42 protein-coding genes are annotated in these 54,017 nt (G+C 68.8%); 13 read left to right on the top strand and 29 right to left on the bottom strand.

Features of this window, described 5'->3' with window-relative positions:
* The 11 genes from VFU06_02005 to murQ form a co-directional block, all read right to left on the bottom strand.
* Positions 1-710, bottom strand: a 710-nt coding sequence (locus VFU06_02005) for a hypothetical protein (GenBank protein ID HEU5208159.1), incomplete at its 3' end; no start/stop codon positions are given.
* A gap of 31 nt (positions 711-741) precedes the next feature.
* Positions 742-1,239: a hypothetical protein gene (locus tag VFU06_02000; protein HEU5208158.1), complete on the bottom strand. Its 498-nt coding sequence runs from the start codon at positions 1,237-1,239 to the stop codon at positions 742-744.
* 377 nt (positions 1,240-1,616) lie between these two features.
* Positions 1,617-4,178: a vitamin B12-dependent ribonucleotide reductase gene (locus tag VFU06_01995; protein ID HEU5208157.1), complete on the bottom strand. Its 2,562-nt coding sequence runs from the start codon at positions 4,176-4,178 to the stop codon at positions 1,617-1,619.
* A 334-nt stretch (positions 4,179-4,512) separates the two neighbouring features.
* Positions 4,513-4,752 carry a hypothetical protein gene (locus tag VFU06_01990; protein HEU5208156.1) on the bottom strand — a complete coding sequence of 80 codons (240 nt, stop codon included), beginning with the start codon at positions 4,750-4,752 and terminating at the stop codon, positions 4,513-4,515.
* A gap of 74 nt (positions 4,753-4,826) precedes the next feature.
* Complete coding sequence (locus tag VFU06_01985) at positions 4,827-7,865, bottom strand: hypothetical protein (protein ID HEU5208155.1); 3,039 nt, start codon at positions 7,863-7,865, stop codon at positions 4,827-4,829.
* A 10-nt stretch (positions 7,866-7,875) separates the two neighbouring features.
* Positions 7,876-9,939, bottom strand: coding sequence for an N-acetylmuramoyl-L-alanine amidase (locus VFU06_01980; protein HEU5208154.1), 2,064 nt, complete (start codon positions 9,937-9,939; stop codon positions 7,876-7,878).
* Positions 9,940-10,155: 216 nt separating this feature from the next.
* Positions 10,156-11,958 carry a sodium:solute symporter family protein gene (locus VFU06_01975; protein ID HEU5208153.1) on the bottom strand — a complete coding sequence of 601 codons (1,803 nt, stop codon included), beginning with the start codon at positions 11,956-11,958 and terminating at the stop codon, positions 10,156-10,158.
* Between the two features lie 138 nt (positions 11,959-12,096).
* On the bottom strand, positions 12,097-13,020 hold the full coding sequence (locus tag VFU06_01970; protein ID HEU5208152.1) for an aldo/keto reductase: 924 nt from the start codon (positions 13,018-13,020) through the stop codon (positions 12,097-12,099).
* A 7-nt stretch (positions 13,021-13,027) separates the two neighbouring features.
* Positions 13,028-14,746 (bottom strand): hypothetical protein, encoded by a 1,719-nt coding sequence (locus VFU06_01965; protein HEU5208151.1) that lies wholly within the window; start codon positions 14,744-14,746, stop codon positions 13,028-13,030.
* Complete coding sequence (locus VFU06_01960) at positions 14,743-15,897, bottom strand: anhydro-N-acetylmuramic acid kinase (GenBank protein HEU5208150.1); 1,155 nt, start codon at positions 15,895-15,897, stop codon at positions 14,743-14,745. The genes VFU06_01965 and VFU06_01960 overlap by 4 nt, the downstream gene beginning before the upstream one ends.
* Entirely contained in the window at positions 15,890-16,807 is a 918-nt protein-coding gene (gene murQ / locus VFU06_01955; protein ID HEU5208149.1) for an N-acetylmuramic acid 6-phosphate etherase, read from the bottom strand. The genes VFU06_01960 and murQ overlap by 8 nt, the downstream gene beginning before the upstream one ends.
* Before the next feature lie 68 nt (positions 16,808-16,875).
* Here murQ and VFU06_01950 point away from each other — a divergent pair, with 68 nt between their 5' ends.
* Complete coding sequence (locus tag VFU06_01950) at positions 16,876-18,057, top strand: M20 family metallopeptidase (protein HEU5208148.1); 1,182 nt, start codon at positions 16,876-16,878, stop codon at positions 18,055-18,057.
* A 22-nt stretch (positions 18,058-18,079) separates the two neighbouring features.
* Positions 18,080-19,918 carry a gamma-glutamyltransferase gene (gene ggt / locus VFU06_01945; protein ID HEU5208147.1) on the top strand — a complete coding sequence of 613 codons (1,839 nt, stop codon included), beginning with the start codon at positions 18,080-18,082 and terminating at the stop codon, positions 19,916-19,918.
* Between the two features lie 432 nt (positions 19,919-20,350).
* On the opposite strand, the gene VFU06_01940 is transcribed toward ggt, so the two are convergent.
* Positions 20,351-21,199 carry a hypothetical protein gene (locus VFU06_01940; protein HEU5208146.1) on the bottom strand — a complete coding sequence of 283 codons (849 nt, stop codon included), beginning with the start codon at positions 21,197-21,199 and terminating at the stop codon, positions 20,351-20,353.
* 234 nt (positions 21,200-21,433) lie between these two features.
* Here VFU06_01940 and VFU06_01935 point away from each other — a divergent pair, with 234 nt between their 5' ends.
* Together VFU06_01935 and VFU06_01930 are read left to right on the top strand one after the other, a co-directional pair.
* Positions 21,434-23,290, top strand: a complete 1,857-nt coding sequence (locus VFU06_01935) for an ABC transporter ATP-binding protein (GenBank protein ID HEU5208145.1) — start codon at positions 21,434-21,436, stop codon at positions 23,288-23,290.
* Positions 23,291-23,301: 11 nt separating this feature from the next.
* Positions 23,302-23,694, top strand: a complete 393-nt coding sequence (locus VFU06_01930; protein HEU5208144.1) for a response regulator — start codon at positions 23,302-23,304, stop codon at positions 23,692-23,694.
* 64 nt (positions 23,695-23,758) lie between these two features.
* On the opposite strand, the gene VFU06_01925 is transcribed toward VFU06_01930, so the two are convergent.
* Positions 23,759-24,484, bottom strand: a complete 726-nt coding sequence (locus tag VFU06_01925) for a cytochrome c biogenesis protein CcdA (protein HEU5208143.1) — start codon at positions 24,482-24,484, stop codon at positions 23,759-23,761.
* A 16-nt stretch (positions 24,485-24,500) separates the two neighbouring features.
* Here VFU06_01925 and VFU06_01920 point away from each other — a divergent pair, with 16 nt between their 5' ends.
* The 3 genes from VFU06_01920 to VFU06_01910 all read left to right on the top strand — a co-directional run bounded on the left by VFU06_01920 (position 24,501) and on the right by VFU06_01910 (position 29,643).
* On the top strand, positions 24,501-26,267 hold the full coding sequence (locus VFU06_01920) for an alkaline phosphatase family protein (protein HEU5208142.1): 1,767 nt from the start codon (positions 24,501-24,503) through the stop codon (positions 26,265-26,267).
* 74 nt (positions 26,268-26,341) lie between these two features.
* The gene (locus tag VFU06_01915) at positions 26,342-29,128 is read left to right on the top strand and encodes an Ig-like domain-containing protein (GenBank protein ID HEU5208141.1); all 2,787 of its coding nucleotides are present in this window, start codon (positions 26,342-26,344) and stop codon (positions 29,126-29,128) included.
* A complete protein-coding gene (locus tag VFU06_01910) occupies positions 29,125-29,643 on the top strand; it encodes a DUF6438 domain-containing protein (GenBank protein ID HEU5208140.1) in 519 nt (172 codons plus the stop codon). The genes VFU06_01915 and VFU06_01910 overlap by 4 nt, the downstream gene beginning before the upstream one ends.
* Positions 29,644-29,706: 63 nt before the next feature.
* On the opposite strand, the gene VFU06_01905 is transcribed toward VFU06_01910, so the two are convergent.
* A complete protein-coding gene (locus tag VFU06_01905) occupies positions 29,707-32,094 on the bottom strand; it encodes an ABC transporter permease (protein HEU5208139.1) in 2,388 nt (795 codons plus the stop codon).
* A gap of 64 nt (positions 32,095-32,158) precedes the next feature.
* Positions 32,159-33,127 (bottom strand): agmatinase, encoded by a 969-nt coding sequence (gene speB, locus VFU06_01900; GenBank protein ID HEU5208138.1) that lies wholly within the window; start codon positions 33,125-33,127, stop codon positions 32,159-32,161.
* 245 nt (positions 33,128-33,372) lie between these two features.
* Here speB and speA point away from each other — a divergent pair, with 245 nt between their 5' ends.
* The gene (gene speA, locus VFU06_01895; GenBank protein HEU5208137.1) at positions 33,373-35,265 is read left to right on the top strand and encodes a biosynthetic arginine decarboxylase; all 1,893 of its coding nucleotides are present in this window, start codon (positions 33,373-33,375) and stop codon (positions 35,263-35,265) included.
* 347 nt (positions 35,266-35,612) lie between these two features.
* On the opposite strand, the gene VFU06_01890 is transcribed toward speA, so the two are convergent.
* From VFU06_01890 to VFU06_01855, 8 genes are all read right to left on the bottom strand, one after another.
* Positions 35,613-36,092, bottom strand: coding sequence for a Fur family transcriptional regulator (locus VFU06_01890; protein ID HEU5208136.1), 480 nt, complete (start codon positions 36,090-36,092; stop codon positions 35,613-35,615).
* 155 nt (positions 36,093-36,247) lie between these two features.
* Positions 36,248-36,901, bottom strand: coding sequence for a hypothetical protein (locus VFU06_01885; GenBank protein ID HEU5208135.1), 654 nt, complete (start codon positions 36,899-36,901; stop codon positions 36,248-36,250).
* Positions 36,898-38,067 (bottom strand): hypothetical protein, encoded by a 1,170-nt coding sequence (locus tag VFU06_01880; GenBank protein HEU5208134.1) that lies wholly within the window; start codon positions 38,065-38,067, stop codon positions 36,898-36,900. The genes VFU06_01885 and VFU06_01880 overlap by 4 nt, the downstream gene beginning before the upstream one ends.
* A 78-nt stretch (positions 38,068-38,145) precedes the next feature.
* Entirely contained in the window at positions 38,146-39,213 is a 1,068-nt protein-coding gene (locus tag VFU06_01875) for a bifunctional oligoribonuclease/PAP phosphatase NrnA (protein ID HEU5208133.1), read from the bottom strand.
* A complete protein-coding gene (locus tag VFU06_01870; protein ID HEU5208132.1) occupies positions 39,210-39,896 on the bottom strand; it encodes a PHP domain-containing protein in 687 nt (228 codons plus the stop codon). The genes VFU06_01875 and VFU06_01870 overlap by 4 nt, the downstream gene beginning before the upstream one ends.
* Positions 39,857-41,098 carry a dephospho-CoA kinase gene (gene coaE / locus VFU06_01865; GenBank protein ID HEU5208131.1) on the bottom strand — a complete coding sequence of 414 codons (1,242 nt, stop codon included), beginning with the start codon at positions 41,096-41,098 and terminating at the stop codon, positions 39,857-39,859. Before coaE ends, VFU06_01870 begins: the two co-directional genes overlap by 40 nt.
* Complete coding sequence (locus VFU06_01860) at positions 41,099-41,503, bottom strand: hypothetical protein (protein ID HEU5208130.1); 405 nt, start codon at positions 41,501-41,503, stop codon at positions 41,099-41,101.
* Complete coding sequence (locus tag VFU06_01855) at positions 41,500-41,748, bottom strand: hypothetical protein (GenBank protein ID HEU5208129.1); 249 nt, start codon at positions 41,746-41,748, stop codon at positions 41,500-41,502. The genes VFU06_01860 and VFU06_01855 overlap by 4 nt, the downstream gene beginning before the upstream one ends.
* 176 nt (positions 41,749-41,924) lie before the next feature.
* Between VFU06_01855 and VFU06_01850 the strand changes: the two genes are divergently transcribed.
* The 4 genes from VFU06_01850 to VFU06_01835 are packed head-to-tail and all read left to right on the top strand — an operon-like array spanning position 41,925 to position 47,101.
* The gene (locus tag VFU06_01850; GenBank protein ID HEU5208128.1) at positions 41,925-44,054 is read left to right on the top strand and encodes a dehydrogenase E1 component subunit alpha/beta; all 2,130 of its coding nucleotides are present in this window, start codon (positions 41,925-41,927) and stop codon (positions 44,052-44,054) included.
* Positions 44,055-44,112: 58 nt separating this feature from the next.
* Entirely contained in the window at positions 44,113-45,480 is a 1,368-nt protein-coding gene (locus VFU06_01845) for an ATP-binding protein (GenBank protein HEU5208127.1), read from the top strand.
* Position 45,481: 1 nt separating this feature from the next.
* Positions 45,482-46,576, top strand: a complete 1,095-nt coding sequence (locus tag VFU06_01840) for a dienelactone hydrolase family protein (protein ID HEU5208126.1) — start codon at positions 45,482-45,484, stop codon at positions 46,574-46,576.
* 30 nt (positions 46,577-46,606) lie between these two features.
* Positions 46,607-47,101 (top strand): hypothetical protein, encoded by a 495-nt coding sequence (locus VFU06_01835; GenBank protein ID HEU5208125.1) that lies wholly within the window; start codon positions 46,607-46,609, stop codon positions 47,099-47,101.
* Here VFU06_01835 and VFU06_01830 read toward each other — a convergent pair.
* Genes VFU06_01830 through VFU06_01815 form a run of 4 tightly spaced genes read right to left on the bottom strand, consistent with a single transcriptional unit; the run spans position 47,098 to position 50,286 of the window.
* A complete protein-coding gene (locus VFU06_01830; protein ID HEU5208124.1) occupies positions 47,098-48,489 on the bottom strand; it encodes a DHH family phosphoesterase in 1,392 nt (463 codons plus the stop codon). The two genes, VFU06_01835 and VFU06_01830, sit on opposite strands and share 4 nt — an antisense overlap.
* 40 nt (positions 48,490-48,529) lie before the next feature.
* Positions 48,530-49,171, bottom strand: coding sequence for a phosphatase PAP2 family protein (locus tag VFU06_01825; GenBank protein ID HEU5208123.1), 642 nt, complete (start codon positions 49,169-49,171; stop codon positions 48,530-48,532).
* Positions 49,168-49,803 carry an SCO family protein gene (locus VFU06_01820; GenBank protein HEU5208122.1) on the bottom strand — a complete coding sequence of 212 codons (636 nt, stop codon included), beginning with the start codon at positions 49,801-49,803 and terminating at the stop codon, positions 49,168-49,170. The genes VFU06_01825 and VFU06_01820 overlap by 4 nt, the downstream gene beginning before the upstream one ends.
* 3 nt (positions 49,804-49,806) lie before the next feature.
* Positions 49,807-50,286, bottom strand: coding sequence for a TerB family tellurite resistance protein (locus VFU06_01815; protein ID HEU5208121.1), 480 nt, complete (start codon positions 50,284-50,286; stop codon positions 49,807-49,809).
* A gap of 144 nt (positions 50,287-50,430) precedes the next feature.
* Between VFU06_01815 and VFU06_01810 the strand changes: the two genes are divergently transcribed.
* Positions 50,431-50,661, top strand: coding sequence for a DUF2188 domain-containing protein (locus VFU06_01810; GenBank protein ID HEU5208120.1), 231 nt, complete (start codon positions 50,431-50,433; stop codon positions 50,659-50,661).
* Positions 50,662-50,754: 93 nt separating this feature from the next.
* On the opposite strand, the gene VFU06_01805 is transcribed toward VFU06_01810, so the two are convergent.
* Positions 50,755-52,380 carry a sodium:solute symporter gene (locus VFU06_01805; protein HEU5208119.1) on the bottom strand — a complete coding sequence of 542 codons (1,626 nt, stop codon included), beginning with the start codon at positions 52,378-52,380 and terminating at the stop codon, positions 50,755-50,757.
* A 63-nt stretch (positions 52,381-52,443) separates the two neighbouring features.
* Positions 52,444-53,979 (bottom strand): sulfatase, encoded by a 1,536-nt coding sequence (locus VFU06_01800; protein ID HEU5208118.1) that lies wholly within the window; start codon positions 53,977-53,979, stop codon positions 52,444-52,446.
* Between the last annotated feature and the right edge of the window lie 38 nt (positions 53,980-54,017).

Below are 54,017 nucleotides of genomic sequence, written 5' to 3'. Positions count from 1 at the left end.
CCGAGTGCAACGGCCGCGCCGGCCATGGCGGCCGTGGCGGCATCGCGCGGGGCAGGTGCGTAGGTCAGCAGGAACAGGCCGCCGGCGAGCGTCTCGACCCACTCCCCCGTGAACGAAAGCGGATACGTCACGAGGAGTGTGATCGCCAGGGCGAACCATGGGACAGCAGCAATGCGCGGCGACGTGGCGCCGACACGCTCCAGCAGCTCGCGGCCGCGCCGGCTCAGCGACAGGAGCGGAAGCAGGATGCCGAAGCCGGCCAGGGCGAGGACCAGCACCGTCTTCGGCTGTCCGAAGATGTCGGCGAAGTTGTGGAGCGTGAGCTCCTGCTGGTAATTGTGCTCCAGGAACGGAGCAGGCGGTGTGAGTCCCAGCAGGCGCTGCCCCCAGCTGAACTCCTCGCCCGCGACAAAGATGCAGAAGAGACCAACGAGAGCGTCGAAAGTGCGACGGTGACGAACGGCACGGCGCAGCGCGAACACGCCGGCAACGGCGAACAGCGGCACCGTCCACCACTCGATGAACCGGTCCTCCTGAAGCAGCGACTCGTAGCGCTCCGGCGTCTCGATTCCGAGCAGCACCATGCCCACGGCCCACAGGGCCAGAAGCACGTGCGCCGTCACCGGCAAGGGTGACGGCGCCAGCGCCGCTACGTTCGTCGAGGCTTGCGACGCCGCATCATGTTCGAGCGTCGTACCGGAATCGTTCATCGTTCACCGTCAGCTTCGGCTTGCGGTGGCGTCAGTTGACGCGCCCCGACGCACGGCCCGCGCCGTTGTTGCGGGGGCGGGAGTCATAGCGTCCATCCCGCCGCATGCGATCCGAGTCGCGACGCATGCGATCGAGATCCCTGTGCAGCTCCTGGTGTCGACGGTCCCACTCGCGCGACCCCTTGTAGCGGTCGTTGCGGCGGTGCCAGTCGTCATGGATCCGGTCGATCTGCCGGTCGCGGTCACGCGTGCGGCCGAGCAGGACATCGCGGGCAGTAGTCGGATATCGATTGCGGGCGCGATCACGATCCCGGTCGCGGTCCCGATCCGGATAACGGTCCCACACGCTGCGGTTGCGGCGCCGATCGCTGTCCGAATCGGAATCCGAATCGCTGTCGCGGCCATCGCGGCTGTCCCGGCGCACATCGCTGCGGGTCCACACGGACGAGGGCACACGCTGGGCTTCGGCAGCCGTCCCGCTGAGGACGAAGAAACCGACCGCGAGGAGAGTGGGGCGAAGCAGAGACATCGTTCGACTCCTGAGCTGCAGACATCGTGTGCGCGTAAGGCGGCATCCGCGCGCGCACATCTGCCGGACAGGAGAAGTCAATCGTCGTACCACGATTGCATTCATCGAAACCCGTTGGCCCGATGCGCTTCGTGGAGTATCGTGGACACAGCGGCGTCCCTCGCAGAGCACACGTCCCTGTGTGCAAATCAGGACACTCGTCCCCGAGAACCCATCGGAGCCGACGTTCGACTATCGGATCCGCCGGAACACCGCCAGCAGCAGGGACAGGTCAATTGAAAACGGAAGCGCCTTCCCCGGCATCGGGCGAAGGCGCTTCCCTGCAGCACTGAAGCGAACGGTACTACATCCGGCCCGTCCTCAGGCCGGCACCGGAATCAGCCGCACTCCGAGTAGCCGCACGCGAGGCACTTGACGCAGCCTTCCATGAACTGCAGCCCGCTCTTGCACTCGGGGCACGTGCCGATGAACGTCTCGCCCGGGTCATAGCCACCCAGGTCGAACGATTCCTGCGGCGCGGCAGAACTACCTGCCGATGGCGCGGCGGGCGCGGGTGAGCTGACCGGCCGCGGCATCGGCAGTTCCTGCTGCACACCTTCCCGCTCCTGCATGTGCTGGGCGATCGCCTGCGCGATCGCGTCCGGCACGGACAGCACCTTGTTCGGCCCGATCCCGACGGCGCGGTCGCACGAGATGCCGCGCAGCTGCATGTGGATGTCGGCGAGCGAGATCCCCGAGCGCAGGCCGAGCGAGATCAGGCGGCCGATCGCCTCGACGTCCGCCATCGCGGCACCGCCGGCCTTGCCCAGCGTCGCGAACACCTCGAACGGCCGGGCATGCTCGTCCTCGTTCACCGTGACATACAGGTCACCGAGCGGCGAGGGCATGCGCCGCGTGGAGCCGCGGAGCACCGCCGGGCGCGTGCGCTTGATGCGACGCTTCTGGTTGCGCGCTTCCTCTTCCGCCAGCTCGTGGCGCAGCCCCTCGATGTTGTGCTGCAGCCGGTGGATCGTCTCGCGTGCGTCCGCGAGCTGCGCCTCGAGGTCGGAGACGGCCGGCGACGTCGCCGCGGAGGGCGCTGCAGTACCACTCACCTCCTTCGCCGTCTTGCCTGTCGACAGCACCTGCTGCGGACGCGAGGCGTCGCGGTAGACGGTCACGCCCTTGCAGCCCAGCTCGTACGCCATCAGGTAGATCTCGCGCACGTCCTCTTCCGTCGACTCGCGCTTGAAGTTGCACGTCTTGCTGATCGCGCTGTCGACCCACTCCTGGAAGGCCGCCTGCGTGCGGATGTGCCACTCCGGCGTCACGTCGTGCGCGGTCACGAACACGCGCTGCACCTCGGCCGGCACCTCGTCGAAGTGGATGTGCCCCTCCTCGGCGATGCGACGCATCAGGTCCTCGGAGTACCAGCCGCCTTCCTTTGCCGCCGCGACGAAGTCACGGTTCACGTCCGGCATCAGCGCGCCCGCCTGGTTGCGCATGAACGCAACCGCGAACAGCGGCTCGATGCCGCCCGAGCAGTCGGCGAAGATCGAGATCGTGCCCGTCGGTGCGACGGTGGTCACGTTGCAGTTGCGCAGGCGGCGCATCGGCCGGACACGGTTGCCCTGCGCGTCGCGTGCGCACGTCGCGTCGGGGCCCCAGATGCTGCGCTCCCACTCGGGGAACGTGCCGCGGTTCTCCGCCAGCTTCTCCGATGCGCGCTTGGACTCCTCGTCCACGAAGCGCATCAGCTCGTTCGCGACCCGGATGCCCTCCTCGCTGTTGTACTGCACGCCCACGCGCACCAGCAGGTCCGCGTAGCCCATCACACCCAGGCCGATGCGGCGGATGCGCTGCGCCAGGTCCGTGATCTCCGGCAGCGGGTAGTTGTTCGCGTCGATCACGTTGTCGAGGAAGTGCGTCGACATGTGGATCACGTGACGCATCGCGTCCCAGTCGATCCGGTCCGACCACGACGCGTTCGCCGGCGCATCGCTCTTCACGAACGCGCCGACATTCACGCTGCCCAGGTTGCACACGTCGTACGGCAGCAGCGGCTGCTCGCCGCACGGGTTGGTCGCCTCGTAGCTGCCCAGGTGCGGCACCGGGTTGTAGCGGTTCGCCGCATCGATGAAGAACACGCCCGGCTCACCGGTCGCCCACGCACCATGAACGATCAGGTCGAAGATCTCGCGCGCATCCTCCTCGCCCACGACCTCGCCGTTGCGCGGCGAGAGCAGCTCGTACTTCGAGCCCGCCCTGACCGCCTCCATGAACTCGTTCGTCACGGCCACGGAGATGTTGAAGTTCGTCACCTGCGTCACGTCCAGCTTGCAGGTGATGAACTCGCGGATGTCCGGATGGTCCACGCGCAGAATGCCCATGTTCGCGCCACGACGCGTGCCGCCCTGCTTCACGACCTCCGTCGACGCGTCATACAGCTTCATGAACGACACCGGGCCCGACGCGACGCCCATCGTCGACTTCACGACGTCGTTGGACGGACGCAGCCGCGAAAACGCGAAGCCGGTGCCGCCACCCGACTGGTGCACCAGCGCCATGGAGCGCAGCGTGTCGTAGATGCCGTCCTTGCCGTTCGACAGCGCGTCCTCGACAGGCAGCACGAAGCACGCGCTCAGCTGGCCGAGCGGACGGCCCGCGTTCATCAGCGTGGGCGAGTTCGGCTCGAACAGGCGCTGCGTCATCAGCCGGTAGAACTCGCGCGCCAGCGTCTCGACCGCACCCTCGCTCGCGCCATACTTCCGATCCTCCTCCGCGATCACGCGCGCGACACGCCAGAACATCTGCTCCGGCTCCTCCACCGGACGGCCCCGCTCATCCTTCTTCAGGTAGCGGCGCTTCAGCACGATGCGCGCGTTCTCCGAGAGATCGGCCGGCGGGAGATCGTCCGGCAGCACGTCGGCCGCCGCGAGGGGATTCGGGCTCGGGCTCATGAGGCAGTTCTCCAGCAATAAAAAAGAAACGAGGGGCACTGGCGCCCCGGGTCATCAGGATCAGCGCGTCAAGCCGCAGGTCAGCGCCGCGAAAGTCGCGGTCACCACAATATGTCGTGGGGCGTCCACGTTAGCACCCCATACCATGGGGGTCAAGCGGAAACTTTTGCACATTTGTTGATACCCCGGAAGGCACGCCGGGATGCGTGATTTTCGCGTTTTGCACGGGCGTTGTGGACAGGTCTGTGGAGAGGTCGGCGGTCCACCGTGGCGGGGCGGATTCGGGCTGGGCCGCTTTAACCCGCACCCGCCCTGGCGAACGCCGGCTATCGGGTCAGCGCTTCTTCTCCTGCTCGCGCCGCTCCTCGCGGTTGCGCGGCTCGTGCTCCTCGCGATCGGCCGCCTCGCGCTTCTGCGTTTCGCGGTTGAACGCGGCTTCGCGCGGGTTCAGCGGCTCCTCGCTCTGGATGTCCTGCTGTTTGTCGAGTGTCTCGTTGCGACGCAGGGTCTTGTAGTCCGTCGCGCGCCCCTCGCCCGGGGCGATCTGGTGCTGATCGGGTCGCTTGCCGCCCATGATGCTCCTCCTGCTGCAGTTGATACTCCAGCAGCATCCGGTACAGGAAGCGTGCCGCGCACGTTGTCACAGGATCAGAATGCGTGACCGAACCGCAGATAGAACGCGACGCCGTCGCCAGGTCCCTGCACGGGAACCGCCGCACCGAGCCGCGTGCGCAGGGAGCCGTAGCCGAAGAAGCCGAGATCCAGGCTCAGTTCCGCGCCGCCGGACAGCAGTGGTGAGCCGGGACTCGTGCGCATGCAGCGGAGGTACCGTCCGGCGATGTCATCGGAGCACCATGCGTCGCCTGCATCCGCGAAGACGGATCCGCTCACGCGATCGACAAAGACGGGCAGCAACCTGACGCCACGGCCGACGGCGGCAATCGGAAAGCGGTACTCGGCGCTGGCGGTCCAGGCGCTGGTACCGGCGCGCACACCGCGGGCAAACCCGCGCACGGGCAGCAGCAGTGTGCCCGGTCCGACACCCAGGTCGATGGGTGCGGCGAGGAGGATGCCACTGGCGCCGCCGATGGAGGATGGTGTGGCCCCGTTGCCGCTGCGGTGCAGCCCGCTGGCGCGCACCCCGAGCACGTGTCGTGAGAACCCGGGCAGGTCGAGGGACCGGTAGAGCGCGTTGTGCGTGGTGATCTCGGTGTAGCTCGCGTCGCGGACGTCGGGTGAGCGGTCCCAGCGTCGCCGACCGGTGAGCGAGAGGGATACGCCGTCCTCGAGCGAGATGGAGAACGGCTGAGCCCGGGACGTGGCAAGCCCTGCGCTGGCGACGATGCCGGCGAGGTCGTCGGACCGATCGACGAGCGTGGCGCCGAGCCCGTCCTCGATGGTGCGGCTGCGGCGTACGAGCTCGCCACCGATGGTCGCGCTCACCGCGCGCCGCGCGCGCTGTCGCACGAACGAGAGTCGGGCGAGGAGCGCGTCCTCGCGTTCGACCACGGGCCGGATCAGCGACGTGTCCTGCGGCAGGCGCACGAAGCCGATGCGGTCCCAGTCGCGGGTGACGCCTGCTGTCAGCACCGGGTTGCGGAAGCCTGCGTACGACCAGGCCACCTCACCGGCGGTTCGCCCGCTGGACGTTGCAACGGACAGTGCCGCGCTCCATGCGTTCTTTCCGACGACGTCCGTGCCGTAGGAGGAGGCGCCGACGAACGTGCCGACGTCCTCCTGGCTCCAGGCGAGCGGCAGCCAGTAGTAGGGCCGGAGTGTGGGCCACGGGCTGTACGTATCCTCCCCGAGCACGGCCGTATCGGCGGCGACGGCGATCGCATCGAACATCGTCGCCCGCGAGCCGTCCTTGCTGTCGTTCCAGCGCTGTCGCGCATCCTGGGCACTGACGGCAGGCCTGCCTGGCTCGATCGCCGATGCAGGCGCAACGCGCCACGTGTCGGGCTCGAAGGGAATGCGGACGACATGGAAGCCGTCCGCGTGATACTCGCTGTACACGATGGCGCTGCCGTCCGGCGCCACGTCGGGCTCGTACGCGGCACCGAGCACGCTGGTCACCTGAAGGATGGGCGCGTCCGGCCGGTGCAGGTCCGCCGCCAGGAGGTTGGCGATACCGGACCGGTCGGAGCTGAACAGGAGCCATCTGCCGTCGGGCGAGAACGTCGCCCCCATGTCCAGCGCGGCGTCGCCTGTGATCTCGCGCAGCACGTTGCCGTCCGTGTCGAGCAGCACGACCTGGTAGACGCCACCGCTGCTGCGCGACACTGCGATCCTGCTGCCGTCGGGCGAGAAGCGCGGCAGGGCCCACTGCACGTGCGACGCCGGCGGTACGATCGTGCGCCGGGCAAGGATGCGTCCGGCGGCGTAGTCGAGAAGCACGATGCTGGTGCTGCCTCCCTCGTTGGCGACGGCCACGATTCGGCGCCCGTCGCGCGATACGTCGGGGTGCTGCAGCCGTTCACCGCGCGTCAGCCGCTGCTCCCGTCCGCGCTCGTCGATCCGGTACAGATCGGAGTACAGGCGCGCCGCGTCCTGCCATTCGAGCTGTGACGTGATGATGCTGCCGTCCGGCAGCCACGCGAGCGACGCGAGACTGTTGCGGCGAGTTGCAGCGAGCTGGCGACCGGTATGTGCATCGATGATGCGCGTCTGTGCGACGGTGCGGCCGTCCGCGGCTGCGTAGGCAATGCGACGGCCATCGGGCGAGAAGCGCGGATGCGCTGCGCGGTAGCCGTCCGCGGTCAGTACGGCCGCGCGGGTGAGACCGTCGCGCCGGAGGGAGTCCGCGAGGGCGGTGTACTCCGTACGCAGCGAGTCGAGCCAGGCGTCGTAGAGCCTCGTGAACGTCTGCCCGGTAGTCGCACGGGGAATCCGATCGAAGAAGAGGGCCGGTGGCAGCCAGGCGTCCGCAGTCTCGTTCACGAGCATGGACGGCACGGAGTCGCCGTACGTGCGCGTGATCCAGTCGAGGAAGAGCGATCCGTAGATGTAGACACGCTCGTTGCCGGGCCAGATCGGCGTGGAGCCGCTTACGCGGTCGATCGGATCGGGCGCACCGGCCAGCACGGCCGTGCGGACCACGGCGTCGTGCCAGGTGCCATGGATGCGGCCGAACCCGGTCAACGCCGACTCGACCTGCACGGCGAGTCCCTCGATCGACCAGAGCGGCGTCCCCAGCGCCGGGAACACGGGCCAGGTGAACGGCACGCGCCCGAAGACCGTGCGCAGCACACGACCGAGTGGACCGTGCGCGTCCAGGTGGAAGGCGTGGGCAAGCTCGTGCGTGATGACGAGGTCCACCCAGTCGTGATTGAACGCGAGCGATGGCGTTTCGACCGGCGGCCTGGCGTAGATCCAGATGCGGTTCGACGGCAGCGGCGTGGTGATGCCGTTGGAAACGTCGCGGTCGTCGGCAATGACGATGTCGATCGGCAGCCCGGGCGGGCTCGTGAGCGTGCGTGACAGGATCGCAAAGGTGATCTCCGCACGTCCGGCGGCATGCCGCGCCAGTGCTTCGAGGCCGTCCTGGTACGTGACGCGAAAGTGCGACGTCGTGAGCGTGCGGTACGTGGCGCCGGGATCCACCTGCGCCACCGCGGGTGCGCCTCCGGCCAGGGAGAGCGCACAGCAGCTCAGTGCAGCAAGCGCGGCTCGTCGCAACCGCAGCATGGCTCGGCTGCTACTGCGCGACGGCCCGTTCGCGCAGGAACGACTCGAGCGCGCGCAGGTGCGCTTCGGCAATGCGACGATGCACGTCCGGGTTCCGCAATGCAGCCTCCTGTTGCGGGATCATCAGAAACATCGTCTCGCTGAGCACCGCAGGCATCCATGTCGGCCGGACAAGGGCGAGGTCGGCGCGGCCGATCCCGATGTCGCGCAGCCGCAGCTCATCCAGCAATTCGCGCTGCACGTGCTGTGCGAGCTGTGCAGAGCGTGGATGGAAGTAGTAGACGCTGGTGCCGTTGTTCTCGAAGGGGTTGACGCCGTCCGGGAACGCATTGTTGTGAATCGACACGAGCACGTGCGCGTTGGAGTCGGCGGCCATCTGCGGACGGGCGCCCAGAGCCACGGCCGCCGTGTCCGGGCGGATCATGATGACGTGCGCGCCCGCCTGCTCGAGCATCGGCCGCAGTGCCTGCGCGATCCACAGGTTCGCGTCCGCCTCCTTCAGCCGCGTCGGGCCGGTCGCGCCCGCCGGCGGATGACCGGCGTCCACCGCGATGCGCAGGCCGCGCAGCGGCCGGTCCGGATCGATCGGCGGCGGACGTCGCACGCGCACGACCAGGTCGCCATTGGACGCGCGGTACGACTCGTACCCCCACACAGGCTGCGCCAGGTGCAGCGTGATGCGGTAGATGTCGTCGTCCGGCTGGCTCCACTCGGCACGCCGGATCAGCGGATCTAGCTGTCCGTACTGGAAGAAGTTCGACGTGCTGGTCGCGCCGTACACGTCGATCGTGAGCGTGTGGTCGGACTCGTCCACCCGGAACGGCAGGGCCTCCGCCATCGGGACGTGCACGTCGATCGCGTCGTGGCGGTGCACCATCCGCACGCCACCGATCGTCGCGAACGGCGCTGGCGTGCCCGCAGGCAGCAGCCGCACGTCAGCTGCCGGCACCCATGCGGAAAGCGTCTCCGTCAGCCGCGCGCGCAGCATGTCACCGCGCTGCTCGACGATCTGCAGGCGCGTGCCGTGCGGCCAGAACCAGTGGAACGGCCCCGACGTGTGCGGCCGCCCGCGGACCTCCCAGTCCGGGCCCGCCTCGAGCGGGCCGCTCGCCACCGCGACGCGCGGCATCACGGGATCCAGCACTCGCAGGTTCAGCCGAAGCGGTGAGCGCACCGTGTCGGCGCCAACGATCAGCTCGAAGTACGCATCACCTGCGACGTCGTTGGCTGCCGGCGCAGCCGCGACCGCCGGTGCGCCCGCGACGGGCTCGCCGAGCACCGCAGCACGCGCCACGTCCGGCGCCTGCCCGGCATCAGGCTCCACGACACCCTGCCCCGCACGCGCGCCCACGCCGCCGATGAGCGGCTGTGCGATGCTGGTGTCGCCGCTCGCCAGAGGTCGCGGCACGAGCACGCCCTCGTAGCGCGACCACGGCGCGGCCTGCAGCGTGCCCGCGGCAGGATCGGCGACAAAGTTGCGATCGCCGCTGTCGCGCGTTCCGGTCACCTCGTGCAGCGCCACGCGCGCCCCGCCCGGAAGCACCAGCCACGCATGCCCGCCGCGTGTCCCCCGGAACCCGACCTCGATCGCCTGGTCCGGCTGTACTGCCCAGGCGCCGCCCGGATACGTGCTCCCCGCAACGATCGCTGCACCGCCGGTGCGCACGTCCGGCTGCGGCACCTGCACGCTGAGCTGCAGGCTCGCGGTCGCCCCGTCCTTCAGCGCCTCAAGGCGGTAGACCCCCTCGCGCGGGACCGGGAGAAACGCGAGAAAAGCGCCGTTCGGTGCGACATCGACGGCGGTACCGTTGATCGTGAGGCGTGTCCGGCCGCTGCCGGTGCTGCCGAAGACGAAGGTGGAGTCGGTTGCGACAGTCTGGCCTTCGACGGGATAGACGACGTCGAGCGCGAGCGCGCCGTCGACGACAGGGACCGGGGGCAGCGCATTGACGCGTTCGCCCGCGACCGTGTCAGGCGTTCCAGGTAGCTCGCCGGCACCGGGACGCGTGGTTGGGGCTGATGCGCATGCGGCCAGCGCAGCGACCAGCACGCATGCGAGTACAGAATTCACCACAGAGAACACGGAGCGCACAGACATCATTGCCGGAAGGAGGGACGCGCCGGAATCCATCTCGAATCTCATTTGCGAATCGCTCCTCGCGTGTTGGACGCGCGCAGTTCTGTCAGTGCCAACAGCAGCGCGACCGCTGTTGTTCCCCATCTTTCCGGATGTCACGCCACGTCGGTCCGTTCTCAGTGCTCTCGGTGCGCTCCGTGGTAGAAATAACCCTCACGACGGATGCGTCGGCGCCTCGGCGGTCGGCGGCGCGATCTGCGTTGCACCGAGCTTCTTCAGCCAGACCAGCCCCACCACCAGCATGATCGTCATCATGATCGCCGTGCCCCAGCGCAGCAGCAGGACGCCGCCCACGGCGAACATCGCGCCGAAGAGGATCAGCACGCCGGCGAGTACACGCTGGATGTCGGAGGCGAGGTCCTGTGCGGGTGCGATGCCGGTGCGCTCACGCTGACGTGCCCAGCCGGGGCCGCCGGGGCGGACGCGCGTATAGAACGCGTCCAGCTTCTCATCGTTCTCCGGCTTCGTCAGCAGCATGACGGGCACCCAGATCAGCAGGGTGATTCCGGCGGTAACCATCAGGCGGAGTCCGAAGTCGTCGATGACGAGCGAGTAGATCGGGTTCTCCACGGAGGTGAGGAAGCCGACGATGAAGCCCGCGACCATGGAGGCCAGCTCCGCCCACGCGTTGATTCGCCACCAGTACCAGCGCAGGATGAGCACGAGACCGGGCCCGGTGCCGATGGCCAGGATGAGACGGTAGACGGTCGCGATCGACTGGGACTGGAACGCGGCGAAGCCCGCGATGATCAGCACGATGACGGACGCGACGCGCGCGGCGAACACCAGCTCCTTCTGCGAGGCGTGCGGCCGCATGAAGCGCGCGTACAGGTCGTTGGTCATGTAGCTCGCGCTCCAGTTGATGAGCGTGGACATCGTGCTCATGAACGCGGCGAGCAGGGACGCGACGACCAGTCCGAGCAGGCCTGCCGGCAGGAAGTCGAGCATCAGCATCGGGTAGCCGAGCTCGGGGTCTTCGAGGTCCGGGTACAGCGCCAGCGCGACCAGTGCGACCAGGATCCAGGGCCAGGTGCGCACGACGTAGTGCATGATGTTGAAGAACCAGGCCGCCTTCTCCGCGTCCTTCTCTGTCTTCACTGACGAGATGCGCTGGATGAATTCGCCGCCGCCGTCCGAGCGGCGGAACGCCCACCATAGCACCGTTACGTACGCGAAGAACGTCGTGGCCGTAATGCCCGCGGTTCGCGACCAGCTGATGAGCGTATCACCACCGAAGTGGAACGGCGTGAAGGAGAGCGCGTCGAACTCGGTATTGGCCTGCGCGAGACGCACGACGTCGTCCAGCCCTCCCACGTGCGCCACTGCCGCCCAGGCCACGATGATCGCGCCGATGAGCGCGAGGAAGAACTGGAAGAAGTCGGTCGCGACCACGCCCCACAGACCGGCGGCACCCGCGTAGACCAGCACGAACACGCTGATCAAAATGATCGCCCAGAGCTTGCCGTTGTCACCCAGGTCGAGGCCGAGCGACGGAAAGATCTGGAGCGCATCGACGACCTTGACCATGGCGAGCATCGCGTAGCCGGCGCCGATCGAGCCGATCACGACGGCGAACAGGAAGCCCTTGACCGCACGCAGCGTGGCGGCGGGCGTGCCGCCGTAGCGAAGTTCCGTCAGCTCGTTGTCGGTGATGATCTCGGCGCGGCGCCACAGGCGCGCGAACATGTAGATCATGATCACGTGGGCGATGCCGTACGCCCACCACTCCCAGTTGCCGGCGATGCCGCGCGTGCCGACGACGCCGGCGACGTAGAGCGGGGTGTCGATGGAGAAGGTCGTGGCGGCCATGGAAGTGCCGGCCAGCCACCAGGAGATGCCGCGGCCGCCCACGAAGAAGTCCGCGAGTGAGCCGGAGGCGCGCCGGCTCAGCCAGATACCGAGCGCCAGTGTGCCGAGCATGTAGACGAGCACGACGGCCCAGTCGATTCCGATCATCCGCTATCCCCTCCCGGCTCCGCTGCGGAACGTGCCTGCGGTCGGGCGCAGGCAGAGGCAAGGCGTATGCCTTGCAGGTTCGCTGCAGGCAACGGCCTCGGCATCGGCCATTGGCGGCTGCGACTGAACGACTCGGCGCTATCCGGCCAGTGCGGCGTCGACCTCGGCGAGCTCCTGCGCGCTCAGCTGCCAGCGCGTGGCGGCCGCATTCGCCCTGACCTGCTCGGGCCGGGTCGCGCCGGCGATCACGCTCGCAACCTCGCCCCGGTGCAGCAGCCAGGCGAACGCGAGCTCGAGCAGCGTGTGGCCCCGGGCCTGCGCAAAGGCGCTCAGTCGCTCCACGCGCGCCAGGTTCGCTTCGGTGTAATGCGTGTCGAGCCAGCCGCTCGTGATCCGCGTGTTCTCCGGCAGCGGCCGGCCCACCCGGTACTTGCCCGTCAGCAGCCCGCTCGCGAGCGGGAAGAACGGCAGCAGCGCGAGCTGGTAGCGCGCGCACGCGTCCAGCACGCCATCCTGCTCGGGCTCCCGCACGAGCAGGCTGTACTCGTTCTGCACGCTGACGAAGCGCGCACCACCGGACGCACGCGCGGTGGACTCCGCCTCCTCGATCTGCTGTGCCGAGAAATTGGAGCAGCCGATCGCGCGCACCTTGCCCGCGCCCACCAGCTCATCGAGCGCGCCCAGCGTCTCGGCGATCGGCACCTCCGGGTGCGGCTCGTGGATCTGGTACAGGTCGATGTGGTCGACGCCGAGCCGGCGCAGGCTGGCATCCACGGCCTGCCGGATGTACGCGGCGGTCGCACTCGCCGGCGCGTCGCCGACCGGCTTGCCGAACTTGGTTGCGATCAGGGCCTCGTGGCGCCGGCCGCGCAGTGCGCGCCCGAGATACTCCTCGCTCCTGCCGGCCGAGTAGCGGTCCGCGGTATCGAAGAAGCTGATGCCGGCATCGAGGGCTGCGTGCACGACGCGCTCCGTCTGCGCCGCATCGAGGCGCTTGCCGAAGTTGTTGCACCCGAGGCCGACGACGGAGACCTCGAGCGGGCCGATCCTGCGCGTGTCCATGCTGGAGCTACTCGGCTGTGCGACGGTAGGACGCGTCGCAGATCTCGAAGTTGATCGGCCCGCTGCCCGGCTCCCGCTCCGTCCCCGCGAGTGCGTTCTCGCGGATGCCGAAGAGCGCGGTGCCCGTCGGGCCTGTCGCGTCCAGGATGCAGAAGGCATCCGGCCGGCGCGTGAGCACGGGCACGAGGTAGTTCTGCGCCAGTGCGCCCAGCTCGTCGAACAGCAGGTAGCGCGCCCCGATCGAGTCTGCAAAGGAAAAGAACTGCTGCGGGTCCGGCGTGAACGGGTACGTCATGCTGTAGGTGCGGCCACCGCTCAGGGCATGGGTGAGCCGTGGCTTGCGACTGAGGACGACCGCACCGTCCGGCAGCAGCTCCGGCAGGCGTTCGGACTGCGCGAAGTAGTTCTGCCACGGCTGCGGCAGGCACGGATAGCGTGCACCCGCTGCGTATGCGTCCTGGCACTGCCGGCCGATGCGCACGGCGACCGCCGCCGAGGGCAGCTGCAGCAGCATGATGACCACGACGGCCGCCGCGCCCGCGCTGAACGCCAGCGGCGCACGCAGTCGCTTCGCGAGATGCACCAGCGCGTCGCCCGCAAAGAACAGGATCACGCCGTACACGGGCAGCAGGAACCGGTCACCGGCCCACACGGCCGGCCAGATCAGGATCACGCCCATGTAGAGCGGCAGCACGAGCTCCCCCGGACGGAGGCGACGCCACGCCGCCACGCGCCAGGCCCAGCCGCCGAGCGCGAGCATCGTCACCGCGACGGAGAGCAGCAGGCCGGTCGACCCCGCTCTGCCGGTCAGCAGGAAAGGAAGGTGCGTCGTGACGTACGCGACGAGGTTCTCGCCAATGCGCGGAAACAGATCGAGCACGCCGATCGTGCCCGCGGCAGGATCGTACGGGTTGCGCATCCACAGCTCGCCCGTGTAGTCGATGCCGCCCGCGCTCCGCGCGCGGAGCACCCACCACGCGGCCAGCGGCACCGCGATCCCGGCCAGCAGTGCGAGCTGCTTCCAGCGCCGGCGCCACGCCAGCCAGAGCCCGGCCGCGAGCAGCAGCGGCAGTCCCGCGGAGCGTGTGAAGTAGGCGAGGACGAGGACGAGGATCGCCAGCAGGGCGCGCCCGCCGAGCCGGTGGCGCGGTGCCGTCTCGACCGCCCAGAGCGCCAGCATGGTGAGTCCCCAGAACGGCACGTCGGAGAGCACCCAGTGGTTCTGCAGCAGGATGCCGGGTGAGAGCGCGACGATGGTACCGACACCGGTCGCGAGCAGCGGCCGTCCGCGCGCGCGGATCCACAGGAACGTGAATGCGACGCCCATGACGCTGAACGCGATGACGATCAGCTTGAGTCCGATCCACGGCTGTATGCCGATCGCCATGGCAGCGGCAAGCAGCAGCGGAAACACCGGCGGATACTTCGTGTGGATCGGCTCCGCCGGGTCCCACAGTTCCAGGTATGCGCCGCGCTCGAGCAGTGAACGGGCGAGGCTGATGTAGCCGGCGTTGTCGCCGCCGGTGTGTGGCGTGGGATCGAGTGCAAGCAGTGACAGGAGTGCATGCACGACGCCGAGCGCGACGAGGATGGAGGTCGCGTGCCGGTGCGCGGCGCTGCGGAAGCGATCAGCGGCGCGCACGCGCTGCGGATCGGACCGGGCGCCCGCTTCGCTGCGCGGCGCACGCGAGGGCTGCTGGCGGCGCCGCTCCTGGCGCTGGCTCATCGACCGGGCGTAAGACTGCCGAGCACGCGCGCACCGGCGGCGCCCGTGGCCTCGGGCACGTTGCCGGGCAGGCCGTTCAGATGGGCCCACGCGAGCGCGGCGAATGCGAGCGCCTCCTTGGCATCGGGGTCGACGCCGAGCACGCTGCCGTCGTGCACGGGCACCGGGGCGAGTTCCTCGCGCAGCAGCCGCATGAGCAACGGGTTGCGCGCGCCACCGCCGGTCACCACCACCTCGTCGTAGTCGAGCGGCTTGACCCACCGTTCGATTGCATCGGAGATCGTGCGCGCGGTGAACACGGTCAGCGTCGCGATGAGATCGCACCAGTCGGCATGCGACTCCGGCGGCCGACGCTCGACGATGCGCTGCACGAACGGGCGACCGAACACCTCGCGCCCCGTCGACTTGGGCGGCTCCGCATCCAGGAAGGGGTGCGCGAGCAGCTCCTCGAGCAGCGCATCATCCACGCTGCCGCTGTTCGCAAGCTCGGCATCGCGGTCGAACGACTGTCCGCCGCTGGTCGCGAGCTCGGCCGCGGCATCGATCAGTGCATTGCCGGGGCCGGTGTCGAACGCGAGCAATGCTTCGTCACTGCCCTGCGGCGGCACGCGCGTCAGGTTCGCCATGCCGCCGATGTTCTGCAGCACGCGCGCACGCCCGGGCACCGAGAAGAGCTGCCGGTCGAGCCACGGCACCAGAGGTGCACCCTGTCCTCCCGCCGCCATGTCGCGCGCACGGAAGTCGCTCACCACGCTGATGCCGGTGCGCTCCGCGATCGTTGCAGGGTCGCCGAGCTGCAGCGTCGCGCCGCGTCGCTCCGCCGTCGGCGGCTCATGCCATACCGTCTGGCCGTGCGAGCCGATCACGTGCACCTGGTCCGGTCGAACCCCGGCGGCGCGACACACCTCGAGCGCGGCATCCGCCAGCCACTCGCCGAGCTGCGCGTGCAGCATGCAGATGCCGGGCGCACCGCCGTGCATGATCGCGTCGTGGATCTGCGTGCGCTGCCCCTCGCGGAACGGCACGCTCACGAACGCCTCGATTTCCCAGTGCAGGGCGTCGGGCGGGCCCGTGAAGCGCACCAGCGCCGCATCGATACCATCCAGCGACGTGCCCGACATCAGGCCGATCGCGCGCAGCCCGTCAGGCACCGAGGTCTCCGACGACGCTCGCGATCACGCCGCCCGCGTCCTGCAGGCGCTGGCGCGCCTCGTCGCGATCCACGTCCAGGCTGCCCATCACGATCGCCGTCTTCACGTGTCCGCCCGCACGCTCGAGCAGGTCCGCGGCATGGCCGCGCTCCACGCCCAGTGTCTCCACCAGGATGCGCTGGCCACGGTCGCGCAGTTTCTCACACGTGACCTGCAGGTCCACCATCAGGTTGCCGTACACCTTGCCGAGCCGGACCATCGCCGACGTGGTGATCGTGTTCAGCACCATCTTGGTCGCGGTGCCCGCCTTCATGCGCGTCGAGCCGGTGATGACCTCGGGACCGACCAGCGGCGCGATGACGACGTCGTGCGTCGCGATCAGCTCCTGCGATGGATAGGTGCACAGCAGAAAGCCGGTGCGCGCACCCAGCTCCCGTGCGCGACGCAGCGCGCCGTGCACGTACGGTGTCGTGCCGGACGTCGCGATGCCGAGCACGAAGTCGCCCGCGCGCACGCCGCGCTCGTCCATCACTGCCGCACCATCCGCGGGGTTGTCCTCGGCGCCTTCCTGTGCGCGCACCAGCGCGGCATACCCGCCGGCAATGATGCCCTGCACCATCTCCGGGTCGGTGCCGTACGTGGGCGGCATCTCGGACGCGTCGAGCACGCCGAGGCGGCCGGACGTGCCGGCGCCCACATAGAAAAGTCGACCGCCGTTCTGGAAGCAGTCGACCACGATATCCACCGCGCGCGCGATCGCGGCGCGCTCCTCCCCGACCGCCTCGGCGACCATGCGGTCCTCCGCGTTGATCAGGTCGACGATTTCGATCGTCGAGAGCTGATCGATACGCATGCTGCGCGGATTCCGCTGCTCCGTCAGCCGCGGGTCGAGCTGTTTTCTATCAGCCACCTGGGACCTTGCCCCCTCTACGAATCCCGACCAGATTGCGCGACCAATCTTACCGTGGACGGGCCGCCATGACCACCCTGCTCGAGCACGCCACCACGCTCCAGCCGAAGCTGACCGGGCTCCGGCGCGATCTGCACCGCCATCCCGAGCTGGGCTTCCGCGAAACACGGACCGCGGCAACCGCCGCCCGGCTCGTCGAGGAGCTCGGCTACACCGTGCGGACCGGCGTCGGACGGACGGGCATCGTGGCGGAGCTGGCCAACGGCAACGGACCGACCGTCGCCCTGCGCGCGGACATGGACGCGCTGCCGATGCAGGAGGAGAACGACGTCGAGTACCGCTCGACCATCGATGGCGTCATGCACGCGTGCGGACACGACGCGCACGTCGCCATGCTGGCGGGCGCCGCCGAGATCCTCGCCCGGCAGCAGGAGCGCAGGGAGCTGCCTGCCGGTACCGTGCGCCTGCTCTTTCAGCCGTCCGAAGAGATGTCCGATGCGGAGAACCGCAGTGGCGCGATGCGCATGGTCGAGGACGGCGCGATGCAGGGTGTCGACGCGGTCTTCGGCCTGCACGTCGGCGCGCACCTGCCGTTCGGCCGCTGCTTCATGCGCGCCGGGCCGTACATGGCCGGCTCCGTCACGCTGCGCGCGACTGTCCACGGGCAGAGCGCACACGCCGGCCGCCCTCACGAAGGCGTCGATGCCATCGTCCTCGCCGCGCACGCCATTCTTGCCGTCCAGAACGCGGTGGCGCGTCGCATTCCGCCCGGCGCGGCGGCCGTCGTCCACATCGGTCGGATCAGCGGCGGCGACGCGGAAAACATCCTGGCCGCGCGCGTCGACATGAGCGGCACGATCCGGTACTTCGACAGCGACGTGCGCGATGTCCTGGAGCGCGAGATCACGCGCGCGTTCGACGTGGTGAACGCACTGGGCGGGCGCGGGAAGGTCGAGTTCCGCGACGGCTACCCGCCGGTGCTGAACGACGAGGCCATGACCGCGCTCGCACGCGAGGCCGTAGCGAGTGCGCTCGGTGCGGACGCCGTGGGCGAGCAGGAGCCCTCCATGCCGTCCGAGGATTTCGCGGTGCTGCTCGAGCATGCGCCCGGCACGTTCTTCTGGCTCGGCGCGGCACTGGAGCGGCCGCGCGAGCACCACAGCCCGGACTTCGACATCGACGAGCGCGTGCTGCCGCTCGGCGCGACGGCGCTCGCCGCCTGCGCGATCGAGCGGCTGCGACGCGGATGAGATTCACGGATCGGAGGTTCACTTGAAGCGCAGTCCCGCACAGCAGGACGACCACCGGAGAGGCGCGGTCTTCTCACGCAGAGGTTTCCCGGGCACCGGCGCACTCCGGCACATGCTGACGCATGTGTCTGCATCCGCCGCAATTCTGCTCGCCGCCTGTGCCCCCTTTGCCGAAGCGCCGCCGACACCGCCGACGGAGGTGACGCAGGCGGTTCCCGACGAGTGGCGCTTCGCGCTCGATGCGACGCCCGCCGTCGCCGAACGCGGCATGGTGACCAGCGATGCGCCGCTCGCGACCGATGCGGGCGTGCGCATCCTGCGCGAGGGCGGCAACGCGGTCGACGCCGCGGTTGCTACCGCGTTCGCACTCGCGGTCGTCTACCCCGAGGCAGGCAACCTCGGCGGCGGCGGCTTCATGGTCACGCGCCTGGCCGACGGCACGACGGCGTCGCTCGACTTCCGGGAAAAGGCGCCGCTCGCCGCCACGCGCGACATGTACCTGGACGCGCAGGGCAACACGACGGACCGATCGGTGGTCGGATACCTGGCGTCCGGCGTACCGGGCGCGGTCGCCGGACTGTATGCCGCACACGAACGCTTCGGCAGCATGCCCTGGGAGGACGTGGTAGCACCGGCGATCCGCCTCGCCGAAGAGGGCTTCATCGTGGACGCGGAGCTGGCCGGATCCATTGCGGGAGCGGCCGAGCGGCTCGGACAGTTCGAGGGATCACGCACGCTGTTCCTGCCGGGCGGGACGCCGATCGCCGAGGGTACGCGCTGGCGCATTCCGGAACTCGCGGCAACACTGCGCCGCATCGCGGAGCACGGGCCGGCCGGTTTCTACGAGGGTGAGACAGCCGATCTGATCGTCGCCGAGATGCAGCGCGGTGGCGGGATCATCACGCACGAGGACCTGCGGCGCTACGAGGCGAAGTGGCGCGACCCCGTCGTCTTCCTCTACCGCGGCCACACGGTCATCTCCATGCCACCGCCCAGCTCGGGCGGCCTCACGCTCGCGCTGATCGCGAACATCCTCGAGGGCTACGACCTGCGTGCGCTCGGCTGGCATTCGCCCGAGTCGCTGCATTACACCGCCGAGGCGATGCGCCGCGCATTCGCCGATCGCAACCACTACCTGGGCGACCCCGACTTCGTCGACGTACCGCGGCCACAGTTCCTCTCGGAGCAGTACGCGTCGCAGCTCCGCAGCCAGATCACGCCGCGGCGCGCCACGCCCTCCGCCGACGTGCGTCCCGGCTCGCTTCACTTCGACGAGCCCGAGCACACGACGCATTTCTCCGTCGTCGACGAGGACGGCAACGCGGTCGCGCTCACGACCACGATCAATGACCTCTACGGCTCCGGCGTCACCGTGAGCGGCGCCGGGTTCGTCCTGAACGACGAGATGGACGACTTCACGTCCAAGCCGGGCGAGCCGAACATGTTCGGTCTCGTGCAGGGCGAGGCGAACGCGATCGAGCCGGAAAAGCGGATGCTGTCGGCGATGACGCCTACGATCGTGCTCGAGCCCGAGACCAACCGCCCGGTCATCCTCGCCGGCGCCCGCGGCGGCCCCCGCATCATTACCGCGACCTGGCAGGTCATCTCCAACATGATCGACCACGACATGGACGTGACCACCGCCGTCGCCGCGCCCCGCATCCATCACCAGCACCTCCCGGACGTGCTGCGCTACGAGACCGGCGGCTTCACGCCGGACGTGCTGAGCACGCTGCAGCGCTACGGCCACGAGCTGGAGGAGATCGGCGGCATCGGCACCTCACCGGCGCTGCTGCGCCTGGATGGCCGCTGGCGCGGGGCGTTCGATCCGCGGACGGGAGGAAAGGCAGCTGGCTACTGATCCCCTTTTCTTCTAACCACCGAGGGCACTGAGAACACGGAGTTTCTTCACCGCGGAGGCGCCGAGGCGCGGAGAACGACGCTGAGGGGTTCCGCGTTTCTGGCGGGCCCCCGGTACGGCAAACACTTTTTGTAGTTGCTGCGCCGGCCGCCCGATCAGCCTGAATCAGCAGGCGCGTCGTTATTCCGGGAAATGCAAACCAGAAGCGGGATCCTGAATCGGACGCAGGGGTTGCGTTACTCGAAGAACACTCAGCGTCGTTCTCAGCGACCTCCGCGCTCTCAGCGGTAAAATTGAAGTTCCCGTGGAAACGCTTCGACATGAAGAAGGGTGCTGCCCATGTGGACAGCACCCTTCGTATTCCCGCGGCACAGGCTCAGTGCCCTCTGTGCGCTCTGTGGTAGAAGCAGTTGGTAGACGAAGTCCGAGACGTCAGGTCCGCCGCACCTCGACCGGCGCGTCCAGCCGGATCACCATCCGCGAGCCCGCGGGCAGCACTGCATCGACGTCCGCCGTGCCCATGGCGATCGCGGTACCGGCCGCGGCGCCGATGACCGCGCCCTTGATCGTCGAGCTGGTGCTCTTGCCGAGCACGCGACCCAGCACCGCACCTGCGGCGGCACCACCTGCGGCCTTGGCGACCTGCTCACTCGTGGGCGTGCGGTTGCGGCGCTCCGGGTTTGCCTCGACCACGGTGGCCTGCAGCGGGTAGCTGCGGCCGTTGAAACTGACCGCCTCGAACGCAACCGTGATCACCGCCGTCTCACCGACACGGCCGGACTTCGCGGACTTGGTCACGCGACCACGCACCGTGGCGCCGGCCGGGATTGCGACGTCGCCGTTCGCGTCCAGGATCGGCTCCGACAGCGTGGCGGTAAAGCCGTCACCCGCCTGGTTGCGCTCCGTCGACAGCTCCTCGTTCAGGCTGAGCGCGAACGTCGTACCCGCCTGCACGGTGGCCGTGGTCGGCCGGGGAGCCGGACGCGGCGCGGGCGCCGGCGTGTTGTTGGACGGCGCCGGACGCGGCGTCGACGCACGCGGTGCCTCGGGCCGAGGCGTCGCCGGCGCGGGCGCCGCCGCCTCGGGCACCGTGTCCATCGACTGGGCGGTGTCCTGGAACGTGCCGTCGAGCGTATCTCCCTGCAGCGCCAGGTCCAGCTCGCGCTCGAGCTCGTCCTGCTCCAGCGCGGCCCGCTCGTCTCCGTTGTCGCCGCACGCTGCCGGCAGCATCGCCAGCGGAATCATCAGGGCCAGCGCGGCCCAGCGGTTCGTACGCGGCATGAGCGTTCTCCTGAATAAAGTGCCGGAGCGCTTGATTGCGTTCGCTCCGTTCCCTACCGTCTCGGTATTCTGTCGTTTGACGCTCGGAGTAGGTGCAACCGATATGCCATGCCCGGGGTGCCCCGCGCGCCCGTGCCGTACCGTAGAAATCCGCGTCCCGCCGCGCTTTTCACTGATTCGACTCCCTTCATCGAGTGTGCGGGTGTGCACTCCGTGGGACCTCGGGCGACCTGAATGAAGGACACTCCCAGGACCGGCTCGATCCGCAGCTACCAGGCAATGCTGCCGTATGCCCGCCCCTACACGGGCGGGATCATCGCCGGGATCCTGCTGATCGTCGTGGCCGCGGGGTTTGCCGCGCTGGTGCCGTGGATGGTCGGCCGCAGCATCGACGTTCTCGGCGAGGCGGACATCACGACCGGCGGGGTCGCGCTGCACGCGCTCGGCATCATCGCCATCGCGGCGGTGGGCGGGGTCGCCCGCTTCGGCATGCGCCAGCTTCTCAACGGCATCAGCCGTCGCATGGAGACCGACCTGCGCGACGAGCTCTTCGATCACCTGCTGCGCCTGGACGCCGGTTTCTACGCCGGAGTGCGCACGGGCGACCTGATGAGCCGCGCGACCAACGACACGAATGCCGTGCGCATGGCGATCGGGCCGGGCATCATGTACATGGTGAACACGGTCGTAGCGACGGCGTTCTCGCTGACGTTCATGCTGCGTTACGACGTCCGGCTCACCCTCGTTGCCCTGCTGCCCCTGGTACTTCTCGGGCCGGTCATGCTCTACTTCTCGCGGCGGCTGCACGCGGGGTGGGAAGCGGTGCAGGAGCACTTCGGCGTCGTGCAGACGATGGTGCAGGAGAACCTGAGCGGTGTCCGCATCGTGCGCGCATACGGGCAGGAGAGTGCGCAGGAGCGTGAGTTCGACGAGCTGAACGCGGGCTACCTCGAGAAGAACATGGTGCTGGCGCGCATCTCCGCGGTCTTCCACCCGACGCTGTCGGCGCTGACCGGGGTCGGCATGCTGGTCGTGTTCTGGTACGGCGGCACGCTGGTGATGCGCGGCGCGATGTCCGCCGGCGACTTCATCGCGTTCGGCATCTACCTCGCCATGCTGATCTGGCCGATGATCGCGATCGGCTGGGTCACCAACCTGTTCCAGCGCGGTGCCGCAGCGCTGACCCGCATCCAGTCGGTCCTGCTGCGCCAGCCGGACGTGCAGGATCCCGCCGAGCCTGCCCTGCTGCACCCGGTGCGAGGCGGCATCGAGTTCCGCAACGTGACGTTCCGCTACCCGAAGTCGGAGCGCCTGGTGCTGGAGGACGTCAGCCTGCGCATCGAGCCGGGGCAGACGGCGGCGCTGGTCGGGCCGACCGGCTCGGGCAAGTCGACGGTCGTGGCGCTGCTCACGCGCCGCTACGATCCGACGAGCGGTGTCGTGCTGCTCGACGGCGTGCCGCTGCCGGAGCTCTCGCTGTCGCAGCTGCGCGACGCGATCGGCGTCGTGCCGCAGGATACGTTCGTATTCTCGGAAACGATCGCGCAGAACATCGCGCTCGGCCTGCCGCGCGAGGAGGGCACGGACGACGCGCCGTCCACCCCGCTGCTCGCGGACGTCGATGCCGAGCGCCTCGATCGTCGCATCGAGGAGGCCGCGCGGGTCGCACGGCTGACGGAGACGATTGCCTCGTTCCCGCACGGCTTCGCGACGCGGCTCGGCGAGCGCGGCGTCAACCTGTCCGGCGGCCAGCGCCAGCGCGCAACACTGGCGCGGGCACTGGCGCGCGACCCGGCCGTGCTCGTGCTCGACGACGCGCTCTCGGCCGTCGATACGCACACGGAAACGCAGATCCTGGAGGCGCTGCGCGACGTCGTACGTGCGCGCACCGCGCTCATCATCAGTCATCGGGTGAGCGCGGTCATGCACGCCGACCGGATCTTCGTGCTGGACGACGGCCGGATCGTCGAGGAGGGAACGCACGGGGAGCTGATCGCGCGCAACGGCCTGTATGCGCAGCTGCTGCACCGCCAGCTTCTGGCCGAAGAGCTGGAGGATACGCCGCTTGCCGCTGCCGAGGGGGATGTCTAGCTTCAGCCGCAATGACTGAATCCCCCAGTTCGATCCTCCTGGTCGAAGATGATCCCCTGCTCCGCCAGGCGTTCCGGCTGCTGCTCGAGGACGCCGGCTACCGGGTGCAGGAGGCGGGCACGGCGGCCGAAGCGCTGGAAACCGTTGGGGCAGAGCCACCGGATCTGGTGCTGCTCGACCTCGGCCTGCCGGACAGGCCGGGGCTCGACGTCGCGCGCGAGGTGTCGGGCAGTCCGGCGACGGCGCACATCCCGATCGTCGCCCTGACTGGCCGTGTCGGCGCCGCCGAGCAGCGCGCGTGCATGGAAGCGGGCTGCACGCAGTACCTCACCAAGCCGGTCGAGCCGCGCGAGCTGCTGCGCCGGCTCCCCGCCCTGCTTGCCGGAAACGACACGCCGGCCTGAGCGCCGGGCTTCCTCACAGGAACCCGGCCGCCCTGCCGGCGGGTACGCACGTCAGGCCGAGGGACTAGATCCGCTCGAGCAGGAACTCCGGCGTGAGTCGCACGAAGTAGGTCGAGAGCCAGGTGAACGTGCCGCTCACCAGCAGCAGCCCGACGAACACCAGCACGCCGCCGGACACCTTCTCCAGCGTGGGAATCCACCCGCGCAGCTTCCGACTCGCCTCGAGGAACATCCCGGTCGCGAGAGCTGCCAGCAGGAACGGAACGGCCAGGCCGGCAGCATAGCCGCCGAGCAGGAGCATGCCGGATCCGAGCGTCTCGCGCGCGGCTGCATACGTGAGCAGCGCTCCGAGCACGGGCCCGATGCACGGTGTCCAGCCGGCGCCGAAGACGAGCCCGGTCGCGTACGCGCCGAGGCGGCCGGCCGGTCGGTCCTTGATCTGCATGCGGCGCTCGCGCATCAGCGGCGTGAGCCGGAACACGCCGAGCAGGTGGAGCCCGAACAGGATGATGAGCACGCCGCCGATCCGGCTGATCCAGTCCTGGTAGCGCAGCAGGAGCTGCCCGAGGAACGTCGCGGACGCGCCCAGCAGCAGGAAGATCGTCGCGAAACCCGCGACGAAGAACAGGGCTGGCACGAGGACTGCGCTTCGGCGGGGGTCCCCCTTCAAATCATCCAGGGACATCCCGGTAATGAAGCCGAGGTAGCCCGGCACCAGCGGCAGTACGCATGGCGAGAGAAATGAAAGTACGCCCGCGAAGAATGCGACGGCGAACGACACCGATTCCATGTCGGCTCCAGATCGATTGAAGCGGCTGCGCCGCGCTCTGTACCGCCTGTATTACCGCGTCAAGTATTTTCCGTTCGCTGCGGAGCGGCGGGCTGGCAAGGACGCGGACAGCGCAGCGCGCGAACAGCGCGGGTTCATCGTCGTGCAGATCGACGCGCTGGCGCATGATGACTTCCAGCGTGCGCTCGAGCAAGGGTACTGCCCCCGGCTCAGGCGGCTGATCGAGCGCGACGGCTGGGAGGTGCGCCGCTACCCGGCGGGCCTGCCGAGCGCCACCCCCGCGGCCCAGGGCGCGATCTTCTACGGGACCAAGGACAACATCCCGGCCTTCCGCTGGTACGAGAAGCGTGACCGGCGCGTGATCCTCGGCTCGCGGCCGGCGGACGTGCAGCACGTCCGCGACCGGCTGCCGCAGGACGGGATCCTCAACGGCGGCACCAGCTACGTCAACATCTACGACGGCGGCGCCGACCGTTCGTACTTCACGCTTTCGGCCAAGACGCCGCGCCGCTTCCTGGAGAACATCGGGGGCGGCCGGCTCTTCCTGCTGACCCTGACGCACCCGATCCGCACGACGCGCATGGTCCTCGCCTCGGCCTGGGAGTACCTGCAGGAGGAATGGAACCGGCTGGTCAGCCAGGCGAAGGGCGAGGCGACGCACTACTGGTGGTACCTGCCGTTCCTGCACATCGGCAGCAACGTGGTGCTGCGCGAGCTGCAGACGATGGCCGTGCTGCTGGACATCTACAATGGTGTGCCGGCGATCTACACCACGTACAACGTCTACGACGAGTTCGCACACCATTTCGGTCCGCAGTCCAGGCCCGCATACGCATGCCTGCGGGCGCTCGACCGCCGCATTGGCGAGATCCTGAAGATGCTGCGTCGGGTGCCTGGCAGGCCGTACGACCTCTACATCCTGAGCGACCACGGACAGACGCCGTCGACTCCCTACCGCGTCGAGTATGGGGAGACGCTGGGCGAGACGATCGACAACGCGGTCGAGCATGGCGTGCTGGTGATGGCCGGCACCGGCGACTACGCCCCCGAGTCGCGCGAGGTGATGGACTTCCTGGTGCAGGAGCTGGAGGAGGTCTCGCAGACGTCGAGCATGCCGGTGCGGCGGGGTGGCCAGCGGCTCGGCCGCTGGCTGCGCAGTCAGTACGGCGTGTTCCCGCTGGTCGCGGAGGTGGTGCGCGCAGACGAGCGCATGGTGGTCACGTACTCGTCGTCGCTTGCGCACCTGTACTGGACGGAGCCGGAGCGGCCGCTCTCGTTCGACGAGATCCGCGGCGAGCCGGAACGCCGCGCGCTGTACTACTTCCTCGTCGCACATGGTGGCATCGGTCTCGTCGTCACGCGGATGCTGGACGGCGCGCACGTCGAATCGCTGACCGGTCGCGCGCTGATCACGCCCAGCGGCGAGGTCGAGGTGCTGGCGGGTGATGATCCGCTGGCCGACTATGCGCCGACGGTCGTGGAGCGGCGCGCGCTCGCGCAGCTGGTGCAGTACGACAACGCCGGCGACCTGGTGCTCGTCGGCGCCTATGACCCCGAACGTGATCGTTGCATCTGCTTCGACGACCAGGTCGGTGCACACGGCGCGATCGGCGGCCGGCAGTTCTGGCCGTTCATCATGAGCCCGCGCGGGCTGATCCCCGCGCGCTTTCCGATCGACGACCCGCTCGACCTGCACCTGCTCTTCCGTCGCTATCGCGAGGAGCCGGAGCTCGGGCTGCTCGAATTCATCGAGCGGGAAAAGCGGGTCACCGCCCGGCCGTAACACACACCGCGCGCGCAGGCTGTGCGCAGCACTATATTTCAGGATCTCGCCGAACTTCACCGGATGCCGTCCGCATGCGCCTCGTCCTGCCCGTTCTCGCCCTGGTCGTGCTCCTGGTCGGCGCCTGCGGCGATCCGTCGGGCCCGGGCGCACCACGGTCGATCGTGATCACCGGGGGCGGCGATCAGATCGGCGTTGTCGGCACCGCATTCGGCCAGCCGATCACCGTGACCGCGTTTGACGGCGCGAATCGCCCGGTGCCGGGGGTCCGCGTAACGTGGGGAGTCGAGTCCGGCGGCGGGACGCTCGACCGCAGCGAATCCTCCACGAATCGCGACGGGCAGGCCTCCGTGACGTGGACCGCAGGTCCGATCAGCGGAGCGCAGCGCCTGCATGCGAGCGCCGAAGGCCTTTCGGTCGTGACCATCGAGCTCGAGGTTCAGGCGGGTCCGCCCGTCACGATCTTTCCGCTGACTGCCAACGGGATGGTGGCGGAGCCTGGCGCTGACCTGCCGCAGCCACTTCGCGTCCTGCTGCGCGACGCATACGAGAACCCGGTCGCGAACCGGGCAGTCCGTTTTGCCGCATCCTCGGGCATCCTTTCCGACACGCTGCGGCAAACCGACGCGGCCGGCGTGGCCCGTGCCCGCTGGACTCTCGGCCCTGCCGGTGAGCAGACCGTCCACGCTTCGGTCCCGGAAACCCAGCTGGCACTCACCTTCACGGCGCTCGCGATCGCGCACCAGGACGTTCCCGTGCTCGAGAGCGGCATTCCGGTCACCGGGCTGTCTGCCTCGACCGGGACACCGCATCTCTTCCGGATCCCGGTGCCGCAGGGCGCAACTCGCCTCGTCGTCCGCGCCGAGGGCGGCAATGGCGACGCCGACCTGTACCTGCGGGCCGGCGGCTTCGCATCGACATCACTGCACCACTGTGCCTCCACGACACCGCAGTCGCTCGAGCAGTGCCTGGTCCGCGCACCGGCCGCGGGCGACTGGTTCGTGCTGATCGATGCGTGGTCCGCCTACACGGACCTGACGCTGACGGCCGAGTGGATCATCGGCGGCAGCATGCAGGTCACGGTGACGGGCATTCAGCCCGGACATGCGGACGTTTCCGTGAGCGGGCCCAACGCGTACCACGCGTCCCTCGGTGAAACCACGCTGCTGAGCGGCCTCGACCCCGGCACCTACACGATCACGGCCGACCACGTGCAGCTCGAGGGCTCCGTGTACGTAGCGACGCCCGGACTGCGACAGGTGGAGATCGTGTCTGCCGCGCAGGCGGACGTGGACGTTTCGTATGCCGTGAACAGCGGTGGGCTCAATTTCGACGTCCTGCACGCTCACATCACGCAGTCCGTGCAGCGCCCCGACGGCTCGGTCCCGCTGATCACCGGTCGGGACGCGCTGCTGCGGGTCTTCGCGCGCGCCAACGCGGAAACGAACGAGCGGCCCGAAGTCCGGGCACGCATCTACCATGACGGCGTGCTCGTCGACACGCGCATGGCGGAAGCACCGGGCGGCGGCGCACCGATCGCGCCGGACGAGGAGTCGCTCTCGGGCAGCTGGAACATCCGGCTGCCCGGCGACCTGGTCCGGCCGGGCATGTCGTTCCGGGTCGACGTCGATCCGGACAACGGCATCGCTGAAACGGACGAGAGCGACAACGCCTATCCTGCCGACGGCGACGCGCATGCGCCCGACGTCCGCAGCGCGGCACCGTTCCGCGCCCGGCTCGTGCCCGTGCTGCAGAGTGCGAACGGCCTCACCGGCGACGTCAACACCGGTAATCTGGCGGCGTACGTCGACCGCACCTACTCGGTGTATCCGCTCGCGGACATGGACGTGGACGTCCGCAACGCATACACGTTTACCGGCGCGCTCGCGGCGCAGTACGACAGCACGTGGAACCGGCTGCTGCAGGAGATCCGGCTGCTGAGTGTCGCCGACGGCAGTGAACGCTACTACTACGGCGTCATCAAGCCTTCCTACGATCGTGGCGGGACCGGGTACGGCTACATCGGCCTGCCGGCCGCGGTGGGCGTCGACTGGAGCAACCTGCGCGCCGAGACGCTCGCCCACGAGTGGGGGCACAATTTCGGTCGCAGACACGTCGCGTGCGGCGGACCGGCGAATCCTGACCCGAACTATCCGCACGCCAACGGCGCCATCGCGCATCCGGGATGGGACCTGCGCACCGGGGAGCTGCATGCGTCGTCGCTGCGTTACGACCTGATGAGCTACTGTGACCCGACGTGGTCGAGCGACTACACGTATGAGGCCGTGATGCAGTACCGCGAGGACGAGGCGGCAGTCGCTGCCGCCAGGGAACCGGTGCTCGTCGTGTGGGGACGCATCAGTGAAGATGGTGTCATTCTCGAACCGGCGTTCGAGACGGTCGCGGCTCCGGTGCTGCCGAAAGGGGGCGGCCGCTACACGCTCAGCGTGACGGCCGCGGACGGTGGCACACTCGCGACCCTGCGCTTCGACGGAAACACGGTCGACCACGCACCCGACGCTCGGCACTTCGCGTACGCCGTGCCGCTCCGCATGCTGCGCGGCCGTGCGCCGGCGCAGCTGCACCTGCGCGGTGCGGGCGTCGACGTCGTGCGGCCAGCCGCACCCGCGGGCGGCCCGGCGCCGGATGTGCGCGTCACCCGGATCGACGGGGCGCGCGTGCGTGTGCAGTGGGATGCAGTGCAGAGCCCGCTCGCGGTCGTCCGCGACGCAACGACCGGCGAGATTCTCTCCTTCGCGCGCGGCGGCGCTGCCGTGGTGGAGTCGCGCGATCGCGAGCTGCAGGTCGAACTGTCCAACGGTGTGCGCAGCCACATGCGCAGAAGGGTGACGGTCCAGTGAGAGTGCACCACGTGCTGCATCGTCTGACCGGCTGCATCGTTCTGCTCGCCGCATCATGTGCTCCCGCCCAGAACGGCGGAACGCAGCAGGACACCCGCAGCACGAGCGTGGACGAGGGCGCCCGGGTGGTAATGGAGCGCGGGCCCTGCTTCGGCACCTGCCCCGTGTACGAGGTGAGGATCGACGCCAGCGGTGTCGTGAGCTTCGATGGCCGCCGCTTCACCGATCTCAGCGGCACCGCGACGGCCGGGATTCCGCGCGACTCTGCGGCCGCTCTCATGCGCAGCCTCGAGGCGGACGGCTTCTTCGACCTGGCGCCCCGCTACCTGCACGGTGAAAAGGAGTGCGGCGCGTATCACACGGACGCGCCGCACGTCAGGCTGACGTTGTCGCTCGGCGGACGCACGCACACCGTGCAGCACGATTATGGCTGCACGGGCGCGCCCGAAGTCCTGCGAAGCATGCACGATCGCGTCGATGCGACCGCAGGTGTGGGGCGCTGGATCAGCCGGTAGCGCTCCACATTCAGTCCTGCCGAAGCGCGGCCCCGGACCCGCAGCGTACAGGTGGCCGCTGACCTACTCCGTACGCATCGTTTCCAGCGGCCCGACGCGCATGGAGCGCAGCGCCGGGACCAGGCTGGCACCCCACGCCGTCAGCCCGAGCACGGCCGCTGCCGAGACATACGTCAGCGGATCGGCGGGCTGCACCTCGTACAGCAGGCTCTCCAGCACACGCGTCAGCGCGAGGGCCGCCAGGATGCCGGTGGCAGCGCCGACTGCGGCCGGCACGAGCGTGTCACGCTGTATCGCACTGACCACCGCGCGGCGCGGCGAGCCGAGTGCCAGGCGGATGCCGATCTCGCGACGCCGTCGGGTGACCGCGTACGCGACCACCCCGTAGACGCCGATCGCCGACAGCAGCAGCGCCAGCGCGGAGAAGGCGCCGATCACCATGAGCACGAAACGGCGCTGCACCAGCGTGTCCGCGAGGCGCTGCTCCATGGTGGCAAAACGGACCGGCACATTCGGGTCGATTGACGAGGCCGCTTCGCGCACGGCAGGTATCAGCGCGGCCGCCGTGCCAGCACCCGGCCGGAGCGCCGCGCTCATGCTCCACGTGCGGAACGGCCGCTGCCGGTAGGACAGGTATACGGTCGGTCGCGGGTCGCGCGTCAGCTCGACCTGCCGCACGTCCTCGACCACACCGATCACCGTCGCCCAGCGGATGCTGTCCTCCATGCCGCCACTCGACACCTGGTGTCCGATCGGATCGATGCCCGGCCACGCCTCGTCCGCAAAGGAGCGACTCACCACCACCACCGGCGTGCTGCCCGCGCGGTCCCGTTCGTCGAACGTGCGCCCGCGGACGAGTCCGATGCCGAGCGTGCTGAAGTAGCCGTCGCTCGCGATCTGGTAATTGCCGGTCAGGTCGGTGACAGGGCCGCCGGTCACCTGCAGCAGGCCGTTGGCAATGGACGCCAGCGGCGGCCGGGAAACCAGGCCCACGTCCGCGACGCCTGCGAGCGCCCGCAGCCGGCCGTGCAGCTCCTCGTAATAGCGCAGGCGCTCGTCGGGAGAGGGATAGAGCGATTCGGGCGGATCGACCGTCGCCACCAGCACACCGCTCGTCCGGTAGCCGGGATCGACCTCCAGCACGCGCACAAAGCTGCGCACGAGCAGGCCCGAGGTGACGAGCAGCAGCAATGCGGCCGCGAACTCTGCGCCGATGAGAACGCGCCAGGCGCGCCGCGATTCCCTGCTCGTACCCGTACGGGAGCCGCCGCGCAGTGATCCGGCCATCCTGCGGGTCGCGAGCAGCGCGGGCCACAGTCCGGCCAGGAGCGCCGTGAGCAGGGCGAGCGCGAGGGTGAACAGCCCGACCGTGCCGTCGAGGCTCACGCTGTCGAAGCGCGTGAGACCCGCAGGCGCCGTGGACCGCACGACCTGCACGACGAGCGCGGCGAGCCCGAACGCGAGGAGGGCACCCGTGCCGGCGAGGAGCCCGGTCTCCAGCAGCTGCAGGCGCACCAGCTCGCCCCGGCTCGCACCGAGTGCGTGCCGCAACGCCAGCTCGCGGCCCCGGTCCGTGACGCGAGCGAGCGTCGTGCTCGCCAGGTTGACGCACGCGACGAGCAGCAGGATCAGCGAGGTGCCGAAGAGGATGACGAGCGGACGTCGCATCACGCCGACCATGTCCTCGTGCAGTGTCGCGACGCTCGCCTCGACCGGGAAGTAGTCGCCTACGTCTGTCCCGGCACCGAGCTCGTCGCGGAAGGAGCGCGTGATTGCGTCCAGCTCCGCCTCCGCTGCAGCGACGGGGGCATTGTCGCGCAGCCGTCCGATCACGCTGTAGTTGTGCGCGGTGCGGTTCTGGCTCTGCTCGATGAGCTCTGCGGCGTACCAGACGTCCGTGCCGATCGGGAACTCCAGCCCCGGGGGCAGGACACCGACCACGCGGGCGTCATGCCCATCGACGCTCAGCAGCCGCTCGGTGCTCGAGCCGAGGTGCGTCTGCCAGAAGCGGTGGCTGACCACGACCGCAGGGGCAGCGTTGCTGCGATGATCCTGCGCCTGCAGCGCCCGACCCTGCAGCGGTGCCACGCCCAGCAGCGGAAAGAAATCCTCGGTCACTGCCGCGACCTGCGTGCGCACGGGGCGATCGGGTCCGAGGATCGTCGATTCGAAGTCGCTGTACGCCGCAAGTCCGCTGAAGGCGCGCGAGCGGTCCCGCCAGTCGACGAAGTTCTTCCACGCGACGTCCATCTCGCGCGCCTGCCGGTTCACCTCCCGCACCACGACCAGCTCGTGGCCGTCCGGGTACGGCAGCGGCGCGAGCAGCACGCTCCGCACGAGGCTGAATGCGGCGGTGTTCATGCCCAGCCCCAGCACGAGCGTGAGCAACGCAATGACGGAGTAGGCCGGACTGCGCAGGAGTGCGCGTCCGGCCAGTCGCAGTTGTGACACGGATCCTCCCGGAAAGCGGCTGACGGCTTGGACAGCCCACAACGTCCGGAAGGTTGGCAGAGTTTCAGGGGCTACGGCTCGTGCCGTACGCCCCTCTCCCGATGGATCGCCCGCGGCGGCCCGCCTGCCAGTAGCCGACCATCTTGTAGACCAGCTTTGCGACCAGGAAGTCGGCGGCATGGTAACCGGCGATCGGTGCAAGCTCGACGACGTCCACGCCGTGCACGCGCCGCTCGGCGAACACACGGCGGAGCAGCTTCATTACCGGGTACCACTGCAGGCCGCCCGGCTCCGGCGTGCCGGTAGCCGGCACGAGCGAGGGGTCGAAGCCGTCGACGTCGAACGTGATGTACACGTCGTCGCCGAGCGTCGCGATCACGTCGTCGATCCACCCCGTGCCGTCGTGAATGTCGTCCGCGAAAAAGATGTTGATCGTGTCGCGACTGCGCGCGAACTCGACCTCCTCCCTGGTCAGCGCCCGGATCCCGACGGCGGTGATGTCACACGCCTCCGCCACGCGCGCCATGATCGATGCATGCGACCAGGGCGACCCCTCGTAGTCGGGCCGGAGATCCGTGTGCGCGTCGACCTGCAGCACACTCAGCCGCCGGCCAGCGCGACCGAGCCGCTCCGCATGCGCCAGGATCGGAGCGCTGGAGATGGAGTGCTCACCGCCCAGCGTGATCACGAGCCTGTCGCCCGCGGCGTCGAGCACGGCGTCATACGCCTCGCGCAGCTCCGCGACCGCCTGCTCCGGGCCCGCGCCGGACAGCGCCAGCGCGGGCAGCGTCGCAATGCCGACGTCGCTCGGCAGCGTGTCCAGCTCCTGGTCGTACAGCTCGATGAAGCGGCTCGCCTCGACGATCGCGGCGGGCCCGTTCGCCGTGCCCCCCCCGTAACTGGTGGTGGCCTCGTACGGCACGGGCAGGATCACCACCCCCGCGCGCTCGAAATCGTTCGCTTCCTCTTCCAGCCCCATGAACGTGTGGGGCAGCTCCCACTCCAGCTTCTGCAGTCCCGCAGGTAGACGCATCCCTCTTCTCCAGCATCCTCGTGGCTCGGTCCGTGCCGCACCAGGGCGGACACGGCCGCGGAGGCGGCAAGATACGCGCACAGGCGCGGGCGGCAACGCAGCGACGGGCGAAATCCCGCGTCTCGCACGCCGCCGGGCGGCTCCGGCCACCGGATCGCCGCGCCGCGGGACTTGAGACGGTGGGTCGAATGCGCCAGACTATCGCGCCGCCACGTACTGAGGCGGCCACCTACACCGGAGCAGAGATGGGCTGGACGACCGAGGACTCGCGCGAGCTCTACAACATCGACGGCTGGGGTATCGGCTATTTCGATATCAACGAGCGGGGGCACGTCACGGTGCACCCGACCAAGGACGCGGCACGGGGCCTCGACCTGTTCGAGCTCGCCATGGACCTGCAGGCGCAGGGCGTCGGCCTGCCACTGCTGCTCCGCTTCTCGGACATCCTGCGCACGCGCATCGAGACGCTCTCGGAGAAGTTCAAGCTCGCGATCGACGAGTTCGAATACACAGGGCGCTACACCACGGTCTATCCGATCAAGGTGAACCAGCAGCGCCACGTGCTCGAGGAGATCGTCGCCTTCGGCGAGCGGCACGGTGTCGGCCTCGAGGTCGGCAGCAAGCCGGAGCTTCAGGCGGTGCTCGCCATGTCCGAGCGGACCGACCACCTGATCGTCTGCAACGGATACAAGGACGAGGAGTACCTCCGGCTCGCGCTGATCGGCCAGAAGCTCGGTCACGAGGTGCTGATCGTGATCGAGAAGCCCAGCGAGGTCGACACGCTGCTCAAGATCGCGCAGCGCACCAACGTCAAGCCGACCGCCGGCGTACGCATCAAGCTCTCGGCGACCGGCGCGGGTCGCTGGTCCGAGTCAGCCGGCGAGCGGAGCAAGTTCGGTCTGAACGCGTCGCAGCTCGCGCGCGTGCTCGACCGCCTGGAAGCGGCCGGCCAGCTCGACATCCTCAAGATGGTGCACTTCCATCTCGGCTCGCAGATCCCCGACATCCGCAACATCAAGGCGGCGATGACGGAAGTCGCGCGCTACTACGTCGAGCTGCGCAAGCTGGGCGTCGGCATCGACTACGTCGACGTTGGCGGCGGCCTGGGCGTCGATTACGACGGCTCCCGCTCGACCGGCAGCGCGTCCGTCAACTACTCCATCCAGGAGTACGCAAACGACATCGTCTACGGACTCGCCGAGGCATGCCGCGAGAACGACGTCCCCATGCCGAACATCATCAGCGAGTCCGGCCGCGCACTCACGGCACACCACGCGCTCCTGCTGATCAACGTGATCGATATCGAGACGCAGAAGCACGAGGCCCCCGAGACACCCGACGAAGAGGCTCACTCCCTGCTGCACGAGCTCGCCGCGACCTACAACGAGTTCGACGAGCGCTCCGTGCGCGAGGTCTACCACGACACCTCGTACGCCAAGGAGCAGATGATGCAGCACTTCACCTCCGGCGTCATGACACTCCGCGAGCGCGCCCTCGCCGAGCGCTACCACCTCGCGCTCATGAACCGCGTCGCCGACGTCGTACGGAAGGTTCCCGAGGAGTTCGAGGACATCATCCCCGAGATCGACGCCATGCTCGTCGATCGCTACTTCTGCAACTTCTCGCTCTTCCAGTCGCTGCCGGATTCCTGGGCGATCGATCAGCTCTTCCCCATCATGCCGATCCACCGCCTGGACGAAGAGCCCACCCGCCGCGGAACACTGCAGGACGTGACCTGCGACTCCGACGGCAAGATCGATCACTTCGTCGACTGGAGGAAGCCGAAGCCGTCGCTCGAGCTGCATTCCTTCCAGGGCGACGACGATTACGTGCTCGGCATCTTCCTGACCGGCGCATACCAGGAGATCCTCGGTGACCTGCACAACCTGTTCGGCGACACCAATGCCGTGCACATCCGCCTGACCGACGACGGCTACGAGATCGGCGACCTCGTGCACGGCGACACGATCACGGAAGTGCTCAACTACGTGCAGTTCAATGTGCAGGACCTGGTCACGACCTTCCGCCGCAAGGTCGCGAACTCACGCGACATCACGCGCGAAGAGGCCAACGCGTTCATCGCCGACTACATCAGCGGACTGGACGGGTATACGTACCTGGAGGGGGAGATCGCCTGAACGTTGCATCTGGCTGACTCGGCGCCTCAGGTTCTCTTATCACCGCTGAGAGCGCAGAGAGCGCGGAGTTTTTTCACACGGAGGTCACAGCGGACACGGAGCGTTCGCGGAATGCCTGCAGCTGACTGCGTCGGCTTCCTTTTTTGTTTGCAGTTTGCTGCGCCGCCCCGGAAGCTGATCCGCGTCGTCGCCTCGCGGCGGGGAAACCACTACAGAATGAATGCTTCCCTACGAAAAGGCCTGTGCGATCGCGCAGGCCTTTGTGTTCACTGGGTTGTCTGCGCTATGGAACTCGGCGCCCTCCGCGCCTCGGCGGTGAAAAAAAACCGAGGCAGCACCCGCCGACGCTAGTCCACCAGCACCGGACAGCTCAGCCCCTCCCACTTCAGCTCCACGCCCGACGCCTGGCACGACGCGCACAGCCCGTAGATCTGCAGCCGGTAGCGCGCGGGCTGGAAGCCGCGCCTGCGCGCCTCGGTTTCCTGCAGACGCAGAAGCTCCGCGCTGGCGAACTCCTCCACCTTGCCGCACTCCGTGCAGATCAGGTGCTCCCGCACCGGCTGCTGCCCGAACAGGTGCTCGTAACGCTTGAAGCCCTCGCCGAAATCATGCTCCGCGACCAGGCCGCTCTTCACCAGCATTTCCAGCGTCCTGTAGATCGTCGCCTTGCCGATCCGCTCGCCCTGCTCCCGCAGCCGCGACTCGATGTCCTCAACCGACAGGTGCTCCGCGCTTGCGAAGACGACCTCGGCGATCGACTCGCGCTGCTGCGTCACCGGCAGGCCCTGATCGCGCAGGTATCGACGGAACAGATGCGTGAAGCTCATGGGGCGGCGGACCCGGGATCGAGAATCATTATCAACAATGACTATTGATAGCAGTGCCGGGGCGGCGGCGCAACTGGTACGGCGTGCTCTTGCGCCTCCCGGGCTGACAGGACACGAGCCGGCGTGCGTTTCCGCGCACGCCGGCTCGGTTCGTTTCACCGCGGATGTTCCTCGCCGGTCGCATCCGCCGCCTCGTCCGCGGGTTCCAGGACGTCCCCGTGGGGTGGCGTGGAGGCTCCGTCGTCCTCGGTGAACTGCTGCTGTGCCGGATGCTGCTGCGCTTCGAGCTCCGCCTCCTGCTGCTCGTCGCCCAGTGCATCTTCCGGGACTTCGCCGCCGACCTCGGCGTAGAGCTCCCACCATGCCGGTGCGCTGCCCGTGATCTCGACGCGACGCGGCGCCTCGCGGCCCACCTCGTCGCCGAGTCGGCGCAGTACGCCATCGACGACGCGCTGTGTAGCGCCGATCGGAGCGGTGCCGTGCTCCTGCATCTGCAGTGCGACGCTGGCGCGTCCGCGGCGGTCGCGCGTGACGCGGAAGTGGGCGGTCGCGACGGTGCGTCGGTCCGCGTCGGCGTCGAATCCGGCGATCACGATCACGGTGGACTCGACACCGCCGGCAATGCGGGTCGGAAAGATCCAGAGTACGTCGATCTGTTCGCGCGGGATGTGCTCGACGATGCGGTCGAGCAGCGCGTGCAGCGCACCTTCGTCCGGCCCTGCGTTCACCCACTTCTGCGCCGGCGTGATCGTGGCGGCCGTTCTTTCGCTGTCGTTCACTGCATCCATTCCATTCTGCCTGCTGCTCATGCCCCGACTCTGCCGCGGTCGCTGATCTCGCGTGGCGGTGCGTCAACGGTGGCGGGCGGCGGTCCGGGTGCGGGCTCGCCGCGACCCGGCTGGAGCTGCTCCACGAAGTAGCGCAGCACGTGCAGGAAGTCCTGCGCGTTGGTGATGACGCCGAACGCCTGGTGCGTTCCGCGGTCCTTCAGCTTGCTCACGACGAACTCGGAGGAGTCGACGGCAATCGTCGTGAGCGGCCGCAGCTCGGTTTCGCTTTCCTGCACGTACGCGGGCAGCATGTTTCCGAAGGCGATTGCATGGAGTGCGGTGGCCACCATGATCGCCATGGTTGCCTTCTGTGCATGCTCGCGCATCAGCTCCTGGGCGCGCACCACGTCTGCGACGGTGTCCGGCAGCGGCCCATCGTCGCGGATCGAGCCGGCCAGCACGAACGGGACGTCGTTGCGGACGCAGGCGTGCATGATCCCGTTGTCGAGGAGCCCCTGCTCGACGGCGCCGCGGATCGAGCCGGCCCGTGCGATCTGGTTGATGGCCCGCATGTGGAACGCGTGGCCGCCGGAGACGGGTCGTCCGCTGCGATCCATCCCGAGCGTCGTGCCCATCAGGGCCTGCTCGATGTCGTGCACGGCGACCGCGTTGCCGCCGAGGAACGCGTTGACGTAGCCGTTCTCGATGAACCAGGTGATGACGTCGCGTCCCCGCGCGTGGAGAACGGCGGGTCCGACGACCCACACGACGTGACCGCCGCGCTCGCGCTCCTCGTGCAGCATGCGCGCGAGCTCCGGGTAGTCGACCGGCTTCTCGCGGCTGACAGCGGAACGCATGAAGGCGAACTCGCCCGGCTCGTCGCTTCCCATGAACGCGGACGTGTGCACGAAGATGCCCTCGCTGCCGTCCTCGGCGTAGCCGGTCGCGACGGGCTGGCCGGCGGTCACGTAGCGCGCCTCGACGATACGGACGGAGCCGTCGTCCTCCAGCACGAGAGCGCCGTCCATGCGCGGAAAGCGCGGCAGGCGCCACGTGCCCTTCACGCGCACGTAGGTGGGCAGGTTGGTCGTCGCAAAGAAATCATCGGGCAGCACACCGTCCGCAGGGGCCGGGACGAAGCGGGCGTCCGGTGCATCGCGGAGGGGCGGCTCGTCGAATGCGGGTGGCTGGTAGACGAATGACATGCGGTTTGGCTGCCTTTCATCGGGACGGGTCGGCGCGGAATCTACCGGCCGGCCGCCACCCGGCAAAGCCCGGCCGCGTCACGGACCCCGACGCTCCTCCGGCGGCTCCACGGCCGCGCCACGTTCACCGAGCTCCCGGCGTACGGCTTCGCGCACCGCCTCCAGCACCAGGTGGCGCGCTTCCTGGAGCGGCTTGCCCATGAGGGCACCCGACGCCTTCGCGTGGCCGCCGCCCCCGAAGCGGCGGGCGACGGCGTTCACGTCGACCGCGCCACTCGAGCGCAGCGAGACCTTGGTCGAGCCATCGGCGGTCGCACGGAACAGCAGGGCGACCTCCGTCCCCTCGATCGAGCGCGCGTGCTCGATCACGCCGTCGAGGTCATCGGACGTGCAGCCGAGCGAGTCCATGATACCGGACTCGATGGTGATCCACGTGATCGGCAGCACCGGATCGACGTCCAGCCGCTCGAGCGCGTGCCGCAGCAGGGCGATCCGGCGCAGCGGCACGGTGGCATAGATGCGCCGGTACATCTCCTCGGGATCGACGCCGCGCGCGATGAGGTCGGCGGCGATCGCATGTGCGCGCGGCGTTGCATTGGCAAAGCGGAAGGATCCCGTGTCGGTCAGGATCGCCGCGTAGATGCCGTGCAGCGCCTGGCGGGACCAGTCGGTGCCGGTCGCGGTGAACAGGTCGTAGACCAACTCACCGGTCGCGCACGCGGCCGGATCACGCAGATCGGTCCCATCGATCGGGTCCTCACCGGGCAGGTGATGATCGATCACGAGGATGCGCCGATCCGAGAGTGCGCGTCCGACTCGCCCGATGCGCGACCACTCGCCCGTATCGAGCACGCACAGCGTGTCGCACGTCGCCAGGACGCCCTCCGCACGTGCGTCGCCCAGGTCGACGATCATTTCCTCTTCGTCGAGCAGGTAGCGGAATGCCTCGGGGTACGCGGTCGGGTTCACGATGTGGACGTGTTTCCCGCGCGCCTGGAGCAGTGCGGCAAACGCGGCCTGCGAGCCGGTGCCATCGCCGTCCGCGTTCACGTGCGTGGTGAGCACGATGTCCTGTGCGTCCTCGAGTTCCGCGAGGATGCGGCGGATCGGCTCCTCCCGCCGGGACGGGGTCTCGAGCCACTTCACGATACACCTCCCGGCAGCTTTCTGCGCAGCTTCGCCCACGTGCTCGCGAGATGCACGCGGCGCGGTGATTCGGTGCCGTACACGCGTGCACGGCGCAGCGCCTCGAGGAAGGAGGCGCGCGTGTCGTCGAACGGCGGCAATTCCACGTACCCGCGCCCGACCTCTGCCAGCGTGTGCGCATCCGAGCCGGCGCCAGTGGGCAGTCCTCGCTGCTGCGCCCATTCCGCCGCCTGCTCGTTCAGCGATTGCGTGTGAATACGCGCGTTGAAGGCTTCGACGGCATCCACCAGGTCGTGGATCTCCTCGAGGATGCGGCCACCGCCACCCTTGCCGGACGCGAACGGGTGCGGAACGTAGACGACGCCGCCCTGCGCGCGGATGCGCTCGCACGTCTCGCGCGCAGGCGTTCCCTTCGGGATCTGGTGCTCGATGAGGTAGCCGATCACGTCCACGCCCTCGGCCGTTTTCACCTCTTCGCCCACGACGATGCGGTCAGGATAGCGCTCCTTCAGCATGAGCGCGTTGTACAGCTCGTTGTGGTCCGTGACGCCGATGCGGTCGAGACCGACGGCGAGCGCGTGCTCGACCAGCCGGACGGGGTCCGTCAGGCAGTCGAACGACGCGTTCGTGTGGATGTGCAGGTCTACGCGGATACGCCCGCGCGCCGCTCGATCTCCCGCCATGTCTCGACCGCCCTCTGCTCCAGGTCCGCCAGTGTACCGTCATTCTCGATCACGATCGCTGCGCGCCCGCGCTTGTCCGCCGCGGGCATCTGCGCGGCGATCATGCGCCGGGCTTCGTCCTCATGCAAATTCCGCGTCTCCACGAGCCGTCGCAGCCGCTCCTCCTCCGGCGCATCGACCAGCACGACGATGTCGAAGGCCTGCTCCATGCCGACCTCGAAGAGCAGCGGAATCGCGTGCACCACGATGCGAGCGCCCTGCGCGCGCAGCGCATCCTCGCGGGCGAGGCGGAGCTGCTCGACTTCGGGATGGACGATCGACTCCAGCGTCGTGCGCGCGCCCTCGTCGCGGAACACGATGTCGCGGACCGCGGCGCGATCGAGCGAGCCATCGGGCAGGAGCACCTCCTCCCCGAAGTGAGCGGCGACGCGCTGGAGCCCCTCGCTGCCCGGTGCGACCGCCTCGCGCGCGAGCACATCCGCGTCCACGACGTGCGCGCCCAGCGACGTCCACACGGCCTCGACCGCGCTCTTCCCGCTCGCGATGTTGCCGGTCAGCCCCACGCGGAACAGGCCGTTCGACTCCGCCATCGTGCCGGCCGCGTGCCGGCGGCGCAGGTACACGGCAAGACCGGCGATCGCGACGATAGCGAGGAGCGCGACCGTCGCCGACCCGAGCAGCGTCGCCAGTGCGCGCCAGCTCCGGCCGGCGAGGTACCCGAGCGTGACGTGGCCCACGCCCCAGACGAGGACGCCGAGAACGTCGTAGAGGACGAAGCGGCCGTATGGCATGCGGCTCATGCCCGCGAACCAGGGCATGATGGTGCGCACGAACGCGATGCAGCGTGCCAGGGACACGGCCAGCACGGAGTGGCGGCGGAACAGCGTCACCGCCCTGTGCTCGTAGCCGTGCCAGAGCCGGCCGACCCGGCCGCCGTGCACCACGCCGCGCACGCCGTAGGCGCGACCGAGCCAGTAGCCGAGCTGATCGCCGCTGAAGCCGCCGAGCAGCGTCGCAAGCAGGACGTGCTCGAGCTCGAAGAAGCGGGTCGTCGTGAGAAAGGCCGCGAACAGGATGGTCGGGCCGGACGGGATGAACAGGCCGACGAACGCGGCGGTCTCGAGCATGGTGACCAGGTAGACGACCCAGGGTCCGAGCTCGATGATCCAGCGCTGGATCAGCTCGAGGAGCGAGCCGTCCACTCAGCGGCCGAAGCTGCGGGACGCCTTTACGTCGTCGGCCGTGCCGCGCGTGCGGTCAGGCCCTGCGGACACGACCGTGGCGGTCTGCCGCGACACCTCGAGCGTGTACGGCTGGCCCCATGGATCGAGCCCGTCGTTCAGGGCATCCACGCTGGAGCCGACCCACTCGTGAAAGGTGGCGGGGTTCGGGAAGGGCCGTCCCATCTGCCGCTCGTTCTCGATTGCGCGCAGGATGAAGTCCAGCTCCCGCCGCGCCCCGGCGCGGCGCATGGGATCGAGCGCCCAGTTGAGCACAGGCTCGAGCTGCTCACCCACCGGCTGCAGCACGTCACGGATGCGCTCGCGGCCGGCAGGCACCGACCACGCAAACCCGAGCACGATCAGGATCACCAGCAACCACTTCATCGTCGCATCGACTCCGTCCACTGGAGATAGCGCGCCAGCAGGTCCGGTGGCGTTCGGGTATCCTGCGTACCAAAGGCGGTCTCGTTCCGCCACGCCATGTACGTCTTCGGCGGCACGGGCAGGAACGGCGGACGACGCCACCAGTCGCGCGCACGGAAGCGCCAGCCCGCCCGCAGCAGCGACGGGATCAGCGTCGGTCGGCGCAGTGCCATGGCCGCGTAGCCGAGAATCGGTGATGTCGACACGCTGGAGCTCCCCTGTGAAACGACCGCCCGAATCTACCGGCGCGCGCGCGGGCGTGTAAACGCCGGCACTGGCCGGCCCGCGCATCGGCGGGTATAATAGGCCATTGTCGCGACCGCCCTCGAACACTTCCAAGTCGTTGCCGGTCGCAGGTTTGCAGATCCAACCCGAGCTCCCCATGGCAACCAGGACGAAGACGGTCCGGCGCAAGCAGCCGAAGACTACGCTCGACCGCGAGACGCTGCTGCGCCTCTATCGAACGATGGTCGCCGCGCGGCGGACGGACGACCAGGAGATCCTGCTGAAGCGGCAGAACAAGATCTTCTTCCAGATCTCGGGCGCGGGCCACGAAGCCGTACAGGTCGCACTCGCGGAGCACCTGCGGCCCGGCTCCGACTGGTTCTTTTTCTACTACCGGGATCGCGCGTTCACGCAGGCGCTCGGCATGACCCCGTACGAGCACCTGCTGCAGGCGGTTGCAGCGGAGAGCGATCCGTCGAGCGGCGGCCGCCAGATGCCGGCGCACTGGGGGCACCGGAAGCTGCGCATCACGAGCACGTCTTCGCCCACCGGCACGCAGTTCCTGCAGGCTGTCGGAGCCGCCGAGACGGCCATGCGCGCCAGTCGCGACGACGCGATGCGCAACGGGATCGAGGAGTTCGCGGACGACGAGATCGTGGTCGTGACGACGGGTGAGGGGCAGACGTCGGAGGGGGAGTTCTGGGAAGCGATGAACACGGCGTGCAACCTGAAGCTGCCCGTGCTCTTCGTGGTCGAGGACAACGGCTTTGCGATCTCGGTGCCTGTCGAGGTCAACACGGCGGGCGGCAGCGTGAGCAAGCTGCTCACCGGAATGCCGGGGCTGCTGATCGAGGAGTGTGACGGCAACGACGTGTTCGCGAGCTACGAGGCCGCGCAGCGAGTGGTCGAGCACTGTCGTCAGCGCAGGGGCCCCGCCCTGCTGCACGCGCACGTGGTCCGGCGCTACTCGCATTCGCTCTCCGACGACGACCAGATGTACCGGCCGCAGACGGAGCGCGCCGATGACGAGCAGCGCGACCCGATCAACCGGCTGCGCGCGCATCTCGTCGAGAACGGCCTCGCGACCGACGAGGAACTGAAGGCGATCGAGGAAGAGATCACCAGCGAGGTGAAGGCCGCGAGCGACCGCGCGCTGGAGCAGCCGCAGCCGGCGCCCGAGACCGCCATGCGCTGGCTCTACTCGGAAGAGGTCGATCCGACCGCGGAGCCGTTCGACACCGAGGATGACCCGCAGTACCGCGGCAACGAGACGACCATGGTCGATCTCATCAACGCGTGCCTGCGTGACGAGATGGAGCGCGACCCGCGCATCGTCGTGTTCGGCCAGGACGTCGCCGACGCCTCGCGCGAGGACGTGCTGGAGGAGTGCAAGGGCAAGGGCGGCGTCTTCAAGTGCACGTATGGCCTGCAGCGCCGGTTCGGCAGCAACCGCGTCTTCAACTCGCCGCTGGCGGAGGCGAACATCGTCGGGCGCGCGATCGGCATGGCGCTACGCGGACTCCGGCCGGTCGTGGAGATCCAGTTCTTCGACTACATCTGGCCGGCGATGATGCAGATCCGCGACGAGCTGGCCACCATGCGCTACCGCTCGGCGAATGCGTGGGATGCGCCGGTCGTGATCCGTGTCGCCTACGGCGGCTACCTGAAGGGTGGCGCGATCTACCACTCGCAGACGGGCGAGACGCTGTTCACGCACACGCCCGGGCTGCGCGTCGTGCTGCCCGCGACGGCGGAGGACGCGAACGGTCTGCTGCGCACGGCGATCCGCTGCGAGGATCCGGTGCTGTTCCTGGAGCACAAGCACCTGTATCGCCAGGTCTACAACAAGGGGAAGGACCCGGGCCCGAACTTCATGGTGCCGTTCGGCAAGGCGAAGGTGGTGCGCGAGGGCACGGACGTCAGCGTGATCGCGTGCGGCGCGCTGGTGCAGCGGTCGCTCAACGCTGCCAAGCAGGCGGAGGAGCGCGGCATCAGCGTCGAGGTGGTGGACCTGCGCTCGCTCAACCCGCTGGACATGGAGACGATCGCCGCGAGCGTGCAGAAGACCAACCGCGTGATCATTGCGCACGAGGACGCGCTCTCCTGGGGCATCGGCTCGGAGATCGCGGCGCGGGTCGCGGACGAGCTGTTCCCCTGGCTGGACGCACCGGTCCGGCGCGTCGCGTCGCTCGACACGTGGGTCGCCTACTCGCCCCAGCTCGAGGACGCGATCCTGCCGCAGACGGAGAACGTGCTGAGCGCCATCGAAAGCATCGCGCAGTACTGAGCCACTCTTGGACAGCGACCCGATGACAGACGAGGCGCGGCGCCCTGCACGACGTGGGGTGTCGCGCCTTCTCATTGGCGACGGCCGCAGCGGCGTTCGCAGGTTCGTCGTGCCCGGCGGCTTTGCCGCGTTCACGATCCTGCTCGGGGTCGCATTCGAGCAGGGAGCGGGCGTGGACTCAGCGGTCTTCCGCGTCGCCTACATCGCCGCGGGGATCGTGGTCGGCGTGCTCGCGTCGGTGCTGATGCGCCGCCAGCTGGAGCTGGAGCATGCCTTCGACGACCAGGCGCGGGCGCTGCGCACCGCTGCGGAGCGGCTGAGGCGGCAGGAGGAGCAGGTCCGCATCGCGATCGAGGCGACCGGGCTGTACCTGTGGGTGTGGGACCTGCGCACCAACGACATGGAAGTCGCGGAGGAGCTGCGACGCGCACTCGGCATGCATCCGGCCGAGCGCATGACCATCGAACGCTACCTGGAGTTCGTGCATCCCGAAGACCGGGAGCGCGTCCGGCGCGAGCTGGACCGGTTCATGGAGCGCGGTGGCAGGACGCAGGTCGAGTACCGGCTGCAGCTGCCGAATGGAACGGAGCGCGCGATCCACGCGACCGCCATGATGCAGCGTGACATGGCGGGCGAGATGGTGCGACTCATCGGCGCGCTGAACGACATCACCGAGCAGCGTGAGCTGGAGGCGCGGCTGCAGCAGTCGCAGAAGATGGAGTCGATCGGCACGCTCGCGGGCGGCATCGCACATGACTTCAACAACCTGCTCACCGCCATGATGGGGCACGGACAGTTCGCGATGGCGGCGTTGCCGCCGAACAGCGACGTCCGGCCGGAGGTCGAGGCGATGCTCATTGCGGCAGACCGCGCCCGCCTCCTGACCCGCCAGCTCCTGGCGTTCTCGCGCCGGCAGATCCTGCAGCCCCGGCCGCTCGACCTGAACGATGTCGTGCGCGACATCGCGCGGCTGCTGCATCGCATCATCGGCGAAGACATCCGGCTGGAGCTGGACCTCGCCGACATGCCGCTGCAGGTGCACGCCGATGCGGGCCAGCTCACACAGGTGCTGCTGAACCTCGCGACGAACGCGCGCGACGCGATGCCGCGCGGCGGATCGTTCCGCATCCAGACCGTGTCGGAGACCGTGTCCCCCGACCGTGCACGGGAGCTGGAGATCCAGCCCGGCCGCTACGCGGTCGTTCAGGCGCGTGACACGGGCGTGGGCATGAGCGCCGGCACCATGGCGCGCATCTTCGATCCATACTTCACGACCAAGCCGGTCGGGCGCGGCACCGGCCTCGGCCTTTCCATGGCGTATGGCATCGTGCGCCAGAGCAACGGCCACATCCGCGTGGAAAGCGAGCCGGAGCACGGGACCTGCTTCTACGTGATGCTGCCGATCACGGCAGGCGAATCGGCGTAGCATGCCGTCCGCACTGGCCTTTCTGCGCGCGCACCAGCGCCCGGAGCGCGCACGGGTGCGCGGGCTGGCGACGTCGTACCAGCGCAGCGGCATCGGCATCCCGGCCGACCTGTACCTGCCGGCACGCGGCAACCGCAAGCTTCCCGGCTATGTGATCCTGCACGGCCTCACGCGTACCGGGCGCGCGCATACCGGGCTCCGTACCTTCGCACGGGCCGTCGCCGCGAGCGGTCACGCGGTGCTCGTCCCGGAGATCCCGGAATGGCGTGCGCTGCGTGTTGCTCCTGCGATCACGATCGAGACGATCCAGGCAGCGGTGCGGTCGCTGCACGACCGGCCGGAGGTGGATCCCGCGCGCATCGGACTGGTGGGCTTCTCGTTCGGTGCGACGCAGGCGCTGATCGCGGCGAGCGATCCCGACACCGCGGCATTGCTGCGCGCGGTCGTCGCGTGGGGCGGTTACGAAGATCTCGAGCGCATCTTCGTCTTCGGGCTCACGGGCGAGCACAGCCTGGACGGCGTGAGCTACCACATCGAGCCGGACCCGTACGGCCGCTGGATCATGCTGGGCAACTATCTCACGGCGGTGTCCGGCCACGAAGCGGATGCGGACGTCGCACGTGCGGTGCACACACTCGCGCTGGAGGCGGGAGAGCTCGGTGTTCCGGCCTGGGACGCTGCGCTCGATCCGCTGAAGCACCGGTTGCGCACATCGCTCGGCAGTGCACACCGTGAGCTGTTCGACCGGGTCGCCCCACCGGCAAACAGGCCGGCCGAAGGAACACCGCAGAACCGTGCTCTCGCACATGCACTCGCACGCGCGGCACTCGATTCGGATCCGCTGCTCGACCCCGCACCGTACCTGCCGGTGCTGCGCGTGCCCGCACTGCTCGCCCACGGGCGCGATGACCGCCTGCTCCCATTCACCGAGACCGTGCGGCTGTCACGGGTGCTGCAGGACCGGTTGATCCACTCGGAGATCACGGCCCTGTTCGCACACTCCGGCGGTGCGCAGCACGACCTCGGCGCAGTCGGTCTGGCGCGCGAGGGGTACAGGTTCCTGCGGCTGATCCGCGCACTGCTGCACACGCTCTGAGGCGCGGACCCAGATCGGCAGACACGGGTAATGGACAGACGCTGGCTCCGCACCCAGGTCGTGCGGCTCACTCTCAGGCGCCGGGAGCTGATGATGGATTCTCCGCCGGTACCGGTTTTTCTCGCGGGGCCGTTCCCCGTCATTCACAGCATCGCGATCAATCGCGAGGAGCACGACGTGGACCTCGATGTTGCCCTGCTGATCGCGGGTCAGCCCAACATCCTTGCGTCCACGAGGTTCCCGCTGGATGACACGTGGGAGCGTATCGTGTCGGCGCTGGAGAGCGGCGATGCGCGCCTGGGCGTGGCGGGCGTGCCGCACGAGGTGGAGAGCATCACGGATGGTGCGCGGGTGTACCCCTCCGCCTACATCGGGCTGGAGTGCGCGAATGGTGAGCGGCTGGTCCTGTCCCACATCCGTGGCCTGGATGCGGAGGTCGATCCGGAGAGCTACGCGCGCGAGGTGATCGACTCACTGCTCCAGGGCATGGGCCCGGATGAGCTCGGAGAGTGCGTAGACGACTAGCGCAGCCTGTCCAGCGCGGCGATCGCGGCGTCCAGCAGCGCGCGCGCAGGCTCATCGCCAAGCCACTCGCGGCCACGATCGACCGGCATTGAGAACCGTGCCATGGTGTCGTGGCCGCCGCCGTTTCCCCCCTCCCCTGCCAGCTCGCGCGCGAGCGCACCTGCACCCGGCGGTGCACCGAGGTGCCGGACGGATACCGTCAGCTCGTCCTGCACGTAGCCCGCGGCGAGCGCCCAGCACGCGGTATCGATTCCGAGACAGAAATCACCGAGATCGGCGAGGATGTGCGACGCTTCCGGCGTGAGCTCCCCGGCGAACGCGACCACCACGTCGTCCTGCTGACACAGTCGGTCGAGTGCTGCGCCGAACGCGCGCGCGGCTTCGACCGGGTAGGCAGGTCGCTCCAGGCGGTTCAGCACCTCCATGTCGGCGCGTTCCTGCAGGAACGCGTACGCCTCGACGTCCTCCGGCGTGACCTTGCGTGTCAGTCCGTCGGTATCCGTCTTGATGCCGAACAGCAGTGCGGTCGCCAGCGACTGTCCCACGCGCTGCTCGTCCATTGCGCGGAAATACTGCGTGAGCATCGTGGCCGTGGAGCCAAGGTGCGGCCGCACGTCGTGCAGCGATGCGCACAGGCAGTGGTCGAATGGATGGTGGTCGATCACGGCGAGCTTCGGACCGTCCGGCACGCACAGGTCGGCTGGTTGCATGTCGACGGCGATGACGCGGTCGAACGCGAGCAGCTCGTCACGGCCCACCTCGACGACGCGGATGCCGAGCAGGTCAGTCATCCGCCGGTTCTCCGGCCGGGTGATCGCGCGCCGCGTCACGATCGGCATGGCGTCGGGGGAGCGCTCCAGGAGCGCACGCACCGCAAACGCGCTCGACACCGCGTCGGGGTCCGGGTCCGGGTGCACGAGGATCGGCACGGTGTCCGCACCCGCTGCAAAGTTGCGCAGGCAGAACACCCGCCGTTCCGCCTCGAGCCGGAGCAGCTCCTCCTCGATGTCGATGCGCAGGACGTCGCGCAGCTCACCGGGGCGGGCCAGTGTGCCGTCACCGGGGGCATCGGGGATTCCGCTGGCGAGGATCAGCGCGGCCGTATCGCTGCGCACCTGCCGGATGGCACGGACCACGTCGCGCGCGCGATCGTGGTCGCGCAGCATCACGACCGCCGTGACCGCACGCGCGCCGCGCACCCACTCGTAGGTGCCCGGCTCGGTCGGGTCACCATGGAAGCGCTTGCCGTCGCGCCGACCTCCCTGGTTCTCCCCCCAGCGCCAGACCTCCCGCTTGCCGGCACGCAGGCTCGCGTCGGGATCGGGCCCGTCGCTGACCACGACGAGCATCGGCGGGCCGACGTCCGTTTCGGTTGCTTGCGTTGCCAAACGACTGTCCCTCGTTGTGCAGATTCCTCGTGCGCAGGCCTCAGGCGGGGGTTGCAACGTCCGTTCCGCGCGCGGGCGCGCGCTTCGTGGCGAAGTGCCAGACACGGTCGACCACCAGCCACGCCACGACGGCCGAGGTCACGACGTCGCTCACGAAGTGCGCGCCGTCGGCGACTCGGGAAAGCGCACACCCCCAGGCAAGGGCCCAGAAGACGATGCGCGCGCGCGGGAACAGCCGCGAAAGGATCGCGGCAGCGCCAAAGGCGACGATCGCGTGGCTGCTCGGCCACGCCAGGCCGCCACTGGAAAGCGGGCGCTCCGTGAAGGAGCGGAAGACGTACTCGCCCTCGTGCGCGCGCGGTCGCTCGCGCCGCAGAAGCAGCTTGAGCAGCTCCCCCGCGATGCCCGCCGCCGCGACGCCGGCCACGATCGTCGCCCCGCGCCACCAGCGCCCGCGGCCGAGTGGCCGGTCGTGCAGCACGAATGCGATCGCCAGCGCGAGCCACACCGGGACGTAACCCATGACGCGCAGCATGCGGCCGAAGTCGTCGGAGTAGACCCCGTCGAAGTGGAAATAGCGCCAGCCGAACGGGTCCAGCAGGTGTGAGAGCCCGATTGCCGCGATGCCGAAGAGCAGGACGCGGAGCGGATGCGACGTCGCCGTGGCTGTGGCGTCGGTCATCGACGCAGGAGCCGCCGCAGGTCCCCGCTCATCTGCTCCGCCGTGAGCTCCGGCCCCCAGAGCATGGCGAGGCGGCCGTCACGATCGAGCACGAGGACATGGGTGGTGTGATCGATCAGCGCATTCCGCGGCGGGGCATGTGCGGCATGTCCGTCCGCCGCGGCGCCGGCAGGGTCGCTGCCCGCGTGGTAGATCCCGTAGGCTTTGGTCACTGCCTCGATCGTGGGCGCGTCGGCAGTCAACCCGAGGAATGATGGGTCGAATCGCTCCACGTAGCCGGCGAGCCGGTCGGGCGTGTCATGCTCCGGATCCACGGTCACAAGGGCGACCTGCACCTGCTCCGCGTCATCGCCGAGCGCATCGTGCACACGACGCAGTTTCTCCAGCGTCAGCGGGCAGGCGTCCGGGCAGCGGGTGTAGCCAAAGAACAGGACCGTCCAGCGGCCGCGCAGGTCGGCGGAGCTGACGGGCCCGCGGGCGGAGACCAGCTCGAAGGACTGCGCCGTCATGGGCGGGTCCAGCAGCGTGCCGTGCCACTCCGCGGAACGGGCACGCACGACGGTGAAGCCGAGGGCGGCGATCAGGACTGCGTTGACCGCGGCGAGCGCGATCAGGATGCGACGGCTGCGCACGGCTCAGGCCCCGGAATCCTCGACGCGGCGGCGAGCGCTCGACAGGTAGCCGGGCTCCAGGTCGAGCAGGTTCGCGATCTTGCGCAGCATGTAGCTCTCATGGCGCGCGATCTGGCCGTCCGTCAGCACAAGCCCCCACATGATCTCGGCAAGCAGTGTCTTCTGGCCCAGGTCGTAGCTGTTGCGGATCAGTGTCGTGAACTGGAAGAGGTCGATCGCGTTGGCACGCTCGTACTCCGCCAGCTCGATCAGCTCCCTCGCGACCTGGGGTTCGAGCCCGAAGTGACGCTGCAGTACCGCCTCGATATGGCTGCGCTCGATGTCCGCGAACTCGTCGTCCGCGTGCGCGAGCTCGAGCAGCAACGCACACGCCGCCACGTGCAGCTTCTCCTGCGCCGCCGGCGCGGGCCGCGCGTGCGCTCCACCGCTGTCGATGTCGATCGCGATGTTCCGCTGGAAGAACGTCCGGATGGGTTCGAGCATCGAGCACTCCAGGAATCGGCTGAGAGCGCGCAAAGTGGGATGAAGCCCGGGGTGCGGCAAGGCCGGGCGGGACGAAATACCCCGCCGCAGAACCGGGCATGCTTCTTCCCATGTTCGGGGGCGGTCCCGCAGATGGAGGTGGGCATGGGAGACAGGATCACGTTCCACGTGATTCCGGCCGGCCAGGATGAGTGGGAGCTGCTGCGCACCAACGAGCGGCGCGGTCAGCTGTTTGCCACCAAGCGCGAGGCGATCCAGGAAGGCCGCAGGATCACGAGCGCGTTCCCCGAAAGCGAGCTGGTGATCCGCGACGAGCGCGGCGGCGTGGAACGGCGCCGTTCGTATCGCGGCACCGACCGGCGGGTTTCGCGGTAGCGCCTCCCCCGCAGTCACGAGCAGGCTCGTCGTCGCATGGTGCGGCGGCGAGCTGTTGTTGTCGGAGCCGCGGAGTCCGCTCTGTTCGATGCCTCACGAAAAGAACAGCCACAACGCGGCGACGGCCACGAGCAGCACGGCAGTCCAGGCGCGGTCCGCCCGACGCGCGCGCACCGACACCGCATCCGTGTCCGGCGCGGCCGCGGTCTGGTAGGTCAGGCCAGCGGTTTTCGATGATGGAGGCGGCGGCGTCAGCAGGCTCACGACGATCGCAAGCAGCGCGCAGAACACGAACAGCAGCGCCGCGAAGTGCAGGAAGTTGATCCGCGCGAAGTCGAGCAGCAAACCGTCTGGCAGGGACGTCGCATTCAGCTCCGCAATCAGGCGCGCCGCGCCGAGCACGAAGCCGCCCAGCAGTGCCGCCATCGCACCCTTCGCGTTGACGCGCTGCCAGAATACCCCGAGCAGGAACACGGCCGCGATCGGCGGCGAAATGTACGACTGCACGCTCTGGATGTACTGGTAGAGCTGGCCCGAGATCAGGTCCATCAGCGGGATCCAGAGCAGGCCGAACACGACGAGCACCGCCGTCGCGATCTGTCCCACGATCACGAGCTGCCGCTCGCTCGCAGCCGGGCGCAGCCTGCGGTACACGTCCCACGTGATCAGCGTCGACGTCGAGTTGAACACGGAAGAAAGCGAGCTCATGAGCGCGGCGAGCAGGCCCGCCACGACGAGGCCACGCAGACCGACAGGCAGCAGTGCGCCGACCAGGCTGGGCAGCGCCTGGTCCGGCGCGGCAAGCTCGAGGTCGCCGGACTGCACCAGCGCGTACGCGATCACGCCGGGCAGCACGAAGATGAAGAGCGGCAGCAGCTTCAGGAACCCGGCGAAGATGGTGCCGCGGCGTGCCTGGGCCTGGTTCTCCGCGGCGAGCACGCGCTGCACGATGAACTGATCGGTGCACCAGTACCAGATGCCGAGGATGGGTGCGCCGAACAGGATGCCGGTCCAGGGGAAATCCGGATCGGTAGCGGGCTTCCAGAGGCTCATGAAGCCGTCCGGCACACTCGTCGTGAGTGCTCCCCAGCCGCCCGCCGCGGACAGGCCGAGTGCAGTCACGGCGACCGCGCCGCCGATCAGCACGAACATCTGCAGCAGGTCGGTATACAGCACGACGCGCAGGCCGCCGAAGATGGTGTAGATGCCCGTGATCACGACGACGATCAGTGCGCCGGTCCAGAAGTCGATCCCCATCAGGGCCTCGAACACGATGCCGCCCGCCGCAATGGTGACGGAGATCTTGGTGAGCACGTACCCGACGATGGAGATGACGGCGAGGTACCAGCGGGCAGCGGACGAGTAGCGGCGCTCGAGGAACTCGGGCATGGTGTAGACGCCGCTGCTCAGGTAGAACGGCACGAAGACCCAGCCGAGGACCAGGAGGATCAGCGACGCGAGCACCTCGAACTGCGCGACGGCGACACCGCTGGCTGCACCGGTTCCGGCGAGGCCGACCAGGTGTTCCGACCCGATGTTGGAGGCGAACAGTGAGCCGCCGATGACGAACCAGCCGGCATCCCGGCCGGCGAGGAAGTAATCGGCCGTGTCGAGTGACTTGCCGCGCCGCTCGCTCACTGTCGCCCAGATCGCGACGCCGAACACGAGCAGGAAGTACAGCGCGATGACGGCCCAGTCGGCTGCGGCAAGCTGATTCACTGCCCCTCCCCCGTCAGAGCGACATCAGCGGATGTCGACAGGTGTGCGTGACATGACGGCCCCTTACGGGATGCGGCGCTCCGCTCCCTGCCACGGTGTTGCGGGCTTGAGCGGGATGGCCATTCCGCCGGTGGCTTCGAGCCGATCGAACAGTGCCGCGCGCATCGCGCTCACATGCTGCGCGTAGGCGGGCACATCGATCAGGTTGTGCTGCTCGAGCGGATCGGTCGCGAGGTCGTACAGCTCCTGCGTGTCCCAGACGCCGTGGTAGTAGATGTACTTGAAGCGCGGACCACGCAATGCAAACGTCGTGGGTGTGTGCGGGAACGCGTGTTCCCAGTAGTACTCGTACAGCAGCGCCGGCTCACCGGGGAGTCCCGCCGGCGCCGGCACCGCGGCCCGTGCATCCTGGCTCGCGGTCCGGGCACGCGCAGCGTCGGAGCCGCTGAGCAGACCCAGAAAACTCGCGCCGTCCATCGTGTGCGTTGCGCGCACGCCGAAGATCTCCAGCACGGTTGGCGCGACGTCGATGTTGCGGACCAGTGCATCGATCGTGGTGCCGGGGTCGATCAGGCCCGGCGCCCACGCCAGCATGGGCACGCGGATCGACGCCTCGTATGCGTGACGCTTGTCGATCAGCCCGTGCTCGCCGAGCAGGAAACCGTTGTCGCCCATGTAGAGGACGAGCGTCTCGTCAGCGAGCCCGGACTGCTCCAGGAACTTCAGAACGCGGCCGACGCCCTCGTCCATCGCCAGCAGCGTCTCCGCGTACGCGCGGTAGAACTCATCGAAGTCCATGTCGCCGTGGTACATGAAGTCGACGCCGTGCCAGCTCTGCCGCTGCGCGCGCACCCAGTGCGGCTTGCCGCGGTAGTTCGACTCCGTGTTCGCCATCGTGACCGGATAGGGGATCTCGATGTCGGCGTACCGGCCGGCGTGTCGCGGTGCAGGAACGAACTCCGCGTGCACGGCCTTGTGCGACAGCACCAGGAAGAACGGTTCGCTGGAGCCACGCCGTCGCGCGAGCCAGTCGAGCGCCTGATCAGTGAGGACGTCGGTGGTGTAGCCCTCGAAACGGCTCCGGGCGCCGTTGACGTTCAGCTCCGGGTCGACGTAGACGCCCTGCCCCCGGAAGCTGACCCAGTGATCGAAGCCGGGCTGCGGCGCGTCGTCGGTCTCACCCATGTGCCACTTGCCGACGTAGGCCGTCGCGTACCCCGCCTGCTGCAGGTACTGCGGGAAGAAGACCGTGCCTGCGGGGATCGGCGACGTGTTGTCGACGATGCGGTGTCGATGCGCGTACTGCCCCGTGAAGATCGACGCGCGACTGGGTGAGCAGAGCGACGTCGTGACGAACGCATTGCGCAGGTGCGCGCCCTCGGCCGCCATGCGATCGAGGTTCGGCGTCTCCAGGAAATCCGGGGCCTCGTCCATGAAGCCCATGAAGTCGTAACGGTGGTCGTCGCTCAGGATGAGGATGACGTTGCGCTGCGGCTGCTGCGCGGTGGCTGATTCCGGAAGCGCGTGGGGGATTCCGAGTCCGAGCGCGAGCGCGAGCGCGAGCGCCGGAGCGAGGCGTGGCGGTCCAAAGCGCCTCACGGGCACCGTCCCTGGAGCCAGCCGCCGGTGAAGCCCGC

The organism is Longimicrobiales bacterium, assembly GCA_035764935.1.
In the GTDB taxonomy this organism is placed as follows: domain Bacteria; phylum Gemmatimonadota; class Gemmatimonadetes; order Longimicrobiales; family RSA9; genus DASTYK01.
This window is presented reverse-complemented; position numbering and strand designations above follow the sequence as displayed.

Excerpts from the sequence above, each read along its gene's own strand:
- VFU06_02000 (HEU5208158.1), bottom strand. The coding sequence starts at position 1,239 with ATGTCTCTGCTTCGCCCCACTCTCCTCGCGGTCGGTTTCTTCGTCCTC.
- VFU06_01930 (HEU5208144.1), top strand. The coding sequence starts at position 23,302 with ATGACTGAATCCCCCAGTTCGATCCTCCTGGTCGAAGATGATCCCCTG.
- VFU06_01880 (HEU5208134.1), bottom strand. The coding sequence starts at position 38,067 with ATGTCATTCGTCTACCAGCCACCCGCATTCGACGAGCCGCCCCTCCGC.
- VFU06_01940 (HEU5208146.1), bottom strand. The coding sequence starts at position 21,199 with ATGCCGCGTACGAACCGCTGGGCCGCGCTGGCCCTGATGATTCCGCTG.
- VFU06_01925 (HEU5208143.1), bottom strand. The coding sequence starts at position 24,484 with ATGGAATCGGTGTCGTTCGCCGTCGCATTCTTCGCGGGCGTACTTTCA.
- VFU06_01825 (HEU5208123.1), bottom strand. The coding sequence starts at position 49,171 with ATGACCGACGCCACAGCCACGGCGACGTCGCATCCGCTCCGCGTCCTG.
- VFU06_01950 (HEU5208148.1), top strand. The coding sequence starts at position 16,876 with ATGACCACCCTGCTCGAGCACGCCACCACGCTCCAGCCGAAGCTGACC.
- VFU06_01860 (HEU5208130.1), bottom strand. The coding sequence starts at position 41,503 with ATGAAGTGGTTGCTGGTGATCCTGATCGTGCTCGGGTTTGCGTGGTCG.
- VFU06_01970 (HEU5208152.1), bottom strand. The coding sequence starts at position 13,020 with ATGGACACGCGCAGGATCGGCCCGCTCGAGGTCTCCGTCGTCGGCCTC.
- VFU06_01990 (HEU5208156.1), bottom strand. The coding sequence starts at position 4,752 with ATGGGCGGCAAGCGACCCGATCAGCACCAGATCGCCCCGGGCGAGGGG.
- speB (HEU5208138.1), bottom strand. The coding sequence starts at position 33,127 with ATGCGTCTACCTGCGGGACTGCAGAAGCTGGAGTGGGAGCTGCCCCAC.
- VFU06_01890 (HEU5208136.1), bottom strand. The coding sequence starts at position 36,092 with ATGAGCTTCACGCATCTGTTCCGTCGATACCTGCGCGATCAGGGCCTG.
- speA (HEU5208137.1), top strand. The coding sequence starts at position 33,373 with ATGGGCTGGACGACCGAGGACTCGCGCGAGCTCTACAACATCGACGGC.
- VFU06_01810 (HEU5208120.1), top strand. The coding sequence starts at position 50,431 with ATGGGAGACAGGATCACGTTCCACGTGATTCCGGCCGGCCAGGATGAG.
- VFU06_01985 (HEU5208155.1), bottom strand. The coding sequence starts at position 7,865 with ATGCTGCGGTTGCGACGAGCCGCGCTTGCTGCACTGAGCTGCTGTGCG.
- VFU06_01885 (HEU5208135.1), bottom strand. The coding sequence starts at position 36,901 with ATGAGCAGCAGGCAGAATGGAATGGATGCAGTGAACGACAGCGAAAGA.
- VFU06_01840 (HEU5208126.1), top strand. The coding sequence starts at position 45,482 with ATGCCGTCCGCACTGGCCTTTCTGCGCGCGCACCAGCGCCCGGAGCGC.
- VFU06_01835 (HEU5208125.1), top strand. The coding sequence starts at position 46,607 with ATGGACAGACGCTGGCTCCGCACCCAGGTCGTGCGGCTCACTCTCAGG.
- VFU06_01935 (HEU5208145.1), top strand. The coding sequence starts at position 21,434 with ATGAAGGACACTCCCAGGACCGGCTCGATCCGCAGCTACCAGGCAATG.
- VFU06_01975 (HEU5208153.1), bottom strand. The coding sequence starts at position 11,958 with ATGATCGGAATCGACTGGGCCGTCGTGCTCGTCTACATGCTCGGCACA.
- VFU06_01815 (HEU5208121.1), bottom strand. The coding sequence starts at position 50,286 with ATGCTCGAACCCATCCGGACGTTCTTCCAGCGGAACATCGCGATCGAC.
- VFU06_01965 (HEU5208151.1), bottom strand. The coding sequence starts at position 14,746 with ATGAGCCAGCGCCAGGAGCGGCGCCGCCAGCAGCCCTCGCGTGCGCCG.
- VFU06_01995 (HEU5208157.1), bottom strand. The coding sequence starts at position 4,178 with ATGAGCCCGAGCCCGAATCCCCTCGCGGCGGCCGACGTGCTGCCGGAC.
- VFU06_01850 (HEU5208128.1), top strand. The coding sequence starts at position 41,925 with ATGGCAACCAGGACGAAGACGGTCCGGCGCAAGCAGCCGAAGACTACG.
- VFU06_01870 (HEU5208132.1), bottom strand. The coding sequence starts at position 39,896 with ATGGCGGGAGATCGAGCGGCGCGCGGGCGTATCCGCGTAGACCTGCAC.
- VFU06_01915 (HEU5208141.1), top strand. The coding sequence starts at position 26,342 with ATGCGCCTCGTCCTGCCCGTTCTCGCCCTGGTCGTGCTCCTGGTCGGC.